This is a genomic window from Kitasatospora sp. NPDC052896 (assembly GCF_044547075.1).
GTDB lineage: Bacteria > Actinomycetota > Actinomycetes > Streptomycetales > Streptomycetaceae > Kitasatospora.
Genome location: NZ_JBITZU010000035.1, coordinates 1 through 57,671, shown reverse-complemented (window position 1 = coordinate 57,671; position 57,671 = coordinate 1). Strand labels below are relative to the sequence as shown.

The following is a 57,671-nucleotide window of genomic DNA, read 5'->3' as shown; positions in this document are numbered from 1 at the left end:
AGCGGTTGCCGGACGAGAACATCCGGGCCCAGTGCATCACCTTCCTGATCGCCGGCCACGAGACCACCAGTGGTCTGCTCTCCTTCGCCGTCAACTTCCTGCTGAAGCACCCCGAGGTGGCCGAACGCGCCCGGGCCGAGGTCGACGACGTGCTCGGCGACGACCCGAGCGTCCCGCCGAGCTACGAGCAGGTGCACCAGCTGACCTACGTCACCCAGGTCCTGGAGGAGACGCTGCGGCTGTGGCCGACCGCGCCCGCCTTCACCCGGTCGCCGTTCCAGGACACCGTGATCGGCGACCGCTACCCGGTCGCGCACGGTGTGCCGCTGACCGTCCTGACGCCCGCGCTCCACCGCGACGAGCAGGTCTGGGGCGCCGACGCCGAGGAGTTCAACCCGGACCACTTCGGCCCCGAGCGGCGGGCGAACATCCCGCCGAACGCCTTCAAGCCCTTCGGCACCGGCCAACGGGCTTGTATCGGTCGGCAGTTCGCGATGCAGGAGGCGCAGCTGGTACTCGGTATGCTGCTCCAGCGGTTCGAGCTGATCGACCAGTACCACTACCAGTTGAAGATCAAGCAGACCCTGACCATCAAGCCCGACGGGCTGACCATCCGGGTCAGGCCGCGGGCCGGCCGCACCCTCACCGCACCGCTGGCGGTGCCGGTCGCCGAGGCGCCGGCGGCGGAGACCGCCACCGCCCCGGTTCCCCGGGTGGCGAGCCACGGCACGCCGCTGATGGTGCTGTTCGGCTCCAACCTCGGCACCGCCGAGGGCATCGCCACCCAGCTGGCCCGGGAGGGCGTCGAACGCGGCTTCGCCGTCACGCTCGGCCCGCTGGACGACCACGTCGGCGAACTGCCGCACGAGGGCGCGCTCGTGGTGGTCAGCGCCTCCTACAACGGCACCCCACCCGACAACGCGGGCGAGTTCTGCGCCTGGCTGGACGCCGGCACGACTCCCTCGGACAGCTGCGCGGGCGTGCGCTACACGGTGTTCGGCTGCGGCCACAGCGACTGGGCGTCGACCTACCAGGCCGTGCCCACGATGATCGACTCGGGGCTGGCGGCGCACGGCGCGACCCGGATCCACCCCCGTGGGGAGGGCGACGCCAAGGGCGACTTCGACGGCCAGTACCGCACCTGGCACGCGGACCTGTGGCCCGCGCTCGCCCACGAGCTGGAGCTGCCGGACGAGGTGGGCGCGCCGACCAAGGCCGGTCCCCGGCTGGCGGTCTCGCTGACCAACAAGCGGGAGACCAACCCCGTCGTGGTCTCCTACCGCGCCCAGCCGGCCTTCGTCCAGGCCAACCGCGAGCTCCAGCGCCACAACGGCGAGCCCGGGCGCTCCACCCGGCACGTCGAGATCGCCCTGCCCGCCGGGGCGACCTACCAGGCCGGCGACCACCTCGGTGTGCTGCCGCGCAACGGCGCCGAGGTGATCTGGCGGGTGCTCCAGCGCTTCACCCTGGACGTCGGCACCTACGTCACCATCACCCCGGGGCCGGGCGTGCCGACGCATCTGCCCACCGGCGAGGCGGTGCCGCTGGCCGGCGTGCTGGCGAGCTGTGTGGAACTGCAGGACACCGCCACCCGCGCCGACCTGGAGGCGCTCGCCGCCCGCACCGAGGATCCCGCCCAGCGCGCGGAGTTGCTGGCGCTGACGGCCGACGACGAGGAGGGCCGTTCCAGGTTCCAGGAGCGAATCATCGTGCCGCACAAGTCCGTTCTCGACCTGCTCGAAGAACTCCCCTCCTGTGAGCTGTCGTTGGCCGAGTTCCTGGAGCTGCTCCCGCCGCTGCGGCCCCGCTACTACTCGATCTCCTCCTCGCCGCTGGTGTCACCGGACGTCTGCAGCATCACGGCCGGGGTGGTGGACGCACCCGCCCGGTCCGGACACGGCCAGTTCCACGGCGTCTGCTCCACCCACCTCAACGACAGCGGACCGGACAGCACGCTCTTCGCGTTCGTCCGCAAACCCACCATCCCGTTCCGCCCGTCCGAGAACCCGCACCTTCCGATGATCATGGTCGGCTGCGGCACCGGCCTGGCCCCCTTCCGCGGCTTCCTGCAGGAACGGGCCGTCCAGAAGCAGCAGGGCGCGCCCGTCGCGGAGTCGATGCTGTTCTTCGGCTGCCGCAACCCCGAACAGGACTTCCTCTACGAGGACGAGCTGCGCGGGTTCCAGGACGCCGGGATCGTCCGGCTGTACCCCGCCTTCTCCCGGGAACCCGGCAAGCCCAGGACCTACGTCCAGCAGGTGATCGCCCAGCACGAGGACGAGATCTGGCAACTCCTGCGGCAGGACGCGGTGATCTTCGTCTGCGGCGACGCGACCTCGATGGCGCCGGCCGTCCGACAGGCCTTCGCCGAGGTCTTCAGCCACAAGACCGGCACCACCGCGTCCGACGCCGAGGCCTGGCTCGCCGGGCTGCGCCAGTCCAACCGCTACCTGGAGGACATCTGGGGTGGCGGCTGAGCCCCCGACACCCCGCGGTCACGGCAGCTCGGGCAGCGGCTGCTCGGTCCAGATGACCTTGCCCCGCGGGGTGTAGCGGGTGCCCCAGCGCTCGGCGAGCTGGGCGATCAGGAAGAGGCCGCGCCCGCCCTCGTCCTCGTCGGCCGCGTAACGCAGGTGCGGCGAGGTGCTGCTGGTGTCGGAGACCTCGCAGACCAGCGTGCGGTCGTACAGCAGACGGACCCGGATCGGTCCGCTGGCGTAGCGGATGGCGTTGGTGATCAGCTCGCTGAGCATCAGCTCGGTGGTGAAGACCGTCTCCTCCAGCCCCCAGAGCGTGAGCCGCCGGGCGATCTCGGCCCGGGCCCCGGAGACCGCCGAGGGGTCGGAGGGGACCTCCCACTCGGCGATCCGGTCGGGGGCCAGCAGTCGGGTGCGGGCGACCAGCAAGGCGATGTCGTCGTTCTGGCGGTCCGGCAGCAGCGCGCCGAGCACGGCCTCACAGGTCTCCTGCGGGGACCGGGCGGCGGACGCCAGCGTGCCGGTGAGGATCTCCAGCCCGGTGCCGATGTCGTGGGTGCGGTCCTCGACCAGGCCGTCGGTGTACAGCACCAGGCTGCTGCCCTCGGGCAGCCGGAGTTCGGTGGCTTCGAAGGGCAGACTGCCCAGGCCGAGCGGCGGGCCGGCCGGCAGCTCGAGGAACTCCACGGTGCCCTCGGGACGGACCAGTGCGGGCAGCGGGTGGCCGGCCCGGGCGAGCGTGCAGCCGCCGGTGGTGGGGTCGTAGACCGCGTACAGGCAGCTGGCGCCGGTGATCGCGGCCTCCCCGTCCCCGTCGGCCGCCTCCTGGTCGATCCGGCTCACCAGCTCGTCCAGGTGGCTGAGGAGCTCGTCCGGCGGCAGGTCGAGGGTGGCGAAGTTCTGCACCGCCGTCCGCAGCCGGCCCATGGTGGCGGCGGCGTGCAGGCCGTGGCCGACCACGTCGCCGACCACCAGCGCCACCCGGGCGCCCGACAGCGGGATGACGTCGAACCAGTCCCCGCCGACCCCCGCCTGTGCGGGCAGGTAGCGGAAGGCGATGTCCAGGGCGTTCTGCTCCGGCAGGCCGCGCGGCAGCAGGCTGTGCTGCAGGGTCACCACCATGGCGTGCTCGCGGGTGAACCGGCGGGCGTTGTCGATGCAGACCGCGGCGCGGGCCGCCAGCTCCTCGGCCACCGACCGGTCGTCCTCCTCGAACGGGGCGTTCCCCCGGGTCCGCCAGAAGTTGGCGATGCCCATCAGCACGCCCCGGGCCTTCAACGGCACGGTGATCAGCGAGTGGAACCCGAAGTCCAGCACCGCCGCGGTGCTGGCCGCGTCCTGCGTCCGCCAGCCGGCGTCGGACCCCAGATCGGAGACCAGCACGGGGTGCCCGCTGACGAAGCCCGCGACCTGCGGGGTGGGCGCGGGGAAGACCACCACCTCCCCCTGCCGGTACAGCGGGGAGTCCTCACGGATCCCGGTGACCGCCACCCGGCGCAACACGGTCGTGCCGCTCTCCGCCGCCGCCGGTGGCTCCTCACCGCGCAGCACCGACTCGATCAGGTCGACCGAGGCGTAGTCGGCGAACCGGGGTGTGGCCACCCGGGTGAGTTCCTGCGCGGTGCGCCGGATGTCGAGGGTGGTGCCGATCGCCACGCTCGCCTCGTACAACAGCCGCAGCCGGCCCTGCGCGACCTCGGCCTTTCCGGCCAGGGCGGTCAGTTCGGTGGAGTCCCGCAGGGTGGCCACGCTGCCGGCCGAACCGTCGCCCGTGCGGTCGGTGGGACGCTTGTTCACCGCCACCAGGCGCTCCCCGACCGGCACGACCTCGTCGGTGGCGACTTGATGGCTCGCCAGCAGCCCGGTCATCCGGGGGTCGAGGCCGAGCTCGGTGACGGCCCGGCCCTCCACCTCCGCGGGCAGGTCGAGCAGCCGGCGCGCCTCGTCGTTGGCGAGCAGCACCCGCCCGTCGCCGTCGACGATCACCACGCCCTCGCGCACCGCGTGCAGCACCGCGTCGTGGTGCTCGTACATCCGGGTCATCTCGGCCGGCCCGAGGCCCCGGGTCTGCCGCCGCAGCCGCCGGCCCGCCAGCGCCGTGCCGCCCATCGCCAAGGCGAGCGCGGCGGCGCCGGCCCCCAGCAGCAACGGCAACTGACGGTCGACCGCGCTGCTCACCTCGCTCAGCTCGAGTCCGGCCGCCACCAGGCCGACCACCGAGCCGCTCGGGTCCCGCACCGGGACGACGGCCTGGACCTCCTCACCGAGCGGGCCCCGGATGCTCTCGATGGTGACCCGGCCCCGCAGGGACGGGCCGATCGTCCCGACGAACGGCTTCCCGATCAGCTCCGGGGTGGGATAGGTGTAGCGGATGCCGTCCGGGTTGGCCACCACCACGAAGTCGACCCCGCCCTCCTGGCGGGCGGCCTCGGCCAGCGGCTGGAGCACCGCGGTCGGGTCCGGGCCGCGCAGTGCGGCCACCAGGCCCGGTGCGTGCGCGAAGGCCCCGGCGGCGGCCAGCGAACGGCCGCGCGCCGCGTCGAACCGGTCGGCCCGCGCCTGGAGCACCAGCGTGGCCACCGCGGCCACCACCAGCAGCAGCACGATCAGCACCTGCACCAGGAGCATCTGGCCGGCGACACTGCGCACGCTCGCCACCGGGCGTGCGGCGGAGCGTGACGGTCGCCGCTCACTGCGGCCGCCCGAGCGACGCCAGGGCAGCCAGGAGGAGCGGCCGGTGTCTCGGGCCATACCCATGTCTAACCCGCCCCCGCCACGACCGCGCCGCACCACGCCGGTGAGCTCGCGGACCGCCCGGCCGGGGCGCCGCGACCGGGAGCAGCCCGCCCGCTGAAAGACCGAGGCTGGACCGCCGCGGCTGGCGTCAGAGGCGCCCAGTCGCGCGACGAGGAGTGCTGCGTCGTCTGGGGAGCTGGCCGGGTGGGCTGCCATGAGGGCGTCACAGACCTCGTCCAGGGGTGCGCTCGGGTCGTGGACGGCGTAGCCGAGGAGTTCGATGCCTGGCCGAGGTCGAGTACTGCGTCTGGGTCTTCGATCATCCCGTCCGTGTAGAACACCAGCGGGCTCCTGGGCGGGATGGGGTGCCGTGTGTCGGTGTACACCTGATGCGGATGCATGCCGACGGGCGGGCCGGGCTCGCGTGTAGCGATCCCATCGCCCTGCCAACGTCCGAGGTGAGCGGTCGGACCGGGGCGCTGGTGTTTGCCGTAGCCTGGCGGTGCCCTGCTCCCGATTCGGTTGAGGTCATGGAACTTCGTCAGTTGCGGTACTTCGTGGCGGTGGCGGAGGAGTTGCACTTCGGTCGTGCAGCCGAGCGGTTGATGATCGTGCAGTCGGCCGTCAGCCAGCAGATCGGCCGGCTGGAGCGTGAGCTGGGCGTCGAGTTGTTCGACCGCTCGGCGCGCCGCGTGCGGCTGAGTGCGGCGGGAGCGGCGTTCCTGCCCGGCGCCCGTGAGGTGTTGGCGGCCGGACAGCGGGCCCTGGACCTGGTCGGCGGTTTCGTCGCCGCGCGCGAGACCGTGCTGCGCGTCGGGACGAGCCGGGGGATGGGCGTGCGGTTGGAGCGGGTGCTGGAGGCACTGGAGCGAAGCGCGCCCGGCGCCCGAGTGGAGTTGGCGTCGGCGGCGCCGGAGGAGCGCCTGCGGCGGGTCGCGGACCGGGAGTGGGACGCGGCCTTCGTGCGCGGGGAGGTGGCGACGCCGCAAGGCGTGCGGCAGATCCCGGTGTGGCAGGAGGAACTCGTGGTCGCCCTGCCGGCCCGCCACCCGCTGGCCGGGGCGGACGCGGTCGACCTCGCCCAGCTCTCGGAGCTACCGCTCTACCTGGCGGCTCGTCGGAGCAATGCGCCGTTGGTCGATCTGGTCGTGGGTGCCTGCCGGGACGCCGGGTTCGAGCCCGTGCCCGGACCACCGCACAGCTCACTCCAGGACACCCTCGCGGCGCTGGGCGCGGGTGTCGCCGGTTGGACGGTGGTGTACGCGGTGCACGCCCGCCAGTTGCGCGGCAGTCGGGTGGCCTTCCTGCCGGTGCGTTCCCCGGGCCGGGCGCGCGGCGCCGAGGCGGTGCTCTCCCTGCCCACCGTGTTGGCGGTGCACAGCGCCGCCCCCGAGCGCGTGCGCTTCCTGCTGGAGGCCTGTCGGGAGGCGGCACGCGACGATCGCGATTCGTGATCGTCGCGAACTCGAAGTGCTGCTGGGTCGCGAGCTTCAACCGGAGTGAACTGGACACCAGTGGTCACCACCGCCGATGCGGCCGGTACCGCCGACCTCCGATGCACTCGATCCGGCGTTCCAGGAGCAGATCCATGCCCGTCGTCACCGTTCAGCAGGGCCCTCGCGGCAGTGAGCTCACGCGAGCACTCGTGGCGCGCATCACCGACGCGTTCGTCGACGTGTACAAGATCCCGGCGGACACCGTCCAGGTGTGGGTCCACGAAGTGCCGCCGGACAGTTGGGGCGTCGGCGGCAGGCTCAAGGCTGACCGATAGGGCGGGGCAGTGCCGTGACGGTTCCCAACTCGATCCACGACTCAGCGAGCTCCGCACCCGTGCGGCGCTCCACGCAGCGAGCGGCGAACCTCCCCGCCCAGCAGCCTTCGCACAGGCGGACGACGGTGCAGTTCGCGGGCATCGCGGCCGGCAACTTCCTGATCACCGTGGACGCGACGATCCTCAACGTGGCGCTGCCCGATCTGCAGCACGACCTGCACGCGCCCGCGGTGGCGTTGCCGTGGGTGGTCGACGCCTACACCGTGGTACTCGCCGGACTGATGCTGGCCTCGGGCGCGATCGCCGACCGATGGGGCCCGCGCCGGGTGTACCAAGCGGCACTGGCCGGGTTCGCGCTGTTCTCACTGCTGTGCGCGACCGCGCCGAGCGCGGGCGTACTCATCGCGGGCCGCGCCCTGCTCGGCATACCCGCCGCCGGGCTGGTACCGGCCGCGATGGCGCTGCTGGCCGCCCTGTACCCGCAGTCGGACCAACGGGCCCGCAGGATCGGCACGCTGATCGCCATCACCGGCCTCGGAATCGCCTCCGGCCCCGTGCTCGGCGGCGCGCTGGTGGCGGCCGGCGGCTGGCGGCTGGTGTTCCTGGTCAACCCGCCGGTCGCGCTGCTCGCCCTGCTGGCCTCGCGCCGGCTGAGCGGCCACCGGACCGGCTCGGCCATGCCGATCGACCGGACCGGACTCCTGCTGTCCATCGCCGGGCTGACCGCCCTCACCTTCGGCCTGGTCGACGCCGGAACCGGCGGCTGGCTGCGCCCGTCGCCACTGACGGCACTGCTGGTCGCGGCTGCCGCGTTCGCTGTCCTCCCGGTGGCGCAACGCCGTGCAGCCGCCCCGCTGCTGCCACCCGCACTGCTGGCGCTGCCCCGGGTCCGCATCGACCTCCTGGTCGCGTTGATGTCCCAACTGGTCTACTACGGACTGCTGTTCACCCTGTCACAGTGGATGGTCAACGCCCGGGGGATGCCGGCGCTCCAGGCGGGACTGGCGTTCCTGCCGATGACCGCGCCGATCGCCGTCGTCCCGATGGTCACCGGACGGCTGGTGGCCCGGCTCGGGGCCCGACCGCTGATGCTGGCCGGAATGACGCTGGACCTGCTGGGCGGCCTGCTGCTCGGCTTCGGCGGCAGCTCACTGTGGGTGATCTTCGCCGTGGAGCTCCTGATCGGCACCGGCGGCCCGCTGGCGACCCCCGCCTACATCGCGGACATGTCCAGCGCCGTCCCACTGGAGCTGGCGGCGACCGGCCAAGGAGCCCTGAACGCCGCCCGCCAGACCGGCACCGCACTCGGCGTGGCGATCTTCGGCACCCTCGCCACCCTGTCCGCGACCGGAACAGTCCTCACCGTCGGCGCCGCCCTCACACTCGCCGCCATCGGCCTCACCAACCGGCCGGCGCCACGCTGATGCCACGTCGGACCGACACCGACCGAACGCACCTTCACCTCCACCCATCAGGAGAGCGACCATGACCAACACCACGACGGAACAGGGCACGGGCCGGACACAGATGGCCGAGCGACTGCGGCGACCGTCGATGACACGATCACTCCGACTCGGCGACACGAAAGTGACCTACGTACCGGACGGGGCCGTGGAACTCAGCGCGCGCGGCTGGTTCCCCCACAGCACGGACGAGGACTGGGCCGCCCACCCCGAGTACCTCGACGACTCCGGCGACCTGGCGGCGGGCATCGGCGCACTGCTGGTGGAACACGGCGACCGTGCACTGCTGATCGACACGGGCTTCGGCCCGCAGTCGATTCCGGCCCAGCCGGGCAATCCGCGCGGAGCCATTCACGGCGGTGCGCTGCTCGACAACCTGGCCGCACTGGGCCGCCCACCGGCCACGATCGAGGCCGTCGCCATCACCCACCTGCACCTCGACCACATCGGCTGGGCCTGGAACCCAGCCCCGGACCGCGACCTGCCCGCGTTCGCCGGCCGCGACCTCCTGATCGCCGCACCCGAATGGGCACACCGCCACCTCCTGGCAACACGCGGCATCACCGACGAGATTCTCCAGATCATGGCACCGCAGGTGCGCACCGTCATCGACGGCGAGGAGATCTTCCCCGGCGTGCGCATGCTGCTCACCCCCGGTCACACCGCCGGGCACGCGTCCTACGTCATCACCGGGGGCGGCGAGCGGCTGATCGCCTTCGGCGACGCCATGCACTCGTCGATCCAGGTGGACCACCCCGAATGGTCGGCCGCCGCCGACCTCGACCCCGACCGGGCCGCGCAGGAACGCCGGCGCCTGGTCGCCGAGTTGGCCCGGCCAGGCACGATCGGATTCGGCGTCCATTTCGCGGATGTGGTGTTCGGCCGAGTCCACCTGGACGGAAACGGACCCGCCTGGCGAGCCGTCGCCGACTAGCCTCGATCTTTCATGACGGCCCGTCGGTTCATCCGACGGGCCTTTTCGACTTGCTCGGGCGGTGGTGGGCAGGCCAGTGGCCCGGCTGATGCGCCGGACGGGCACCGGGTTCCACGGCTCCGGAAGTGGTCGAGTACTCGTCGGGATAGGGAAAAGCCACTGGTCAGCCGGGGTTTGGCAGTGCCTGAAGGCGCTCGAAGGCGCTGGTGATCAGATCGGTCCAGGGCCGGTGGCGGGCCAGGCGGAGGTGGCGGCGGCGGCCGGTGGTGACGAGCTGGGCGGCGGCGGAGAACATCCTCAGCCGCAGGCGCTTGGGTTCCCAACGGCGGGCGTCGCCGGTCAGGGCGAGCATGGGCATCCAGGCGAGCAGGTCGAGCGCGAGCTGGACGATCTCCAGCCAGATCTGGTTCTGGGAGGCGTCGTGGAGGGGGAGGTTGCGCAGGCCTGTGTCGCGGGCGGCACGGATCCGGTCCTCGGCGCGGGCCCGCTGGCGGTGCCGCAGCTCCAACTGGGCGATTGGGGCGTGGGTGGTGTTGGTGGCGAAGCAGGTCAGTCGCATGCCGTCGGTGTCGGTGAAGCGCAACTGGGCTCCGGGGTGCGGCTGTTCCTTGCGGACGATCAGCCGCTTGCCTTTCGGCCAGCCCTTGAGGACATTGCCGTCGAGCTCGGCGGCCCAGGCGCCGTCGCGGACCCTGCCGTCTGGCTCGATGGCCGGGGTCCAAGCCGAGGCCGGGATGCGGAGCACGGCCTGGTGGATGGCGTTGGTGATGGTCACCCGACCGAGTACGACAGCCATCGGCCACGTGCGGTGAGCCACTTGAGGAAGTCATGGGTGCCGCCGGCGGAGTCGGCGCGGATCAAGGTACGGCGTCCACGCCAGTACTTCTTCGGTAGCTGGGCCAGCAGCGTCCGGGCCGCTTCGATGTGGTCGGCGGCAGTGTTGCTGCCCGCGTTCCCCGGCCGCAGCAGCCCGGCAACCGGTTCCCCGGACCCGCCCGGGCCGTGGTCGACGAACGCGAACAGCGGATGATGGCCGAACGTCTTCTTCCAGGTCTTGGCCGCGTCCTGCTTCTCGGAGTGCGCGAGGACCAGCACGCCGTCGATGTCCACGATCACCTCGCCGCCCGTGTCCGGGGCCGCCTCGCCGGCCAACCGCCAGACCCGCTCACGGACTTCGGCCCGCGCCCGCCGGATCGCCGCGAGTGCACGAGGTCCGGCCGAGGCCAGGGTGTCGACCAGGCGCGAGACGGTCGGGTCGGAGGCCACCGGCCCGACCACGGCAGGCTCGGCCCGCAGCATCGCGACATCGGCCAGGCAGTCCCCGCCCAGGGCCACCGCGAGCGCGACATCCAGCAGGACCTTGCCCGGATCATGGACCGCCCGCGCCTTGCGCCACGGCGCCAGTGCCGCCGATATCGCCGCGTCCAGCCCTGTCTTGCGGGCGGTCTCGACCAGCAGCACGGCGCCGGACTGCGAGACCACCGCCCTCGACACGGACACGCGGGTACGACCCGCTACGCTTCTTCACCTGAGGAGTGCAGCTTTCTTGACGACGACCAGGACCCTAGACAAGTCCCATCGTCCCAGGTGAGAGGCACTCTCATTCTTTTGATCACGCCTCGGACAGCCCCGCTCGTGAAAGCACGAGGCTAACCGTCCCCGTCTCGTGTCGTTCGTCTGGCACGCGCACAAGGGCTACCTGCCCGACATCCCTGAGGGCGGCTGATCCACTCCACCTCCCGAACCCCACCCGAGCAGCACAAACAGATCCGGCCCCCTGCAAAGCCGCAGGGGGCCGGATCACGTTCTGCAATGCAATAGGGCCGGTCAAACCGACATACTGTCGGTTTGACCGGCCCTATTCGGTCGGTTGACCGTGGTGCGCGAGGGGGGAGTTGAACCCCCACGCCCTTTCGGGCACTGGAACCTGAATCCAGCGCGTCTGCCTATTCCGCCACCCGCGCAGGTGATGTCGTACATACTAGCCGATCTTCCGGCCCACTCCGCACCACCCGGGGGCTAGCCTGGGCGGATGGCCGTTCACGGGTTCGCGACCACCGACTTCCAGCTTGTGCTGCTGCGGCGGATGGCCGACTTCCAGCCCGGGCTGGTCGAGGAGGCGGTGCGCCGGCTCGGGGCGTCCCGGGCCCGGTTGCGGGAGGCGAACAAGCGGTGGCAGGCGATGATCCGCTCGCCGCGGTTCCCGCGTGGGGCACGCCGCTACGTCGCGGTGCTCGGAGCCGCGGAGGCGGTGCTCCCACGCCGGATCGGTGACCTCGACTGCACGGCGCAGCAGTGGACGCTGCCGCTCTGGCCCGAACTGCGCTTCGAGGTGCTGCTCGGGCCCGCGGAGGCCGGCGAGCCGGTCTGGAACGAGTGGCTGGTGCGTGCCGCCGACAGCCCGCCGCCCAGCCTGCGGACGCTCGCCGACCTGCGCCCGTGGAGCTGCGTGGTCTCGGACGTCGCCGCGGCCTTCCCGCCCGCCGTGCCGCGTGAGGGGAGCGCGCCGACGCGGTGGCAGCTCGACTTCACCGCCCCCGACCCGGCCGGCGTACCGCGCTCCTGCACCGCCGACTTCACCTGGGGGCTGTTGCAGGAGGTCCGGATCGCCGACGAACGCGATCAGCGGCCCCAGATCCTCCGGTACCCCTCGCGGTAGCCGACGGGGTTCCAGGCGGTGGCGCCGGCGCTGTTGGCGGCCGTGGCGACGTGGACCGGGGCGACGTAGCCGCTGGCGGGGGCGCCGGAGAAGGCCCGGTTGAACTCGTCGACGATCTGCCAGCCCTGCGCGGAGAGCGGCTCGGGAACGGTGGCGGCCTGGAACTGCCCGCTGTTGATGCGCTGGAAGGCCGAGGGATCGCCGTCACCCGCGCCGATGTTGAACGGGACGCCGTCGCCCTGCCGGCCGGCCGCGCGCAGGGCCGGTGCGGCGTCGGCGAAGTACAGGTCGTTGACGGCGACGGAGTACGTCCACCGGCCCTGCAGGCGGGCGATGAGCGAGGAGACCTCCTGGGGCACTCGGCTGCTCGCGTCCGGGATCGGGATGTCCTCGTAGGCCAGCAGCTTCACGCCGGGGCAACTGGCGAGCTGGTTCCTGATCAGGTCGGACTTGTCCTTGGCGAACGGGATCGAGTCATCGCTGAAGACGACGACTCCGGCGTTGCCGTTGGACTCCGCGATGACCCAGTCCGCGCTGATCCGCGCGACGTCCCCGACGTTGGTGGTGATGTTGCTGAAGAGCGGCGGGCTGCTGCTCGGGCCGGGCGCGGCGACCGCGTGCCAGCCGATCAGCGGGATGTGCGCCGCGCCGGCCAGCGCCACCTGTTGCGCGGTCAGGGCGGGGTCGAAGCCGCCGATCACGATGCCCGCGGGCCGGAGGGCGACCGCCTGGCCGAAGGCCGCCTGGATGCCGACCGGCGTGCCCTGACCGTCGATCACCCGCAGGCTCCAGCCGATCACCTTCGCGGCCTCGCCGACGCCCTTGGCGACGCCCGCGACGCCGGGGTTGGTCATGGTCTCGGCGACGTAGACGACGGTCCGGTGGGAGACCGCCGGGGGCCCGGTGGTCGGGCCGTTCCAGGCGCTGTCGGCCTGCTCCGCCCGCTGGGCGTCCGCCTTGGCCTTGGCGAGCGTGGCCGGGCAACCGGCACCCGACGGCCCAGCGGCAAAGGGCCCGCCGCCGGTCGACACGCCGCGCTGGCAGCCGGCGACGGCGACCACGGCCGCCAGCAGGGCCACGACCCCCGGGGCACGACTCATCGCACCTCCCGGGGGGCGGCGCCGGCGCGCAGCCGGCGGCGCGCGGAGTAGCCGGCCAGGCCCACGGCGATCAGCAGGGCCGCACCGTTGAACAGCGGGATCGCCCAGAACTGGGCGCCGAGCTGGCCGATACCGGCCAGACCGACGGCGAGCACGGCGACGGCGACCAGGGTGCCCAGCGCGTTGGCCCGCCCGGGCCTGATCGCCGTGGAGCCGAGCAGCGCTCCGACGAAGGCGGGCAGCAGGTACTCCAGGCCCACGCTCGGATTGCCGATCTGCTGTTGTGCGGCGAGCAGGACGCCCGCGCAGCCGACCACCAGGCCCGAACCGGCGAAGGCGTAGACGCTGTACCGGCGGGTGGGGATGCCGACGAGTTCGGCGGCCCGGACGTTGGAGCCGATGACGTACAGGCACCGGCCGAACGGCAGTCGTTCCAGCAGCAGCCACAGGGCGGCGGCCAGCACGAGCACGTAGGAGGCGGAGACCGGCAGGCCGAGGAACGTGGAGTCGTAGAGGTCGGTGAAGGCCGCCGGCAGGCCGCCGGGACCGGGGACGATCCGGGCGCCGCCGGTGATCCAGCCGGTGAAGGCGTACAGGATGCTGCCGGTGCCGAGGGTGGCGATGAAGGAGTCGATCTGTCCGAACTCGACGACCAGACCGTTGAGCACCCCGAAGGCCGCCCCGCCGACGACCACCACCAGGCAGGCGAGCGGCCAGGGCCAGCCGCCGTTGACGATCAGTTGCAGCGTCATGACGTGGGCGAGGCCGAGGCCGTAGCCGATGGACAGGTCGAACTTGCCGGTGACGATCGGGAGCGTGGCGCCCAGCGCGAGGAGCGCGGGGATCGACTGGTTGGACAGGATCGCGGAGATGTTGTCGAGGGTGGGAAAGGTGTCCGGCAGGGTGACGGAGAAGATCAGGAACAGCAGGGCGGCGAGGGCGGGCAGGCCGTAGACACCGATCAGGTGGTGGCCGCGCGGGGATCGGCGGGCGGGCGAACCGGTCATCGGTCCGTCGCGGTTCCGGTGACGGGGGGCGTCGCCGACGCGGCGCGGGTGAGTTCGGTGACGGTGAGGGCCGCGCCGGCCAGCTCGGCGGTCACCGTGCCGCGGACGAACACCAGGGCACGGTGGCACACGGTGGCGACCTCCTCGAAGTCGGTGGAGCTGAGCAGGACCGCGAGGCCGGCGCCGAGCGCCTCGTCGAGCAGGCGGTGGACCTCGGCCTTGGCACCGACGTCCACGCCGGCGGTCGGCTCCTCCAGGACCAGCAACCGCCCGCTCGCCCGGAGCCCCCGCCCCACCATGACCTTCTGCTGGTTGCCGCCGGACAGGGTGGCGATCGGCGCCTCGCCGTCCCGGGGGCGCACCCCGAACCGCTCGATCAGGGCGGCGGCCTCGGCGCGCTCGCGCCGGGGGCTGATCCAGTGGCCCGCCCGGGGGTTCGCCAGGATGTTCTCGCGGACCGTCAGTCCGTCCGCGCAGCCCTCCTGCTGACGGTTGCCGGTCACGAAGCCGACACCGGAGCGCACGGCCGCGGCGACCGTGCGCGGGGCGTACGGGCGGCCGTCGAGCCGGGCCCGACCGGCCAGGATCGGCCGGGCGCCGGCGAGCGCGCGGCCCAGGTCGAGGTGGCCGGCGCCGGTGAGGCCCACCGTGCCGAGGAGCTCGCCGGCCCGCAGCTCCAGGCTCACCGGCCCGGCGTTCCCGGTCCGCAGGCCGTCCAGGCTCAGCACCACCGGACCGTGCGCCGGCCGTCCGCCCGGGCGGGCGGCCGGTTCGCGGCCCACGATGTCGCGCACCAGGTGCCCGATGCGGTGACCGGCGAGCGGGCCGGAGCTGATCAGCCGGCCGTCGCGCAGCACGGCGAAGGTGTCGGCCACCCGGTACACCTCGTCGAGCCGGTGGGTGACGAAGACGATGCCGTGCCCCCGGTCGCGCAGGGCGTGCAGCACGTCGAAGAGCCGGGCGCAGTCCGCCGCGGGAAGGCTGGCGGTCGGCTCGTCCAGGACGATCAGCTCCGCCCGGGTCGCCAGCGCGCGGGCGATGGCGACCAGCGAGCGTTCGGCGGGCGCGAGGTCGGCGACCCGCGCGTCGGGGTCGAGGTGGCCGGCGACCGTGCCGAGGGCCTCGGCACAGCGCTCCCGGGCCCGCCGCCAGGAGATCAGCCCGCGCCGGCGCGGGTAGCCGGTGACCAGGGAGATGTTCTCGGCGACCGTCATCCACTCGACGAGGCCGAGGTCCTGGTGGATGAAGGCCATGGTCCGGGTGGCGGCTTCGGTGCCGAGCGGGTGCCCGGCCACCGTCACCTCCCCCGCGTCGGCGTGCTGGACCCCGGCGAGCGTCCTGATCAGGGTGGACTTCCCGGCGCCGTTCGGGCCGAGCAGGGCGAGCACGCTGCCGCGGTGGACGTCGAGGTCGACCCCGGCCAGCGCGGTGGTGCCGCCGAACCGCTTGCTGAGCCCGCGGACGCGGACCAGGGGAGCGCCGGCCGAGGTGTCGGGAGCGTCGCGCATCGACCTTCCCTCCAGGCTCGGCCGCCGAGTACTTCGCCGTTCCTACCAGCTGGGCCCCGGCGGCCGGGCCGCTGACACGCCATGGGTCCGCCGCGCGACCGGGGTCGGGTCATTCGACGACCGGGATCTCCATCGGGAAGCCCGCGGAGGTGCCGGGCAGGGCGCCGGGCGGCTCCAGGGCGCACTCGGCCCAGATCACCTTGCCGCGCGCGGTGTAGCGGGTGCCCCAGGCCTGGGCGAGCTGGGCGACCAGGAACAGGCCGCGGCCGCCCTCGTCGGTGGTGGTCGCGCGACGCAGGTGCGGGGCGGTGCTGCTGGCGTCGGCGACCTCGCAGATCAGGGTGCGGTCGTGGATCAGACGGACCTGGATGGGCTCGGTGCCGTACCGGATGGCGTTGGTGACCAGCTCGCTGAGCAGCAGTTCGACGGCGAAGGCGACCTCCTCCAGCCCCCAGGCGCTCAGCTGGCGGGTGGCGGCGGCCCGCACCTCGCAGACCCGGGCCGGGTCGGCCGGCAGGTCCCGGACGGCGATCCGGTCGGGGTCCAGGGCGCGGGTGCGGGCGGCGAGCAGCGTGACGTCGTCCACGGGGTGCGCGGGCACCACGGCCGCCAGCACCGCGCGGCAGGTCTCCTCGGGTGAACGGTCCGGGTGGGCCAGGGCGCGGCGCAGCCGGGCGAGCACGGTGTCGACGTCGCGGTGGTGGTCGTTGATCAGCCCGTCGGAGTAGAGGAACAGCTGGCTGCCGGCGGGGAGGTACAGCTCGGCGCATTCGAACGGGAGGCCGCCGAGGCCGAGCGGCGGGCCGGCGGGCAGGTCGGGGAAGGTCACCTCGCCGTCGGGGTGGACCACCGCGGGGGGCGGGTGGCCGGCGCGGGCCACGGTGCAGCGCTGCGAGGTCGGGTCGTAGACGGCGTACAGGCAGGTGGCGCCGATGATGCCGGAGCTGGGCTCGTCGCCGCCGCCCTCGCGGTCCAGACGCCCCACCAGGTTGTCCAGGTGGGTGAGGAGTTCGTCGGGGGCGAGGTCCAGCTCGCAGAAGTTGTGCACGGCGGTGCGCAGTCGGCCCATGGTGGCGGCGGCGTGCAGGCCGTGGCCGACCACGTCGCCGACCACCAGGGCGACCCGGGCGCCCGACAGCGGGATGACGTCGAACCAGTCGCCGCCCACCCCGGACTCGGCGGGCAGGTAGCGGTGGGCGACCTCGACGGCGTTCTGCTCGGGCAGGCCGCGCGGCAGCAGGCTGCGCTGCAACGCCAGCACCATGGTGTGTTCGCGGGTGTACCGGCGGGCGTTGTCGATGCAGATGGCGGCGCGGGTGGCCAGCTCCTGGGCGAGCGAGCGGTCGTCGTCCCCGAAGGGGGCGGGGTCCTGCGAGCGGTAGAAGCTGGCGATGCCCAGCACGACGCCGCGGGCCAGCAGCGGGACGGTGATCAGCGAGTGGACGTTGTGCGCGACCAGGAGCGCGCTCCGCTCGGGATCCTGGGCGAGCCAGCCGGCGGCGGCCTTCAGGTCGGGTTCCAGCACCGCCTGCCCGGTGGCCAGGCAGCGGAGCTGGGGCGTGGTGGGCAGCAGGTCGACCCGCTGGCCGACGGGGTAGAAGGCGCGCTCGTCGCGGATGCCGTGGACCACCGTGCGGTGCAGGTCGCCACCGGGGTCGGCGGGCTCCTCGCCGCGCAGCACCGCTCCGGGCAGGTCGATGGTGACGAAGTCCGCCAGCCGGGGGACGGCCATCTCGGCGAGCTCCCGGGCGGTGCGGCCGACGTCCAGGGTGGTGCCGATGGAGGTGCTGGCCTCGGACAGCAGCTCCAGGCGGCGACGGGCGGCGACGGCGTAGGTCCCGACTCCCGGCTCGCCCACCAACAGCAGACCGGGGGTCGCGGCGGGCACCCGGCGGCCGGGCGGCTCGCCGGTGGGGCCGGGGGCGACGACCTGCCGGGGCGGCGCGGCGCTGCGCAGGACCGCCTCGACGGCGACCCCCGCGACCCCGGACGGGCTGGTCATCGGCCGGCTCAGCAGGGTGATCCGCCGGCCGTGGGAGAGGCTCACCTCGACGGCCGCCCGCTGGCCCGAGGCGATCAGCTCGGTGGCCCGCTCCTTGAGGTGCAGCTGGTCACGCCAGTCCAGTCCGCTCCGGGTCAGCTCGTCCACCCAGATCAGCCGCCCGTCCCCGTTGGCCTCGGCGATCTCCGCGCGGGGCCGGGAGTCGAGGTAGGTCCGCAGCAGCGCGCGCTCGCGCGCCGAGCTCTCCTCCAGCAGCCGCCGCTCGATGGCGGCGGCGGCCCTGCCGAGCATGGTGTCCAGCTGGGCGTGCGCGTAGCTGCGCGGATAGCCGAAACAGAGGACACCCTCGATCCGCCCGCTGAGCGGATCGCGCACCGGAACCGCCGAGCAGGCGTTGGTCACCGAGCGCTCGGCGAAGTGTTCGGCGCCGTAGACGTGGCAGAGCCGCCGCTCGGCGAGCGCCAGACCGATGCCGTTGGTCCCCCCGAACCGCTCGGCGAAGACGAACCCCGGGACGCTCTGGATCGCGGCGAGCGACCTGACCATGGCCGCGTCACCGAAACGGCGCTGCAGCACCGCCCCGTCACCGTCCGCGAGGGCCACGTTCATCCGGCTGCCGGCGAACCGGGACTCCAGCCGGTCCAGCACGGGCCCGGCCGCGCGGACCAGGCGGCCGTCCAGGTCGAGATCCGGTCGGTAGGGCAGCTCGGCCTGGTCGGGGGAGAGCCCCAGCAGCATGCAGCGCCGCCAGGAACTCAGGATCAGACCGCGGACGCCCGCCTCGACCGTCTCACCGTGCAGGAACCGCTCGCGGACCCGTTCGGGGCCCACGCCCGACTCACCGGCACCTGTCACGATCGCCACAGCACTCACACTCCGCGAGCCGCACCCCTGAAGCCATACTAGGACCTAGCTCACAAAGCGGTTCTTACCACCCAATAGCCGACATCACCCCGGTCAGGCCGCGCCAATCCGACCGCCGGCGAGGAGCGCGATGAGCGGTTCGCCCAGCAACGGACCGGTGATGAGCCGTGTGGAGTTCGACGCGCTGTTCGACCGGCTGCGCCGCGATCGCCGCCCCGATCCGGTGGCGGGGGCACGGCTGGTGGCGGCGGCCGGGCTCGTCCGCACGGGTGAGGTGGTCGCGCTGGGACGCCCCTGGGACACCGTCCCGGGCCCCGACAACCGCAAGCCGGCGCTGCACCGGATGACCGCCGGGCTCGGCGAGGGCACGGACGCCGAGCCGACCGCGCACAAGGACTTCGTCGGGACCGACTACCACGGCAAGTCGCAGACGCACCTGGACGCGCTCTGCCACATCGCCTACCGCGGCCTGCTCTTCCCGGGGGTACCGGCTCGGGCGGCCGTCTCCGCGCGGGGCGCCGAGCACGGCGCGGTGACCGAGCTGCTGCCCGGGCTGGTCGGGCGGGGCGTCCTGCTGGACCTGGCGCGCCTGCGCGGCCGGGCCTGGCTGGAGCCGGGCGAGGCGGTCGACGGCCCCGAGCTGCTCCGCTGCGCCGAGGAGCAGGGCAGCCCGCTCGCGCCCGGGGACGTCGTCCTGCTGCGCACCGGCCACCTGGCCCGGCGGCGGCAGCTGGGTGCCTGGGACCCGGACGAGCTGAGCGCGGGGCTGCACCCCGGCGCGATGTCCGTGCTGCGCGACTCGGCCTGCTCGGCGCTGGGCAGCGACGGAGACAGCGACGTGCGCCCGAGCCCGGTGCCGGGCGTCCACTCGCCGATCCACGTGCTGGCGATCGCCGCGCTGGGGCTGCCGCTGCTCGACAACCTGGACCTGGAGGCGCTGGCCGAGGCCTGTGCGCGGGCCTCGCGCTGGGAGTTCCTCCTCGTCGCCGCACCGCTGAACATCCCCGGCGGCACCGGCTCCCCGGTCAATCCGCTCGCGATCCTCTGAACGGGCCGCCCACTCTCCGCGAGCACCTCATCGCCACCTCGGGGCCGCTGGAGGACCTGGCTGCCCCGGCGAGCGGCTGACCGTCGTGCCGCCGACGCCGGCGTGCAGGAGGCGCAGCAGCGCGTGCGACGAGCGACCGTCGATGATGTGCGCCTGGGTCACGCCCGCGCGCACGGCCCGCACGCATGCCTCCAGCTTGGGCACCATGCTGCCGTCGATCTCGGGCAGCAGTTCCTCCGCCTCCTCCGCGGTGAGCCGGTCGACCAGCCGCGAGCGGGTGGGCCAGTCCAGGTAGAGGCCCTCGACGTCGGTCATCAGCACCAGGGCCACCGCGCCGAGCGCCCCGGCCAGCGCGGCGGCCGCGGTGTCCGCGTTGACGTTGTAGACACCGCCGCCGGCGCCGCGCGCGATGCTGGAGACCACCGGGATCCGGCCGTCGGCCAGCAGCGTGCGCAGCAGCCCGGTGTCGACCTCGGTCACCTCGCCCACCAGGCCGATGTCCACCGGCCGGCCGTCCACCACCGCCGGACGCCGGACCGCCGTCATGATCCGGGCGTCCTCGCCGGTCAGGCCGACCGCCAGCGGACCGTGCCGGTTGAGCAGCCCGACCAGGTCGCGCTGGACCTGGCCGGCCAGCACCATCCTGACCTCGGCCATCATCTGCTCGGTGGTCACCCGCAGGCCCGCCGTGAAGGTGGCGGCGAGCCCCAGCCGGTCGAGGTGCGCGTCGATCTGCGGTCCCCCGCCGTGCACCACGACGGGGCTGAAACCGGCGTGGCGCAGCGCGACGACGTCCCGGGCGAAGGTCTGCCGGACGGCCTCCCCCGCCAGCGCGCTGCCGCCGAGCTTGACCACCACCGCCGGGGCGTGCGGCACGCCCGGCCACACCAGGCGCGCCAGTCCGCGCGGCGCGGTCTCGGTGCTCACCGCGCGGACACCCGCTGGTGGAGCGTGCCGTCGTTGCCGCCGAGCAGTCCGGCACGGGTGACGGCATCCGGCGCGTGCACGGACACCTGGACCGACTGCCGCTCGGCGGGAAGCTCGAGGAGAGGGGAGGACGGTGCGAGGGGCATGCACGCTCCAGGGATGAGAACGGGACGCCGCCGGACAGGGCGGCGTGCGCGACCGAGCGGGCTGTGGTGTTCCCGTCAAGGTCTCACCACAACGTGTCACGGCCCTCTTGCGGGATGTTTGACAGTGCGCTGGAGTGCCCCTTGCGTCAGCTTGACCCGGCCGCCAAGGTCCGGACCCGCAGGTGGGCGGCGGCGTGGCCGACGCGGCGAGGTGGGGCGGAGTCGAACCGGACCGTCCGCAGTTCCGGGTTGACGGCTCGTCGGAGCAACTGATGAACCGTCACTTCGCTGACGGTGAAACCCGAACCATCCGGAGCCGCCGCGGAACGCACGGTAGCGTGTCTGCCGATGACTTGGCGCGGACCAGCGTGACCCGGGCGACCCCCGGTGCCCCGCGTCCCAGCCCGACAGGAGAGGAGAAGTATCGTGCGGATCGCAGTGACCGGCTCCATCGCCACCGATCATCTGATGAGCTTCCCCGGCAAGTTCAGCGAGCACATCCTGCTCGACCAGGTCGACAGGATCTCGCTCTCGTTCCTGGTCGACGGGCTCGAGGTCCGCCGCGGTGGCGTCGCGGCGAACATCGCGTTCGGGCTGGGGTCGCTCGGGCTCACCCCGTACCTGGTCGGCGCCGCGGGACACGACTTCACCGACTACGGCGAGTGGCTGCGCCGACACGGCGTCGACACCGAATCCGTCCGGATCTCGGCGTCGAAGCACACGGCCAGGTTCGTCTGCACCACGGACGAGGCGCAGAACCAGCTCGCGTCCTTCTACACCGGCGCCATGGCGGAGGCCCGCGAGATCGAGCTGACGCCGGTCGCCGAGCGGGTGGGCGGCGTCGGCATGGTCGTCATCGGCCCCAACGACCCGGAGGCGATGCTGCGGCACACCGACGAGTGCCGGGCCATGGGGTTTCCGTTCCTCGCCGACCCGTCCCAGCAACTCGCCCGCGCCGACCGGGAGATGGCGCGCAGCCTGGTCGACGGCGCCACGTACCTGTTCACCAACGAGTACGAGGCGGCCCTGCTGACCCAGAAGTCCGGCTGGACCCCGCGAGAGGTGCTCGAACGCGTCGGCCACTGGGTGATCACCCGGGGAGCCGAGGGCTCGACGATCGAGCACCGGGATCGTCCGCCCGTCGCGGTGCCCGCCGTGACCGCGCGCGCCATCGCCGACCCGACCGGTGTCGGTGACGCGTTCCGGGCCGGCTACCTGGCGGGGCTCTCCTGGGGCCTCGACGAACGCGGCTGCGCCCAACTGGGCAGCGTGCTGGCGACCCTGGCCCTCGAGGTGGTGGGGACCCAGGAGTACCGACTCGATCCGGCCGACCTGCTGGAGCGGTTGCGCGGCTCGTACGGCGACGAGGCCGCCGCGCCGATCGCCCGGAGGCTGCCGGCCGCGGTATGAGGTGACGGGGCGGGCACCCTGGTCGTGACCGGCGGCGGGCCGGGGATCACGGAGGCGGTGGGTGACGGGCCGGCCGCCCGGGGCGGCCGGCCGGGTGGGGTCAGGTGAGGCTGTCGTCGATGAAGGCGAAGAGCTCCTCGTCGGAGGCCGCGTCGAGGTCGTCGACGTCCACCAGGTTGTCGGAGGTGTCGAGGGCGCCCGCGGACGCCGGCTGCTGGGACTCGCCCCAGCGGGCGGCCAGGGCCTGCAGGCGCATCTGGATGCGGGCACGGGTGACGCCGTCGGCGGTCGTCGCGGCCAACGCGGCCTCCAGCCGGTCGAGTTCCTCGGTCACCGCGGCGGCCGAGTTCGTACCGTCGGCGAACAGCTGCTCGCGCAGGTGGGCCGCGAGCAGCGCCGGCGTCGGCTGGTCGAAGACCAGGGAGGCGGGCAGCGACAGACCGGTCGCCTCGGCCAGGCCGTTGCGCAGCATGACCGCCATCAGGGAGTCGACACCCAGGTCCTTGAACGCCTGCGCCGGCGGAATCTCCTCGGGTCCCGGGTAACCCAGGACGATGGCCGCCCTGCTCCGGACCAGGACGAGGAGCGCGCTGTCGCGCTCGGCCGGGGAGAGCCTCGCCAGCCGGACGGGCAGCGGGACCTCGGCCTCGATGACGCCCTCGTCGGCGACGGCCACCGGCGTCGCGCTCAGCCGCTCCTCCCGCTGGCGCTGGAACCAGGCGGACATGGCGGGCAACGCCGAGCTGAGCGGCTGGTCGCCGTCGAGGCCCAGCGTCGCGGTCAGCGCGTCCAGGTCCTCGCGCTCGACGGCCGCCCAGAACCGCTCGTCCACGGCGGCCGCGTGCGAGGTCGCCGGGGCGTCCTCGGCCGACTCCGGCCAGTAACGGCGCTGCTGGAAGGGGTAGGTGGGCAGGTCGATCCGACGGGCGCCGGTACCGGCGAAGACCGCCGGCCAGTCGAGCCCGACCCCGCGCACGTGCAGCTGGGCGAGCGCGCTGGTGAAGGTCTCCGCCTCCGCGCGGTCGCGGCGCAGCACGGGGGTGAAGGCGGCATCGCCGACGCAGTCCTGGCCGAGTGTGGTCAGGGTGCCGTCGGGGCCGAGCTCCAGGAAGGTGCGGACGCCCTCGCGCTCCAGGGTCCGCATGGCATCGGAGAAGTGGACGGCCTCGCGGACGTGGCGGACCCAGTAGTCGGGGGTGGTCAGGTCGGCGGACTGGTCGAGGGTGGAGACGATCGGAATCCGGGGAGCGTGGTAGGTCAGGCCCTCGGCGACGGTGCGGAACTCGGCCAGCATCGGGTCCATCAACGGCGAGTGGAAGGCATGGCTGACGGTCAGCCGCTTGGTCTTGCAGCCGTCGGCGGCCAGCTTCTCGGCCACCTCCAGCACGGCGTCCTCGGCACCGGAAATCACCATCGAGGTCAGACCGTTGACGGCGGCGATGTCCAACTCGTCGGCGCGGCCGGCCAGCAGCGGCAGCACCTCGTCCTGGGTCGCCTGGACGGCCACCATCGCGCCACCGGCGGGCAGTCGCTGCATCAGCCGCCCGCGCGCCGCGACCAGCGTGGCCGCGTCCGCCAGCGAGAGCACGCCCGCGACGTGCGCGGCGGCCAGCTCGCCGATCGAGTGCCCGGCCAGGAAGTCCGGCCGCAGGCCCCAGGACTCGACGAGCCGGAACAGCGCCACCTCGACCGCGAAGAGCGCGGGCTGGGTGTAGCCGGTCTCGTCGAGCCGCTCGCCCGTGAGGACGACGTCCTTCAGCGGCCGGTCCAGGTGCCGGTCCAGCTCCGCGCAGACCGCGTCGAAGGCCTCGGCGAACACCGGGTGGCTCTGGTACAGCCCGGCTCCCATGCCGGCGCGCTGGCTGCCCTGACCGGTGAAGAGGAAGGCGAGCTTGCCCTCCGCCGCCGTCCCCCGCACCAGCCGGGCGGCGGGCTCACCCGAGGCCAACGCGTCCAGGCCGCGCGCGAGTTCGGCACGGTCGGCGGCCACCACCACCGCGCGGCACTCCAGCGCCGCCCGACTCGTCGCCAACGAGTGGGCGAGGTCCACGAGTTCGACATCGTCGGCGAAGGAGCGCAGCCGCTCGGCCTGGGCCCGCAACGCGGCGTCGTTCTTCGCCGACAGCACCACCGGCAGCACCGGCGGCACCACCGTCACCTCGGCGGCGACCTCCTCCGCCCCGGCCTCCGGAGCCTGCTCCAGCACCGCGTGGGCGTTGGTGCCGCTGATGCCGAAGGACGAGATCGCGGCCCGGCGCGGGCGGCCGGTCTCCGGCCAAGCCTGATTCTCCGTCAGCAGCCGTACCGCACCGGCCGACCAGTCCACGTGCGGGGTGGGCTCGTCCACGTGCAGGGTCCGCGGGAGCACGCCGTGCCGGATCGCCATCACCATCTTGATCACACCCGCGACCCCGGCCGCCGCCTGGGTGTGCCCGATGTTGGACTTCACCGATCCCAGCCACACCGGCCGGTCCTCGGGCCGGCGCCGGCCGTAGGTGGCCAGCAGCGCCTGGGCCTCGATCGGGTCGCCCAGGGTGGTGCCGGTGCCGTGCCCCTCGACCGCGTCGACCTGGTCGGCGGTCAGCCGGGCGTTGGCCAGCGCCTGCTTGATCACCCGCTGCTGGGACGGGCCGTTCGGAGCGGTCAGACCGTTGCTGGCGCCGTCCTGGTTGACCGCGCTGCCCTGGACCACGGCGAGCACCGGGTGCCCGTTGCGGCGGGCGTCGGAGAGCCGCTCGACCAACAGCAGGCCCACGCCCTCGGCCATGTTGGTGCCGTCGGCCGCACCGGCGAAGGACTTGCAGCGGCCGTCGGCGGCCAGCCCGCGCTGGCGGCTGAACTCGATGATGGTCCCCGGGTTGGGCATCACCGTGACGCCACCGGCCAGCGCGAGCGCGCACTCGCCGGTCCGCAGCGCCTGCACCGCGAGGTGCAGGGAGACCAGCGAGGCCGAACAGGCGGTGTCCACGGTGACCGCCGGCCCCTCCAGGCCGTAGGTGTAGGAGAGCCGGCCGGACATCACACTCGCGGTGTTGCCGGTGCCCAGGTGGCCCTCGAAGCTCTCGGCCGAGCGCATCAGCACCGGGACGTAGTCCTGCCCGTTGGTGCCGACGAAGACGCCGGTCCGACTGCCGCGCAGGGTCAGCGGGTCGATGCCGGCCCGCTCGAACAGCTCCCAGGAGGTCTCCAGCAGCAGCCGCTGCTGGGGGTCCATGGACAGCGCCTCGCGCGGCGCGATGCCGAACAGCGCGGCGTCGAACCTGTCCGCCCCCGCCAGGAAGCCGCCCTCACGGGTGTAGGAGGCGCCCTGGGCGTCCGGGTCCGGGTCGTACAGCCCCTCGACGTCCCAGCCGCGGTCGGTCGGGAAGCCGGAGATCGCGTCGCCGCCGGTGGACACCAGCTGCCACAACTCCTCCGGGCTCCGCACCCCGCCGGGGAAGCGGCAGCTCATCGCGACGATCGCGATCGGCTCGCGGGCCTTCTCGTCCAGGTCGCGCAGCTGCGTGTGCGCCTCGTCGAGGTCCTTCAGCACGCGCTTGAGGTATTCGCGGAGCTTGTCTTCATTGGCCATCGGAGCGCTGCCCATTCGGATCGTCGGGGTGAAGGCTGGCGGGGTGGTGGAGGACGGTGTGCGGTGGCTGCGCTCAGCCCCTGCCGAACCTCTTGTCGATGTAGTCGAAGATCTCGTCGTCGGTCGCGTCGTCGATGCTCGCCGCGTCCGCGCTCTCTTCGGTGCCGCGGACCGCGTTCCAGCTCGCCAGCAGGGTCTGCAGGCGGACCGCGATCTGCGCGTGGGCGGCTTCGTCGGGAGCGACGGCGGCGTGGTCGTCCACGCTGAGCGAGGCGAGTACGGCCTCCAACCGGTCGAGTTCCTCGATCAGTTGGGGAGCCGCCGGCCGGCTGTCGGGGGCGACCTCGGCCAGCAGGTACTCGGCCAGCAGGGCGGGCGTCGGGTGGTCGAAGACCAGGGTCGCGGGCAGCCGCAGCCCGGTGGCCTCGTTCAGCCGGTTCCGGAGTTCGACGGCGGTCAGCGAGTCGAAGCCCAGCTCGCGGAAGGCCTGCCCGGCGCCGACCAGCTCCACCGAGGTGTAGCCGAGCACGGCGACCACGTGGTCGCGCACCAGGTCGAGCACCTGCCGCTGCTGCTCGGCCGTTGACAGGCCGGCCAACTTCTGGGCCAGGCCGACCGTTTCGGGCTCGCCGGCGGGGGTCGTCAGCACCACCCGACGGACCGGCGTCCGCACCAGACCCCGGAAGGGCGCGGGCAGGGCGTCGGGAACGGCCGCCAGCGCGCGCAGCGCCTTCAGGTCCAGGTGCATCGGCACCAGCACCGGTTCGTCCGCCACCGTGAGCGCGGCGTCGAAGAGCGCCAGTCCCTGCTCGGCGGTCATCGGGAGCACCCCGCCGCGCGCCGACCTGGCCAGGTCCACCTCGCTCAACCGGCCTGCCATGCCCCGGCGTTCGGCCCACAGGCCCCAGACGAGGGAGACCGCGGTCAGGCCGCGGGCGCGGCGGTGGCGGGCGAGCGCGTCCAGGAAGACGTTGGCCGCGCCGTAGCTGCCCAGGCCCGCACCGCCCAGCGTGCCGGCGGCGGCCGAGAAGAGCACGAAGGCGGCCAGGTCCAGGTGTGCGGTGAGTTCGTGCAGGTTCACCGCCGCGTCCACCTTGGGGCACAGCACCCGGTCGACCCGCTCGGGGGTGAGCGCACCGATCACGCCGTCGTCCAGCACGGCGGCGGTGTGCACCACGGCCGTCAGCGGGTGCTCGGCGGGCAGCTGGGCCAGCAGGGCGGCCAGCGCGTCGCGGTCGGCCACGTCGCAGGCCGCCAGCTCCACCTCGGCGCCCAACTCACGGATCTCGTCCATCAGTTCGGCCGCGCCGGGCGCGTCCTGGCCACGCCGGCTGGTCAACAGCAGGTGGCGGACGCCGCGTTCGGTCACCAGGTGGCGGGCGAGCAGCGCGCCGAGGCCGCCGGTGGCACCGGTGATCAGGACGGTTCCCTCGGGGTCCCAGGCCCGGGAAGGCGCCGGTCGTGCCGACGCGTCGTCCTCGGCGAGCCGGGCGACCCGGGCCAGCCGTGGCACGTGCACGGTGCCCGCGCGCAGCGCGAACTCGCTCTCGCCGGAGGCGATCGCGGCCGGCAGCAGCCGGCGGGACTCCTCGTCGTCGTCCAGGTCCACCAACACCAGGCGACCCTCGTTCTCGATCCGGGCGGCGCGCACCAGCCCCCAGATCGGGGCGTGGACCAGGTCGATCTCCTGGTCGCCGGGGCCGGCGGCCACGGCGCCACTGGTCACCAGGACCAGGCGGGACGCCTCGAGCCGGTCGTCGGCGAGCCAACCCTGCACCAGGGCGAGGGCCCGATGCGTCGCCGCGTGGACGTCGACCGCCAGGCCGTCGCCCGCCGGCTCCACCGCGCAGGCCGCCAGGACGGCGTCCGGCACGGGCCGACCGGCGGCCACCGCGGCACTGAGCGCGGCCAGGTCGGCGTAGAACTCGGGCTCCGCGCCCGCCAGTTCGAGCGCCGGGCCGATCTTGAGGTGATCGGCGCCGAGCACGGCCCAGTTCGAGCCGTTCGACGTGGGCGAGGCCGACGGCAGTGGCGTCCAGTCGACGCGGAACAGCGCGTCGTGCTGACCGGCCGCCGAGCCCCGGCTGAACTGCTCGGCCGAGACGGGACGCAGCACCAGGGAGTCCACCGAGGCGACGGGCGCGCCCGCGCTGTCGGCCACGGTCAGCGAGACCGCGTCCGGCCCGGTCGGGGTGAGCCGCACCCGCAGCGCGGAGGCACAGGCGGCGTGCAGGGTGAAACCGCTCCAGGCGAACGGGCGACGGCCCTGCGGCTCGTCCTCGGTGGCCGACTCCTCGGTGGCCGACTCCTCGGCGGGGGCGAGGGCCAGGGCCTGCAGCGCGGCGTCGAGCAGCGCCGGGTGCAGGCCGTAGTGGCCCGCCTCGGCCTGCTGCTCCTCCGGCAGTCGGACCTCGGCGTAGACCGCCTCGCCGAGCTGCCAGGCCCTGTGCAGGCCCTGGAAGGCCGGCCCGTACGACAGGCCCGCCAGTGCCAGCCGCTCGTAGTGGCCCTCGACCGGCAGCTCGACGGCGCCGGCCGGCGGCCAGGAGGTCGGGTCGAGCGGCGCGACAGGGGCGGTGGACGTCGCGGTGGCGGCCAGGGTGCCGCTGGCGTGCCGGGTCCAGGGCTCGCCCGTCGGCGCCTCGTCGGGACGCGCGTACAGGCTCAGCGACCGGCGGCCCGAGCCGTCCGGATCACCGACGACCAGCCGCAGCTGGAGCGCACCCTCCTCGGGCAGTACCAGCGGTACCTCCAGGGTGAGTTCCTCGACCAGGCCGCACCCCACCTGGTCGCCGGCCCGGACGGCGAGTTCGACGAACGCGGTCCCCGGCAGCAGCACGGTGTCGCCCACCGCGTGGTCCGCCAGCCAGGGGTGCGTGCGCAGCGCGAGCCGGCCGGTGAACAGGAACCCGTCGGAGTCGGGGAGTTCGACGGCCGCGCCCAGCAGCGGGTGCTCGGCGGAGGCGAGGCCGGCCGAGGCGACGTCGGCCGCGCCGGTCGTCACGGCCGGTTCGACCCAGTAGCGCCGGCGGTGGAAGGCGTAGGTGGGCAGGTCCGCCCGGCGAGTGCCCTCGTGGGTCAGGAAGGACTGCCAGTCGACCGGGACGCCACGCACCCAGGCCTCGGCCAGGGAGGCGAAGAGCCGCTCCAGACCACCCTCCTGACGACGCAGGGTGCCGAACGCCACCGCGTCCCGACCGGTGTCCTCGATGCTCTCCTGCACCGCCATCGCCAGCACCGGATGAGCACTGACCTCCACGAACGTCGTGATGCCGTGCTCGGTCAGCAGAGCACGAGTCGCATCCTCGAACTCCACCGTCGCCCGCAGGTTCGTGTACCAGTACTCACCATCCATCCCCGAACCATCGACCAACTCACCCGTCACCGTGGACAACAACGGCACCTGGCCGGCCCGAGGTTCGATCCCCGCCAGAGCCCCGAGGAGCTCCTCACGGATCGACTCGACCTGCGCCGAATGCGAGGCGTAGTCCACCGGCACCCGACGCGCCCGCACACCATCCGCCTCACAAGAGGCCAACAGCTCCTCCAGCGCCGCCGGCTCACCCGAGACGACCACCGACGACGGCCCGTTCACCGCCGCCACCGAGACCCGCGCCTCACCCCACACCACGAGCCGCTCACGCACCGCCCCGACCGGCAGCGCCACCGACACCATCCCACCAAGACCCGCCAGACCACCGGCGATCGCCCGACTGCGCAACGCCACCACCCGCGCACCGTCCTCCAGCGAGAGCGCACCCGCGACAACAGCCGCCGCGATCTCACCCTGCGAATGCCCCACCACAGCCGCCGGACGAACCCCAGCCGCCCGCCACACCTCCGCGAGCGACACCATCACCGCCCACAACACCGGCTGCACCACATCGACCCGCTCCAGCCAGCCATCGCCGGCCTCACCACGGACGACCTCCAACAACGACCAGCCATCCGCGAACGGCGCCAACGCCGCCGCACACTCCCCCATCCGCTCCGCGAACACCGCGGAGCACTCCAGCAACTCCACCGCCATCGCGGCCCACTGCGAACCCTGCCCCGGGAAGACGAACGCCACCCTGCCAGCGCCACTCGCCACACCCCGCACAGCCTCGGCCGCCACACCACCCGAGGCCAACGCCTCCAGACCACGCACCGCGCCGTCACGGTCACCCGCGACCACCACCGCACGATGCTCGAACACCGACCGCGACACCACCAACGCGCGACCCACATCCGCCAGCGACACCTCCGGCCGCTCACCCAGCAAGGCCAGCAACCGCGCCGCCTGCCCCGGCAACGCCGCCTCACTCTTCGCCGACACCACCAACGGCAGCACAGCGGTCCCGGCCGGCGCCGGCTCGTCCACGGTGACGGGAGCCTGCTCCAGCACGACGTGCGCGTTGGTACCGCTCATGCCGAAGGACGACACCCCGGCCCGGCGCGGATGGCCGGTCTCGGGCCACGGCTGGGTCTCGGCGAGGAGCGCGACCGCGCCCGCCGACCAGTCCACGTGCGGGGTCGGCTCGTCGATGTGCAGGCTCTGCGGGAGCAGGCCGTGCCGCATCGCCAGCACCATCTTGATGATCCCCGCGACACCGGCGGCGGCCTGGGTGTGCCCGATGTTGGACTTGATCGAGCCCAGCCACAGCGGGTGCTCGCGGTCCTGACCGTAGGTGGCGAGCAACGCCTGCGCCTCGATCGGGTCGCCGAGGGTCGTCCCGGTGCCGTGCGCCTCGACCGCGTCGACCTCACCGGCCGCCAGGCCCGCGTTCGCCAGCGCCTGTCGGATCACCCGCTGCTGCGACGGACCGTTCGGCGCCGTCAGACCGTTGCTCGCACCGTCCTGGTTGAGCGCCGAGCCACGCACCAGTGCCAGCACCGGGTGCCCGTTGCGCTCGGCGTCGGAGAGCCGCTCGACGAGCAGCATGCCCACGCCCTCGCCCCAGCCCGTGCCGTCCGCCGCCGCCGCGAAGGCCTTGCAGCGGCCGTCGGTGGCGAGCCCGCGCTGGCGGCTGAACTCCACGAACGCCCCCGGCGAGGACATCACCGTCGCACCGCCCGCGAGCGCCATCGTGCACTCGCCGCTGCGCAGCGCCTGCACGGCCAGGTGCAGGGCGACCAGCGAGGACGAGCACGCGGTGTCGACGGAGAGCGCCGGGCCCTCCAGCCCGAAGGTGTAGGAGAGCCGACCGGAGACCACGCTCGCCGCGTTGCCGGTGCTGAGGTAGCCGGCGAGGTCGTCGGCGGTGTCCATCGCCAGCTGGAGGTAGTCCTGGCCGTTGGTACCGACGAAGACACCGGTCCGGCTGCCGCGCAGGGTGGTCGGGTCGATGCCGGCCCGCTCGATCGCCTCCCAGCTGGTCTCCAGCAGCAGGCGCTGCTGCGGGTCCATCGCCAACGCCTCGCGCGGCGAGATCCCGAAGAAGGTCGGGTCGAACTCGGCGACGTCGTGGAGGAAGCCACCGTGACCCGTGTGGGACGAATGCGCGTCATCGGCGCCGGCGTTGAGCAGGGCCTCCAGGTCCCAGCCGCGGTCGGTCGGGAATCCGGAGATCGCGTCGGCGCCGGAGGTGAGCAGCTGCCACAGCTCCTCGGGCGTACCGACACCGCCGGGGAAACGGCAGCTCATCGCGACGATGGCGATCGGCTCGTCGTCGGCGGCGGTCGACGCGGCGGCGGCCAGGGCGGGCAACGCCTCGCCGAGCAGCTCCGAGCGCAGGTGCTCGGCCAGCGCGGCCGTGGTCGGGTAGTCGAAGACCAGCGTGGCGGGCAGCGCCAGACCGGTCGCCGTGCCCAGGAGGTTGCGGAACTCGACGGCGGTCAACGAGTCGAAGCCGAGCTCCCGGAACGCCTTGCCGACCTCGACGGACTCCGGATCGCCGTAACCCAGCACGGCGGCCACGTTGCCGCGCACCACGTCGAGCAGCACGCGATCCCGCTCGGCCTCGGGCAGGCCGGCCAGGCGCTGCGCCAGGGCGGTGGCCCCGCCGGCGGCGGAGGCGGGGGCGGCCTGCTCGATCGCCTGACGGGCCTCGGGCAGGCCGTCGAAGAGACGGCTGGGACGAGCGGCGACGAAGGACGGAGCGAAGCTCTCCCAGTCCAGGTCGGCGGCGACCACCGTGGTGTCCTCGACGGAGAGCGCGCGCTGCAGGAAGGCCAGGCCCAACTCCGGTGCCATGGCCCGCATTCCGCCCCGGCGCAGGCGTTCGGCCAGCGCCTGGTCGGCGGCCATGCCACCCTGGGCCCACGGGCCCCAGGCGATGGCGGTGGCCGGCAGGCCGTCGGCGCGACGCTGCTCGGCGAGGGCGTCGAGGTAGGCGTTGGCGGCGGCGTAGTTGCCCTGACCCGCGCTGCCGATCGTGCCGGCGATCGAGGAGAAGAGGACGAACGCCGAGAGTCCGTCGGTGAGTTCGTGCAGATTGCGGGCGGCGTCCACCTTGGGACGGGCGACGGCGGCGAAGCGCTCGGCGGTCAGGCCGTCCACGACGCCGTCATCGAGCACACCGGCCGTGTGGAAGACGGCCGACACCGGCTGCTCCAGCGACGCGAGCAGCGCGGCCAGCGCGTCACGGTCGGCCACGTCACACGCGGCGACGGTGACGGTGGCCCCCAACTCGGTGAGCTCATCGCACAGTTCGGCGGCACCCGGAGCGTCCGGACCGCGCCGGCTGGTGAGCAGCAGGTGCTCGGCGCCGCCGCGGACCAGCCAACGCGACACCTCGGCGCCCAGGGCACCGGTACCGCCGGTGACCAGGATGGTTCCGGACGGCTGCCACTGCTGACCCGCCTCCCCGCGCGGCGCGCGCACCAGACGGCGGGCGAGGACGCCCGAGGCGCGAACCGCGACCTGGTCCTCCTGGCCGGCGAGCACACCCACCAGGCGGGCGAGCACTCGATCGTCCGGGGCCTCCGGGAGGTCGACCAGACCGCCCCAGCGCTCCGGGTGCTCCAGGGCCACCACCCGGCCCAGACCCCACAGCTGCGCCTGCTCGGGGCTGGCGAGCCGGTCGGCGGGACCGGTCGTCACCGCACCGCGCGTCACGCACCACAGCGGCGCGGCGATGCCGGCATCGCCCAGCGCCTGCACCAGCGCCAGGCTGGCGGCAAGGGGCATCGCCTCGCCCAGTGCCAGCAGGGAGAGCACGCCGGTCACCGCCGCCTGCTGGAGGCGCTCGGCGAGCCGGCCGCGCTCGGCGTCCGCCGCATCGACATCGATTCGGTGGACGTCCACGCCGCGATCGGCCAGCACGCGCAGCGTGCCCAGCACCGCGGCATCCTCAGCGGCGCCGGTGGGAACCACCACCAGCCACGAGCCCGACAGCACACCCGGGACGGCCTCGGTGACGGGCTGCCAACCGGCCTGGTAGCGCCAGCCGTCCACGGTGGAGCGGTCGCGGTTCTGCCGGCGCCAGGCCGACAGGGCGGGCAGCAGCGTGCCCAGCGCGTCACCGTCCTCGACCGCGAGGGTGGCGGCCAACGCGTCGACGTCCTCGCGCTCCACCGCTTCCCAGAAGCGCGCGTCCACCTCGTGGTCGGGAGTACCGCCGAATGCCGGGGCCGCGGACTCCAGCCAGTACCACTCGTGCTGGAAGGCGTAGGTGGGCAGGTCGATCCGGCGGGCGTTCCGGCCGGCGAAGACGGCCTGCCAGTCCACGGCCAGACCGCGCGCGTGGGCCTGGCCGAGGGCGGTGGTCAGCGTGCGGACCTCGGGACGGTCGGCGCGCAGCACCGGCGCGAACGCGGTGCCCTCGGCGGTGGCGCACTCCTGACCGAGGGCGGAGAGCACGCCGTCCGGTCCCAGCTCCACGAAGGTGCGCACGCCCTCGCGCTCCAGGCCCTGGACCGCGTCGCGGAAACGGACGGCCTCGCGCACGTGCCGCACCCAGTACTCGGGCGAGGTCAGGTCCGCCGACTTGTCGAGCGTCGAGACGATCGGAATCCGGGGAGCGTGGAAGGTCAGACCCTCGGCGACCGTACGGAACTCGGCCAGCATCGGGTCCATCAGCGGCGAGTGGAACGCGTGGCTCACCGTGAGCCGCCGGGTCTTGCGACCCTGCTCGGCCAGCTTGCCCGCGACCTCCAGCACGGCCGCCTCGGCGCCCGAAAGCACCACGGACGTCGGCCCGTTGACGGCGGCGAGGCCCAACTCGGCCTCCCGGCCGGCCAGCAGCGGCAACACCTCGTCCTCGGCCGCCTGCACCGCCACCATCGCACCACCGGCCGGCAGCGCCTGCATCAACCGCCCACGCGCCGCCACCAGCTTCGCCGCGTCCGCCAGCGACAACACACCCGCCACGTGCGCGGCCGCGATCTCACCGATCGAGTGACCCGCCAGGAAATCCGGCCGCACACCCCACGACTCCACCAGCCGGAACAGTGCCACCTCGACCGCGAAGAGCGCGGGCTGGGTGCAGCCGGTCTCGTCGATCCGCTCACCCGCGAAGACGACATCCTTCAGCGACCGGTCCAGGTACCGGTCCAGCTCCGCGCACACGGCATCGAAAGCCACCGCGAACACCGGGAACGAGCCGTACAACTCGGCACCCATCCCGGCCCGCTGACTCCCCTGCCCGGTGAACAGGAAGGCGAGCTTGCCCGGCGCCACCGCGCCCCGGACCACGCCGGCCGCCGCATCGCCCGCAGCCAACGCCTCCAGCGCGCGCAGGAGTTCGTCGCGGTCCTCGGCGACCATCACGGCGCGGTGTTCCAGAGCGGCGCGGGTGGTCGCCAACGAGTAGGCGACATCGGCCGGTTCGGACTCGGGCCGGTCCTCGACGAAGGAGCGCAGACGCCCGGCCTGGGCGCGCAGCGCGTCGGCGCTCTTCGCGGAGAGCAGCCACGGCAGCACCTCCGTACGCACCGGCTCCGCAGCCACCGCCGACGGCTGGGCGGCCTCGGGAGCCTGCTCGACGACGGTGTGCGCGTTGGTGCCGCTGATGCCGAAGGACGAGATCGCCGCGCGGCGCGGGCGACCGGTCTCGGGCCAGGGACGTGCCTCGGTCAGCAGCTCCACCGCACCGGCGGACCAGTCGATGTTCGTCGACGGCTGGTCGACGTGCAGGGTGCGCGGCAGCACGCCGTGCCGCATCGCCATCACCATCTTGATGATGCCCGCGACACCGGCGGCGGCCTGGGTGTGCCCGATGTTCGACTTGATCGAGCCCAGCCACAGGGGCTGGTCCTCGGCACGGTCGCGACCGTAGGTGGCCAGCAGCGCCTGCGCCTCGATCGGGTCGCCGAGGGTCGTGCCGGTGCCGTGCGCCTCGACCGCGTCGATCTCGTCGGCGGTCAGACCCGCGTTGACCAGGGCCTGCCGGATCACCCGCTGCTGCGACGGACCGTTCGGCGCCGTCAGACCGTTGCTCGCGCCGTCCTGGTTGACCGCGCTCCCACGGACGACCGCGAGCACGGGGTGCCCGTTGCGCTCGGCGTCCGACAGCCGCTCGACCAGCAGCATGCCCGCGCCCTCGCCCCAGCCCGTGCCATCGGCGGCGTCCGCGAAGGACTTGCAGCGGCCGTCGGGTGACAGGCCGCGCTGGCGGCTGAAGTCGACGAAGGTCTCCGGCGTGCCCATCACGGCGACGCCGCCGGCCAGGGCCATCGTGCACTCGCCGTTGCGCAGCGCCTGGATCGCCCAGTGCAGCGCGACCAGCGAGGAGGAACAGGCGGTGTCGACCGTGACGGCCGGGCCCTCCAGACCGAAGGTGTAGGCCACCCGCCCGGAGACGATGCTGCCCGAGTTGCCCGTACCCAGGTAGCCCTCGACGCCCTCGGGCAGCTCGCCGATCGCACTGGCGTAGTCGTGGTACATCAGGCCGGCGAAGACGCCGGTCCGGCTGCCCTTGAGCACGGCCGGGTCGATGCCGGCGCGCTCGATCGCCTCCCAGGAGACCTCCAGCAGCAGCCGCTGCTGCGGGTCCATCGCGATGGCCTCGCGCGGCGAGATGCCGAAGAACGCCGGGTCGAACAGGCCCGCGTCGTGCAGGAAGCCACCCTCACGGGCGTAGGAGGTGCCCTGGTGGTCCGGATCCGGGTGGTAGAGACCGTCCAGGTCCCAGCCGCGACCGGTCGGGAAGCCGGAGACCGCGTCCTCGCCCTCGAAGACCAGCCGCCACAGGTCCTCCGGCGACTGGACGCCGCCCGGGTAGCGGCAGGCCATCCCGACGATCGCGATCGGCTCGTCGACCGCCACGGCGGCGGCCGAACCGGCCACGACCGCCGTCTCGGACTCGTCGCCCAGCAGCTCGGTGCGCAGGAAGGCGGCCAGCGCCAGCGGGCTCGGGTAGTCGAAGACCAGCGTCGCGGGCAGCCGCAGACCGGTCACACCGTTCAGCTCGTTGCGCAGCTCGACCGCGGTCAGCGAGTCGAAGCCCAACTCCTTGAACGCCCGACCCGCCTCCACGGCGGTCGCGTCCGCGTAACCCAGCACCGCCGCCACCCGACCGCACACCAGGTCGAGCAGCGCGGCCTCCCGCTCCCCCGCCGGCAGCGCCAGCAGCCGACCGGCCAGCTCCGAGCCGCCGGCCGAGCCGGCCCGCGCGACCCGGCGGGCGGGGACCCGGACCAGACCGCGCAGCAGCGGCAGGACCTCACGTCCGGCGTCCTTGCGCAGCGCGGCCAGGTCCAGGTGCATCGGGACCAGGGTCGCGGCGTCCGTACCGAGGGCCGCGTCGAAGAGCGCCAGGCCCTCGGCGGCGGTGAGGCCCTGCACGCCGGAGCGTGCCATCCGGTCGACGTCGCCCTCACCGAGACCGGCCGCCATCCCGGCGCCCTCGGCCCACAGGCCCCAGGCGAGCGAGACCGCCGGGAGGCCCTGGGCACGGCGCCGAGCGGCGAGGGCGTCCAGGAAGACGTTGGCGGCGGCGTAGTTGCCCTGGCCCGGGCCACCGAAGGTGCCGGCGGCCGAGGAGAAGAGCACGAACGCCGACAGCCCGTCGGTGAGTTCGTGCAGGTTGAGCGCCGCGTCCAGCTTCGGACGCAGCACCGTGTCGAGCCGCTCGGGGGTGAGCGAGGAGACGATCCCGTCGTCCAACACACCGGCCGTGTGCACCACGCCCGCCACCGGGTGCTCCGCGAGCAGCGCGGCCAACGCGTCACGGTCCGCCACGTCACACGCGGCGACGATCGCGTGGGCACCCAACTCGGCCAGCTCGGCGACCAGTTCGACCGCACCCGGCGCGTCCACACCGCGCCGCGAGACCAGCAGCAGGCTCCGCACGCCGTGTTCGACCACCAGGTGCCGAGCGACCAGACCGCCCAGCATCCCGGACGCGCCGGTCACCAGCACCGTGCCGTCAGCGTCGAACACCGGCGCCGGGTCGGACCCGGGCGTCCGGGCCAGCCGGGGCACGCGCACGATGCCCTCGCGCACGGCGAGTTCGGGTTCGCCCGACGCCAGCGCGCCGGCCAGGAGTTCACCGGACGCGCCATGGGTGTCGAGGTCCAGCAGGACGAACCGGTCGGGGTTCTCGGCCTGTGCCGAGCGCAGCAGGCCCCAGACGGGCGCGTGCACCAGGTCGTCGACCCCGGTGGCATCGGCGGCCACCGCGCCACGGGTCACCAGCACCAGCCGGGAGGCGGCGAACCGCGCGTCCGCCAGCCACTCCTGAACCACACCGAGCACACCGCTCAGCGCGGACCGGACGGTCGGGGCGAGCTCGGTCGCATCGACGGTGTCCAGGGCGAGGAGGACCGTGTCGGGAGCGGCCAGGCCGCCGTCCACCGCCGCACCCAGTGCCGCCAGGTCGGCGAAGGCGTCGGCGCCCGAGCCGAGCGCGTCGGTGCCGAGCGCCGCCCAGTGGCCGACCGGCGCGGCCGACACCGACAGCGGAACCCACTCCACCCGGAACAGCGAGTCCGTGAACCCGCCACGGGCGGCACGCACCTGCTCCTCGGAGACCTCGCGCAGCATCAGCGAGTCGACCGAGGCCACCGGGCGGCCGGACTCGTCGGCCAGTTCCAGGGCGATCGCGTCGGGTCCGGTGCGTGACAGTCGCGCGCGCAGTACGGCAGCACCCGAGGCGTGCAGGGTCACGCCGTTCCACGCGAACGGGAGCCGGCCGCGTCCGGTGTCCGCGAGCAGGTCACCGATGCCGACCGCGTGCAGCGCGGCATCCAGCAGAGCGGGGTGCAGGCCGAAGGAGGCCGCGCCGTCGCGGGCGTCCTGCGGCAGTGCCACCTCGGCGAACACCTCGTCGGCCCGCCGCCAGGCCGCCCGCAGCCCCTGGAACAGCGGTCCGTAGCCGAAGCCGACAGCGGCGAGGCGCTCGTAGAGGTCCGTCACGTCGACCTCGGCCGCGCCGGCCGGCGGCCACTGCGCCAGCTCGAACGACGGCTCCTCGGCCGTGTCGGGAGCGAGCACGCCGGTGGCGTGCCGGGTCCACGGCTCCTCCGCCTGGGCGTCCTCCGGGCGCGAGTGCAGGCTCAGCGGGCGCCGGCCCGACTCGTCCACCGCGCCCAGCGCCAGCCGCAGTTGGACGCCGCCGTGCTCGGGCAGCACCAGCGGTGCCGCCAGCGTCAGCTCCTCCAGCACCGAGCAACCGACCTGGTCGCCGGTGCGGATCGCCAGCTCCACGAAGGCCGTTCCCGGCAGCAGGATCGAGCCCAGCACGGCGTGGTCCGCCAGCCACGGGTGCGACTGCACCGACAACCGGGCGGTGAACACCAGCCCGTCCCAGTGGGGGAGTTCGATGCTGGCACCGAGCAGCGGATGCCCGGCCGCGACGAGCCCGAGGGAGGCGGGGTCCCCCGTCGAGGTGCCGCCCTCCAGCCAGTACCGTGCACGCTGGAAGGGGTAGGTGGGCAGGTCGATCCGGCGGGCACCGGTGCCCGCGAAGACGGCCGACCAGTCCACCGCGACACCGCGCACGTACGCCTGGGCGAGCGCCGTGGTCAGCGTGCGGACCTCGGGACGGTCGGCACGCAGCACCGGCGCGAACGCGACGTCCTCCGTGCCGGCGCAGTCCTGGCCCATCGCGGAGAGCACCCCGTCCGGACCCAGCTCCACGAACGTCCGGACGCCCTCGCGCTCCAGGGTCGCGACGGCGTCGCGGAAGCGCACGGCCTCACGGACGTGGCGCACCCAGTAGTCCGGGGTGGTGAGGTCGGCGGACTGGTCGAGGGTGGAGACGATCGGGATCCGTGGCGCGTGGAACTCCAGCGACTCCGCGACGGCCCGGAACTCCTCCAACATCGGGTCCATCAGCGGCGAGTGGAACGCGTGGCTCACCGTGAGCCGCTTCGTCTTGCGACCCTGCTCGGCCAGCTGCCCGGCCACCTCCAGCACGGCCTGCTCCGCACCTGAAAGCACCACGGACGTCGGCCCGTTGACGGCGGCGAGGCCCAACTCGGCCTCGCGACCGGCCAGCAGCGGCAGCACCTCGTCCTCGGCCGCCTGCACCGCCACCATCGCACCACCGGCCGGCAGCGCCTGCATCAACCGACCACGTGCCACCACCAGCTTCGCCGCGTCCGCGAGGGACAGCACACCGGCGACGTGCGCGGCCGCGATCTCACCGATCGAGTGACCCGCCAGGAAGTCCGGCCGCACACCCCAGGACTCCACCAGGCGGAACAGCGCCACCTCGACCGCGAACAACGCCGGCTGCGTGAAGCCGGTCTCGTGGATCAGCTCACCCTCGGCGACGACGTCCTTCAGCGGCCGCTCAAGGTGCCCGTCCAGCTCAGCGCAGACCGCGTCGAAGGCCTCCGCGAAGGCGGCGAACTCGCCGTACAACTCCCGTCCCATGCCGAGCCGCTGGCTGCCCTGGCCGGTGAACAGGAACGCCAGTCGCCCCTCGACCAGCGAGCCCGCGACGAGGTTCGCCGCCGACTCCCCCGCCGCCAGCGCACCCAGCCCGCGCAGCAGCTCCTCGCGCTCCCCCGCCACGACCACCGCACGACGCCCCAGCGCCGCCCGTCCCGTCGCCGACGAGTACGCCACGTCGCCGAGTTCGGCCTCGCCGACAACCGGCAGCAGCCGCTCGGCCTGCGCCCGCAGCGCGCCCGTGTCGTGGGCCGAGAGCACCACCGGCAGCACCGTAGGCAGCACCGGAGGCTCGGTGTCCTCGGTCTCTTCCGGCGCCTGCTCCAGGATGGTGTGCGCGTTGGTCCCGCTCACACCGAAGGCCGAGATGCCGGCCCGGCGCGGCGCACCCGTCAGCGGCCACTCGGTGGCCTCGGTCAGCAGCTCCACCGCGCCCGCCGACCAGTCCACGTGCGGCGAGGGCTCGTCCACGTGCAGCGTCTTCGGCAGCACGCCGTGCCGGATCGCCATCACCATCTTGATCACACCGGCCACGCCCGCCGCCGCCTGGGTGTGCCCGAAGTTGGACTTCAACGACCCCAGCCACAGCGGCCGTTCACGGTCCTGCCCGTACGTCGCCAACAGCGCCTGGGCCTCGATCGGGTCGCCCAGGGTGGTACCCGTGCCGTGCGCCTCGACGGCGTCCACCTGGTCCGCCGTCAGCCGGGCGTTCTCCAGGGCCTGCCGGATCACCCGCTGCTGCGACGGACCGTTCGGCGCGGTCAGACCGTTGCTCGCACCGTCCTGGTTGACGGCGCTACCGCGAACGATCGCCAGCACCGGGTGCCCGTTGCGCCGGGCGTCCGACAGCCGCTCGACCAGCAGCATGCCCACGCCCTCGGCCCAGCCGGTGCCGTCCGCGCCGGCCGCGAACGCCTTGCACCGGCCGTCGGTGGCCAGCCCGTGCTGACGGCTGAACTCGACGAACACGTCCGGGGTGGCGAGCACCGTCACGCCACCCGCCAGCGCCATCGAGCACTCGCCGTTGCGCAGCGCCTGGACCGCCAGGTGCAGCGAGACCAGCGACGAGGAGCAGGCGGTGTCCACGGTGACCGCCGGCCCCTCGAAGCCGAAGGTGTAGGCGACCCGGCCGGAGACCACCGCGGCCGCGTTACCGGTGAGCAGGTAGCCCTCGACTCCGTCCGGCAGCTGGTCGGCCACACCGGCGTAGCCCGACGCGGAGGCGCCGACGAAGACGCCGGTGCGGCTGCCGCGGACCGTCTCCGGGTCGATGCCGGCCCGCTCGAACGCCTCCCAGGAGGTCTCCAGCAGCAGCCGCTGCTGCGGGTCCATCGCCAGCGCCTCGCGCGGCGAGATCCCGAAGAACGCCGGGTCGAACCGGTCGGCGCCGGTGAGGAACCCACCGCCACGGGCGTAGAAGGTGCCCTGGCGGTCGGGATCCTCGTCGTACAGATCGGCCAGTCGCCAACCGCGGTCGGCCGGGAACTCACCGATCGCGTCGACGCCGTCGGCGACCAGCCGCCACAGCGCCTCCGGTGATGCCACGCCTCCGGGGAACCGGCAGCTCATCGCCACGATCGCGATCGGCTCCTTGGAGGCCGCGATCAGCTGCTGGTTCTGCCGACGCAGTCGCTCGGTCTCCTTGATGGAGGCCCGAAGTGCTGCGACGACTTTTTCGTTCGGCGTGGTCATGATGAGCTCCGCACTTCGGGCGTGTCAGGAATCGTTGCTGTCGAGAGCGATGTCGATGAGGCTGTCCAGGTCCAGCGAGTCGATCGAGTCGATCAGGTCCGACTCGTCGTCGCCGTCCTCGGTCCCGCTGTGGTCGCCGGGGTCGGCCAGCCGCAGCAGGGTGTCCAGGAGTCCCAGCTCCCGGAACCGGGCGAGCGGAACGCTCGCCAGGGCCTGCCGCAACTCGGCCTCCTGGGGGTCGAGGGCGGCCTCGCGGGCCCGCTCCGGGAAGAGCGCGTCCCGCAGGTGCTCGGCCAGGGCGGTGGGCGTCGGGTAGTCGAAGACCGCGCTGGCCGGCAGCTTCAGTCCGGCCTCCCGGGCCAGCCGGTTGCGCAGCTCGACCGCCGTCAGCGAGTCGAAGCCGAGCGCCCGGAAGGCCATGCCGGCCTCCACCGCGTGCGCGCCGGAGTACCCGAGCACCTCGGCCACCTGGCCGCGCACCAGTTCCAGCAGCGCGCGGTCGCGGTCGGCGTCGCTCAGGTCGGCCAGCCGGTCGCGCAGCCCGGCCGGCGCACCCGCGCCGGTGGGCGCGGCCGCCGCCTGCTCCGCCGCCAGCACCTCGCGCACCTCGGGAAGCTCCCCGAGCAGCGGGCGGGGACGGGCGGCGGTGAAGGACGGCACGAAGCGCGCCCAGTCCACGTCGGCGACCACCCCGGTGGGCGCCCCGCCGTCCAGGGCCAGTTGCAGGCCGAGCAGCGCGCTGCCGGGCGCCATCACGGTCAGGCCGAAGCGGCGCAGGTGCTCCTCGGCGGCCTCGCCGGCCGCCATGCCGGCCTCGGCCCACGGGCCCCAGGCCACCGAGGTGCCGGCCAGGCCACGGGCCCGGCGAGCCTCGACCAGCGCGTCCAGGAAGGCGTTGGCCGCGGCGTAGCCCGCCTGGCCGCCGCTGCCCCAGACACCGGCGATGGAGGAGAAGGTGACGAAGGCGTCCAGCTCGGTGTCACCGAGCAGGCCATCCAGGTGCACCGCACCGGCCACCTTGGCCTCGACGACGGCGGCCAGGTCGGCGAGCTCGCTGTCCTGCAGGGCGGCGTCGGCGACCACGCCGGCCGCGTGCACGACGGCCGTCAGCGGGCGATCGGCGGGGACGGCGGCGAGCAGCTCGGCGAGCGCCGCGCGGTCGGCCACGTCGCACCCAGCGATGGTCACGGTGGCGCCCAGCTCGGTGAGTTCGGCGGTCAGTTCGGCCGCACCCGGGGCGTCGGCGCCGCGCCGGCTGGTGAGCACCAGGTGTTCGGCGCCGCCGCGGGCCAGCCAGCGGGCCACCTCGGCCCCCAGGGCGCCGGTGCCGCCGGTGATCAGCACCGTGCCGCGCGGCTGCCAGGGCGTTCCGGTGACCTGCGAGGCGCGGACCAGGCGACGGGTGTACAGGCCCGACGGGCGCACCGCGAGCTGGTCCTCGCCGTCGCCGGCCGCCAGCGCGCCGACCAGCAGCGCCCGGGCGGGCTCGTCCAGCCGCGCGGGGAGGTCGATCAGGCCGCCCCAGCGGTCGGCGTGCTCCAGGGCCACCACCCGGCCCAGACCCCAGACCTGGGCCTGCCCGGGGTTGGCGAGCCGGTCGGTGGTGTCGGTGGCGACCGCGCCGTGGGTCAGGCACCACAGCGGTGCGGTCGCCTCGGCGTCGCCCAGCGCCTGCACCAACAGGGCGGTGGCCGCCAGGCCACCGGAGAGCGCGGGGTGCGCCGGGTGCGGATCCTCGTCGAGGGCGAGCAGCGAGACGACGCCGGCCAGCGGGCCGGCCTCGGCGAGCTCGCCGCGCAGCCGCTCAGCCAGCGCGGTGCGCCCGGTCGCGAGCTCCGCGGCGGTGACGGTGAGCCGGCGGGTGTCGGCGCCAGCCCCGGCCAGGGCCGCCAGCGCGGCCTCGGTCGGCTCGGCGGCGGCGTCCACGGCCGGGGTGACGACCAGCCAGGTGCCGGCCAGGGTGGCTGCGGGGGCGGAAGCGAGGCGGTGCCAGGCGATCCGGTAGCGCCAGCCGTCCACGGTGGAGCGGGCCCGGCTCTGCCGGCGCCAGGTCGACAGCGCGGGCAGCACCGAGCTGAGCGGCTGGTCACCGTCCAGGCCCAGCGTGGTGGTGAGCGCCTCCAGGTCCTCGCGCTCGACGGTCTCCCAGAAGCGGGCGTCCACCGCGTCCGGGCCGGTGGCCGGCGACGCGGCGGCCGGCGTGGGCCAGTAGCGCTCGCGCTGGAAGGGATAGGTGGGCAGGTCGGCGCGCAGGGCGCCGGTGCCGGCGAAGTAGGCCGGCCAGTCCACCGCCTGACCCCGGGCGTGGACCTGGGCGAGGGCGGTCACCAGCGCCCGGCCCTCGGCGCGGTCGGCGCGCAGGGCGGGTGCGAAGGTGGCGTCCTCGGCGCTGACGCAGTCCTGGCCGAGGGCGGTCAGGGTGCCGTCCGGGCCGAGCTCCAGGAAGGTGCGGACGCCCTCGCTCTCCAGGGCCCGCACGGCATCGGCGAAGCGCACGGCCTCGCGGACGTGGCGCACCCAGTAGTCCGGGGTGGTGAGGTCGGCGGACTGGTCGAGGGTGGAGACGATCGGGATCCGCGGGGCGCGGTACTCCAGGGTCTCCGCGACGGCCCGGAACTCCTCCAGCATCGGGTCCATCAGCGGCGAGTGGAACGCGTGGCTCACCGTGAGCCGCTTCGTCTTGCGACCCTCGGCGGACAGCTTCTCGGCCACCTCCAGGACGGCCTGCTCGGCGCCCGAAAGCACCACCGAGGTCGGACCGTTGACGGCGGCGAGGCCCAACTCGGCCTCCCGGCCGGCCAGCAGCGGCAGCACCTCGTCCTCGGCCGCCTGCACCGCCACCATCGCACCACCGGCCGGCAGTTGCTGCATCAGCCGACCACGTGCCGCCACCAGCTTCGCCGCGTCCGCGAGGGACAGCACACCGGCGACGTGCGCGGCCGCGATCTCACCGATCGAGTGCCCGGTCAGGAAGTCGGGCAGCAGGCCCCAGGACTCGACCAGGCGGAAGAGCGCCACCTCGAGCGCGAACAGCGCCGGCTGGGTGCAGCCGGTCTGGTGCAGCAGCTCGCCGCCCTCCGTCATCACGTCCCGCAGCGGACGCTCCAGGTACCCGTCGAACTCCGCGCACACGGCGTCGAGAGCCTCGGCGAACACCGGGTACGTCTCGTACAACTCAGCTCCCATGCCCGCCCGCTGACTGCCCTGGCCGGTGAAGAGGAAGGCGAACCTGCCACCCGTAGCCGAGCCCGCCACCACGCTCGCACCGGGGGCACCCGAGACCAACCCCTCAAGACCCCCCAGGAACCCCTGATTGTCGTCGGCCACCACCACGGCCCGGTGTTCCAGGGCGGCGCGGCCGGTCGCCAGCGAGGAGGCCAGATCCACCAGCCTGATCCCCGCCGCGCCGCCGACGAAGGAGCGCAGCCGCTCCGCCTGCGCGCGCAGCGCCGGCTCGGTGCGGGCCGACAGGACCAGCGGGAGGGGTGCCGGGGCGGACGCCGGCTCGGGCACCGCGACGGGCGCGACAGCCGGGGCCTGCTCCAGGACCACGTGGGCGTTGGTGCCGCTCACCCCGAAGGACGACACGCCGGCCCGGCGCGGGCGGCCGGTCTCGGGCCACTCGCGCGCCTCGGCCAGCAGCTCCACCGCGCCCGTCAACCAGTCGACGTGCGGGCTCGGGGTGTCGACGTGCAGGCTCTGCGGGAGCACGCCGTGCCGCATGGCCAGCACCATCTTGATGATGCCGGCGACACCGGCGGCGGCCTGGGTGTGGCCGATGTTGGACTTGATCGAGCCCAGCCAGAGCGGCTGGTCGGCCGGCCGCTGCCCGTAGGTGGCGAGCAGGGCCTGCGCCTCGATCGGGTCGCCCAGCGTGGTGCCGGTGCCGTGCGCCTCCACCGCGTCCACCTCGTCCGCCGAGAGGCCGGCGGCGGCCAACGCCTGGCGGATGACGCGCTGCTGGGCCGGCCCGTTGGGGGCGGTCAGACCGTTGCTCGCACCGTCCTGGTTGACGGCCGAGCCCCGGACCACGGCCAGCACCGGGTGCCCGTTGCGCTCGGCGTCGGAGAGCCGCTCGACCAGCAGCATGCCGACACCCTCGCCCCAGCCCGTGCCGTCGGCCGCCGCCGCGAACGGCTTGCAGCGGCCGTCGGCGGCCAGCCCGCGCTGGCGGCTGAACTCCACGAACGCCCCCGGCGTGGACATCACGGTCACACCACCGGCGAGCGCCATGGTGCACTCGCCGGTGCGCAGCGCCTGGATCGCCCAGTGCAGAGCGACCAGCGAGGAGGAGCAGGCGGTGTCGACCGTGACGGCCGGGCCCTCCAGGCCGAAGGTGTACGAGAGCCGGCCGGAGACCACGCTGGCGGCGGTCCCGGTGCCGAGCTGACCCTCCAGCTCGTCCGCCGCGTTCGCGGCGAGGGCGAGGTAGTCCTGGCCGTTGGTGCCGACGAAGACGCCCGCCTGGCTGCCGCGCAGCGTGGCCGGGTCGATGCCGGCCCGCTCGAACGCCTCCCAGGAGGTCTCCAGCAGCAGCCGCTGCTGCGGGTCCATCGCCAGCGCCTCGCGCGGCGAGATCCCGAAGAAGGTCGGGTCGAACTCGGCGGCGTCGTAGAGGAAGCCGCCCTCGCGGGCGTAGCAGGTGCCGCTGTGCTCGGGGTCGGCGCTGTGGAGCGCCTCCAGGTCCCAGCCGCGGTCGGTCGGGAAGCCGGAGATCGCGTCGGTGCCGGAGGCGAGCAGCTGCCAGAGCTCCTCCGGGCTGCTGACGTTGCCGGGGAAACGGCAACTCATGCCGATGATGGCGATCGGCTCTCCCTCGTCCTGGCTGCTGGGAGGTGCCCCCGCGTCGGTGGCCGACAGCGCGTCCGGCTGCTCGCCGAGCAGCTCGGTGCGCAGGAATCCGGCGAGCGCGGCGGAGGTCGGGTAGTCGAAGACCAGCGTGCTCGGCAGGCTCAGGCCGGTGACGGCGTTCAGCCGGTTGCGCAGCTCGACCGCGGTCAGCGAGTCGAAGCCCAGCTCCTTGAACGCCCTGGTGGCGTCCACCGCGTCCGGCGTGGCGTAGCCGAGCACGGCGGCCACCTCGGTGCGGACCGCGTCGAGCAGGGCGCGCTCCCGCTCCACCGGGGAGAGCGCGGCCAGCCGCTGGGCCAGCGGGCCGGCCGGCGACTGGCCGGTGGTGGCGTCGGCGCCGGGCGCCGCCAACGCCGTGCGCGCCTCGGGGATCTGGTCGAACAGCGCGGTGCCGCGGCGACCGGTCGTGGTGCCACCGAGCAGCAGCTCCCAGTCGATGTCGGCCACGGCCAGCGTGCTGTCACCGTTCTCCAGCGCCTGCTGAAGGGCGGTGATCGCACGGTCGGGGGCCATCGGCGGGACGCCCTCGCGGCGCAGGCGCTGTTCCAGGGCCCCGCCGGCGGCCATGCCGCCACGGCTCCACGGACCCCAGGCGATCGAGGTGGCGGCCAGGCCGTCGGCCCGGCGCTGCTCGGCCAGCGCGTCCAGGTAGGCGTTGGCGGCGGCGTAGTTGGCCTGGCCGGCGTTGCCGATGGTGCCGGCGGTGGAGGAGAAGAGGACGAACGCGGTCAGGTCGTGGGTGAGTTCGTGCAGGTTGCGGGCCGCGTCCACCTTCGGACGGGCCACGGCGGCGAAGCGCTCGACGGTCTGACCGTCCACCACACCGTCGTCCAGCACACCGGCCGTGTGGAAGACGGCGGTGACCGGGTGCTCCAGCGACGCCAGCAGCGCGGCCAGCGCCGCACGGTCGGCCACATCACACCCGGCGACCGTGACGTCAGCACCCAACTCGGCCAGCTCATCACGCAGTTCAGCCGCACCAGGCGCGTCCAGGCCACGCCGACTGGTCAGCAACAGGCGCTCGGCACCGTTGCGCACCAGCCAACGCGACACCTCAGCGCCCAGCGCACCCGTACCACCGGTCACCAGCACCGTGCCGGACGGCCGCCACGCGACCGCCTCGCCACGCGACGCCCGCACCAGACGACGACCGAAGACACCCGACGCCCGGACCGCGACCTGGTCCTCGTCCCCGGCGAGCAGGTCCACCAGGTGGGTGAGCACGCGCTGGTCCGGGGTCTCCGGGAGGTCGACCAGACCGCCCCAACGCTCCGGGTGCTCCAGCGCCACCACCCGACCCAGACCCCACAGCTGCGCCTGCACCGGGCTGGCCAGCCGGTCGGACGAACCGGTCGAGACCGCACCGCGCGTCACGCACCACAGCGGTGCGTCGATCCGCGCGTCACCCAGGGCCTGCACCAGCGCCAGCGTCCCCGCCAGCGCCGATGCCTCGTCCCACGCCAGCAGCGACAGCACTCCGGAAACCGGGCCGCCGTCGGAGATCGCGACGTGCAGCGCGTCCGTGACGACGGCCCGCTCGGGGGCGGCCGGCTCGACCAGACGGACGTCCACCCCACGGCCGGTCAGCAGCCGGACCACGCCCTGGACGTCGGCGTCCCCGGCGCGCCCCGCCGGAACCGCCACCAGCCAGTTGCCGGCCGCCACCGCGACGGGAGCCTCGGTGACCGGCTTCCAACTCACCCGGTAGCGCCAGCCGTCCAGCGCGGACTGGGCACGGCCCTGCCGGCGCCAGGCCGACAGGGCGGGCAGCACCGCGCCCAGCGCCGCTCCGTCCGCGACGGCCAGCGTCTCGGCCAGCGCGTCGACGTCCTCACGCTCCACGGCCGCCCAGAACCGGGCGTCCGGCTGCTCGGCCGACGAGCCTGCCGCGGCGGCCGAGCCGCCACCCGACTCCAGCCAGTACCAGTCGTGCTGGAAGGCGTAGGTGGGCAGCTCGACCCGACGGCCGGAGCGGCCGGCGAAGAGCGCCGTCCGGTCCAGGGCGCCGCCGCGCACCTGGGCCTGCCCGACGCCGATCAGCAGCGTCTCGACCTCGGGGCGGCCCGCGCGCTGAACGGGGGCGAAGACGACGTCCGCCTCGCCGCTGACGCAGTCCTGGCCCATCGCGGAGAGCACACCGTCCGGGCCGAGCTCCAGGAAGGTGCGCACGCCCTCGCGCTCCAGGGTCGCGACGGCGTCGCGGAAGCGCACGGCCTCACGGACGTGGCGCACCCAGTAGTCGGGGGTGGTGAGGTCAGCGGACTGGTCGAGGGTGGAGACGATCGGGATCCGCGGGGCCTCGAAGGTCAGACCCGCCACAACCGTGCGGAACTCCTCCAGCATCGGGTCCATCAGCGGCGAGTGGAACGCGTGGCTCACCGTGAGCCGCTTCGTCTTGCGACCCTGCTCAGCCAGCTTCTCGGCCACCTCCAGCACGGCCTGCTCGGCGCCCGAAAGCACCACGGAGGTGGGCCCGTTGACGGCGGCGAGGCCCAACTCGGCCTCCCGGCCGGCCAGCAGCGCCAGCACCTCGTCCTCGGCCGCCTGCACCGCCACCATCGCACCGCCAGCGGGCAGTTGCTGCATCAGCCGACCACGCGCCGCCACCAACTTCGCCGCGTCCGCCAGCGACAGCACACCGGCGACGTGCGCGGCCGCGATCTCACCGATCGAGTGCCCGGTCAGGAAGTCCGGCCGCAGGCCCCAGGACTCGACCAGGCGGAACAGCGCCACCTCGATCGCGAACAACGCCGGCTGGGTACGGGCCGTCTCGTCGATCCGCTCGCCCGCGAAGACGACATCCTTCAGCGGCCGGTCCAAGTGCCGGTCCAGCTCCGCGCAGACCGCGTCGAACGCCTGCGCGAACACCGGGAACGCCTCGTACAGTTCACGGCCCATCCCGGCCCGCTGGCTGCCCTGACCGGTGAAGAGGAAGGCGAGCCGGCCCTCGGTGACCGCACCGCGCACGAGGGCCGGAGCCGGGTGTTCTCCGGCCGCCAGCGCCTGCAGACCGCGGCGGAAGTCGTCGAGTTCGGCGCCGACCAGCACGGCGCGGTGCGGCAGTGCCGCCCGGGTGGTGGCCAGCGAGTAGCCGAGGTCGAGCGGGGTGAGCGTGGCATCGGTGGCCAGTCGGGCCAGCAGCCGTCCGGCCTGGGCGCGCAGCGCGTCGGCGCTCCGGGCGGAGAGCAGCCACGGCACCAGCGCGGTGGCCACCGGCGCGGCCGAGACGGCGGACGAGGCGGCCGCGCCGTCCGGTTCCTCGGTCGCCGCCGGCTCGCCGCCCTCCGCCGGGACCGGTGCCTGCTCCAGGATGGTGTGCGCGTTGGTGCCGCTGACGCCGAAGGAGGAGACGGCGGCCCGGCGCGGCTCGCCGGTCCCGGGCCACTCGCGCGCCTCGGTCAGCAGCTCCACCGCACCGGCCGTCCAGTCGACGTGCGGGGTGGGCTCGTCCACGTGCAGCGTCTTCGGCAGCACGCCGTGCCGGATCGCCATCACCATCTTGATCACACCGGCCACGCCCGCCGCCGCCTGGGTGTGCCCGATGTTCGACTTCAACGACCCCAGCCACAGCGGCCGCTCGGCGGCCCGCTCGCGGCCGTAGGTGGCCAGCAGGGCCTGCGCCTCGATCGGGTCGCCCAGGGTGGTGCCGGTCCCGTGCGCCTCGACCACGTCCACCTGGTCGGCCGTCAGCCGGGCGTCGCCCAGGGCCTGGCGGATGACCTTCTGCTGGGCCGGCCCGTTGGGGGCGGTCAGACCGTTGCTGGCACCGTCCTGGTTGACGGCCGAACCACGCACCACGGCCAGCACCGGGTGCCCGTTGCGCTCGGCGTCGGAGAGCCGCTCGACCAGCAGCATCGCGACGCCCTCGGACCAGCCGGTGCCGTCGGCGGCGGCGGCGAAGGACTTGCAGCGGCCGTCCGCCGACAGCCCGCGCTGGCGGCTGAACTCGACGAAGACGTCCGGCGTGGCCATCACGGTCACGCCGCCGACCAGGGCCTGCGAGCAGTCGCCGCGCCGCAGCGCCTGGCACGCCCAGTGCAGGGCGACCAGCGAGGACGAGCAGGCGGTGTCCAGGGTGGCGGCCGGGCCCTCCAGGCCCAGGGTGTAGGCGATGCGGCCGGAGAGCACGCTGGTCGCGTTGCCGGTCAACAGCCTGCCCTCGACGCCCTCCGGCACCTCCGCCAGCTCCGAGCCGTAACCCTGGTAGCTGCCACCGACGTACACGCCGGTGCGGCTGCCGCGCAGGGTGGCCGGGTCGATGCCGGCCCGCTCGCAGACCTCCCAGGAGGCCTCCAGCAGCAGCCGCTGCTGCGGGTCCATGGCCAACGCCTCACGCGGGCTGATGCCGAAGAACTCCGGGTCGAAGCGGCCGGCGTCGTGCAGGAAGCCGCCGCCGGTCGCGTAGACCGTGCCCGGGTGGTCCGGGTCCGGGTGGTACAGGCCGTCGACGTCCCAGCCGCGGTCGGCGGGGAACGGGGTGATGGCGTCCCCGCCGGTGGCCACCAGTTGCCACAGGTCCTCCGGCGAGCGCACCCCGCCGGGCAGCCGGCAGCTCATCGCCACGATCGCGATGGGCTCCTGCTCGGCGTCCTCGACCTCGCGCAGCCGGCGGGTGGTCTTGCGCAGCTCCGCGGTCATCCACTTGAGGTGGTCGAGGAGCTTCTGTTCGTCTGCCATCAGAGGGCCACCTTCCGGGAAGCCGGGACAAGTGCGGTCATCGCGCGGGACGTCACGGTCGGGGTCTGGGCGACCGCGGACCGGTCGCTCGTGTGCTGGGCGGTCGGCTGGGAACTCACGTCAGTCCCGTCCGAATTCCCGGCTGATGATGTCGAAGAGGTCGTCGGCCGACGCGTTGGCCAGCTCGTCGTCCTCGGCGCTGTCTGCTGCATCGTCGGTCGCGTTCCACTTCGACAGGAGGGCCTGGAGCCGCGCGGTCACGCGGTCTCGCTCGGCGCGATCGGGGGACATGGTGGAGAGCCGCTGGTCCAGCGCGTCCAGCTCGGCGAGCACCGGCGCGGCGCCGTCGGCCCCGTCCGGCACGATCTCCGCGCTGAGGTGCCCGGCCAGGGCCGTGGGGTTCGGGTAGTCGAACACCAGGCTGGTCGGCAGCCGCAGGCCGGTGGCCGCGGTGAGCCGGTTGCGCAGCTCGACCGCGGTGAGCGAGTCGAAGCCCAGCTCGTTGAAGGCTCGTTCGGCCTCCACCGCGCCGGCACCGGCGTAGCCGAGCACCGCGGCGACCTCGGTGCGCACCAGGTCGAGCAGGGCGCGGTCCCGGTCGGCGGCGGGCAGGACGCGCAGCCGCTCCTGGAACGCCTCGGCCTGGTCGGGCCCGTCGCCCTCGCTCTGGACCGCCGTGCCCGCCAGGGCCGCGCGGGCCTCGGGCACCCCGTCGATCAGCGGGCGGGGGCGGGCGGCGGCGAACGCCGGCGCGAACAGCGCCCAGTCCACGTCGGCCACGGTCAGCGCCGTCTCCTGGTGGTCCAGCGCCTGCTGCAGGGCGGCGATCCCCAGCTCGGGAGCCATCACCCGCAGACCGCGGCGGCGCAGCTGCTCGGCGGCCTGCGGGTCCTCGGCCGCCATGCCGATCTCACCCCACGGGCCCCAGGCCACCGAGGTGGCTGGCAGGCCCGCCGCGCGGCGCCGCTCGGCGAGCGCGTCCAGGAAGGCGTTGGCCGCCGCGTAGCCGGCCTGGCCGCCGCTGCCCCACACCCCGGCGATCGAGGAGAAGAGCACGAAGGCGTCCAGCTCGGTGTCGCCGAGCGCGGCGTCCAGGTGGACCGCGCCGGAGACCTTGGCGTCCATCACCCAGGAGAGCTCGCCCAGGTCGCTGTCGGCCAGCGCGGTGTCCTGGGTGAGGCCGGCCGCGTGCACCACCGCGCGCAGCGGTGCCGCCTCGCGGCCGTCCACCACGAGCCGCTTGACCAGTGCCTCGACCGCCGAGCGGTCCGCGACGTCGCACGCTTCCAGGGTGACCCGGGCGCCCAACGCCACCAGCTCGTCCCGCAGTTCGGCCGCCCCGGGGGCGTCCGCGCCGCGCCGGCCGGTGAGCACCAGGTGTTCGGCGCCGCCACGGGCCAGCCAGCGGGCCACCTCGGCACCCAGGGCGCCGGTGCCGCCGGTGACCAGCACCGTGCCGCGCGGCTGCCAGGTCGCCGCCGGCGCCTGCGGCCGGGTGGCGCGCACCAGGCGGCGGACCAGGACACCCGAGCGGCGAACCGCCAACTGGTCCTCACCGTCCGCACCGGCGCCGGCCAGGATCGCGGCCAGGCGGGCGGCTGCCCGCTCGTCCACCGCCTCCGGCAGGTCGACCAGACCGCCCCAGCGCTCCGGGTGCTCCAGCGCCACCACCCGGCCCAGACCCCACAGCTGCGCCCGCACCGGGCTCGCTGCCTGGTCGGCCGGGCCGGTCGGGACCGCCCCGCTGGTCACGCACCACAGCGGTGCGCCGATCCCGGCGTCACCCAGTGCCTGGGTGAGCACCGCGGTGGCGGCGAACCCGGCGGGCAGCACGGGGTGGCTCGGGTGCGGCTCCCCGTCCAGGGCGAGCAGCGACAGCACGCCGGCCAGATCGGCCGTCTCGCCGGCCGCGCCGCGCAGTTCCTCGGCCAGGCGGCCGCGGTCGCAGGCGGCCGTGTCCACCGTCAGGCGGCGCACCGTGGCGCCGCCGTCGGCGAGCGCCTGGGCAGCGGCCGGCACCCAGCCGTCCGCGGCCGACGCGGCCGGGACGACCACCAGCCAGGTACCGCTGGGGGCGGTGCCCACCGCCTTGGTGGCGGCTTCGGCGGCGAGCGGCTGCCAGGAGACCCGGTAGCGCCAACCGTCCACGGTCGACTGCTCGCGCTGCTGGCGACGCCAGGCCGAGAGCACCGGCAGCACGGGGGCCAGGGCACTCAGTGGCGACTGCGCGTCGCTGGCGTCCACCTCCAGGGTGGCGGCCAGTGCGGCCAGGTCCTCGCTCTCCACGGCCTGCCAGAAGCGGGCGTCCGTGGAGTCCGTGCCGGTCCGGCTGTCGCTGGACCCGGCGAGGACGGGCAGCCGCTCGGGCCAGTACGACTGGCGCTGGAAGGCGTAGGTCGGCAGGTCGACGCGCCGGGCGCCGGCACCGGCGTAGAACGCCGTCCAGTCGACGTTCGCACCGCGCACGTACGCCTGGGCGAGCGCGGCGGTCAGCGTGCGGACCTCCGGGCGCTCGGCCCGCTGGACGGCGGCGAACACCACGTCAGCGGCGGTGGCGCAGTCCTGGCCCATCGCGGTGAGCACACCGTCCGGGCCGAGCTCCAGGAAGGTGCGGACACCCTGGCCCTCCAGGGCCTGGACGGCGTCGCGGAAGCGCACCGCCTCGCGCACGTGCCGCACCCAGTACTCGGGCTCGGTCAGCTCGACCGTCTGGTCGAGGGTGGAGACGATCGGGATCCGCGGCGCGTGGAAGGCCAGACCCGCCACAACCGTGCGGAACTCCTCCAACATCGGGTCCATCAGCGGCGAGTGGAACGCGTGGCTCACCGTGAGCCGCTTCGTCTTGCGACCCTGCTCAGCCAGCTCGCCCGCGACCTCCAGCACCGCCGCCTCGGCACCCGAAAGCACCACGGACGTCGGCCCGTTGACCGCCGCGATCCCCAACTCGGCCTCCCGGCCGGCCAGCAGCGGCAACACCTCGTCCTCGGCCGCCTGCACCGCCACCATCGCACCACCGGCCGGCAGCGCCTGCATCAGCCGACCACGCGCCGCCACCAGGGTCGCGGCGTCCGCCAGCGACAACACACCGGCGACATGCGCGGCCGCGATCTCACCGATCGAGTGACCCGCCAGGAAGTCCGGCAGCACACCCCAGGACTCCAGCAGACGGAACAGCGCCACCTCGATCGCGAACAACGCCGGCTGCGTGAAGCCGGTCTCGTGGATCGACTCGCCCTCGGCGGCGAACATCAACTCGCGCAGCGGACGGTCCAGGTACTGGTCCAGGTGCGCGAACACCTCGTCCAGCGCGTCCGCGAACACCGGGAACGCCTCGTACAGTTCACGGCCCATCCCGGCCCGCTGGCTGCCCTGACCGGTGAAGAGGAACGCCGTGCGCCCCTCCACCACCGAGCCCCGCAGCACACTCGCCGCGGACTCGCCCGCCGCCAACGCGCCCAGCCCGCGCAGCAGTTCCTCCCGCTCACCGGCGATCACCACCGCGCGGCGCTCCAGCGCCGCCCGGCCGGTCGCCAACGAGTACGCCAGGTCGACGAGTTCGCCGTCCCCGGCAACCGGCAGCAGCCGCTCCGCCTGGCCCCGCAGCGCGGTGTCGTGCTTCGCGGAGAGCACCACCGGCAGCACCGACGGCGCCACCGACGCCTCGACAGCCGCCTGCTCCGCGAGCTCCGGCGCCTGCTCCAGGATGGTGTGCGCGTTCGTCCCGCTGATGCCGAACGCGGAGACACCCGCGCGGCGCGGACGCCCGGTCTCCGGCCACGGCCGGGTCTCGGTCAGCAGTTCCACCGCGCCCGTCGACCAGTCGACGTGCGGGGTGGGCTCGTCCACGTGCAGCGTCTTCGGCAGCACGCCGTGCCGCATCGCCATGACCATCTTGATCACACCCGCGACACCGGCCGCGGCCTGGGTGTGCCCGATGTTCGACTTCACACCACCCAGCCAGAGCGGGGACTCGGCGTCCCGGTCCTTGCCGTAGGTGGCGAGCAGGGCCTGCGCCTCGATCGGGTCGCCGAGCTTGGTGCCGGTGCCGTGCGCCTCGACCGCGTCGACCTGGTCGGCGGTCAGACCCGCGGCGGCCAGCGCCTGGCGGATCACCCGCTGCTGGGACGGGCCGTTCGGGGCGGTCAGACCGTTGCTGGCGCCGTCCTGGTTGATCGCGGTGCCCCGGACCACGGCGAGCACCGGGTGTCCGTTGCGGCGGGCGTCGGAGAGCCGCTCGACGAGCAGCATGCCCGCGCCCTCGCCCCAGCCCGTGCCGTCCGCGGCACCGGCGAAGGCCTTGCAGCGGCCGTCCGCCGACAGCCCGCGCTGGCGGCTGAACTCGACGAACAGGTCCGGCGTGGACATCACCGTCACACCACCGGCCAGCGCCAGCGAGCACTCGCCGTTGCGCAGCGCCTGCACCGCCATGTGCAGCGCGACCAGCGACGCCGAGCAGGCCGTGTCGACGGAGACCGCCGGGCCCTCCAGCCCGAAGGTGTAGGAGAGCCGGCCGGAGATCACACTGGTCGCCGTACCGGTCAGCCGATGACCCTCGACCCCCTCCAGGCCGTCGACCAGCAGGTTGGCGTAGTCCTGGCCGTTGGTGCCGATGAAGACGCCGGACTGGCTGCCGCGCAGCGTGGCCGGGTCGATGCCGGCCCGCTCGAAGACCTCCCAGGAGGTCTCCAGCAGCAGCCGCTGCTGCGGGTCCATCGACAGCGCCTCGCGCGGCGAGATCCCGAAGAACGTCGAGTCGAACTCCGTGGCCCCGTCCAGGAATCCACCGCCACGGGCGTACGTGGTGCCCTGGTGGTCCGGGTCCGGGTGGTACAGGCTCTCGACGTCCCAGCCACGGTCGGCGGGGAAGGAACCGATCGCGTCCTCACCGGCGACGAGCAGCTGCCACAGCTCCTCAGGAGTACTGACGCCGCCGGGGAAGCGGCAGCTCATCGCGACGATGGCGATCGGCTCGTCGTCGGCGGTGGTGAGCGGGGCCGGCAGGGCCTCGGTCACGACCGCCTGCTGGCCGAGCAGTTCGGTGCGCAGGTGGTCGGCGAGCGCGGTCGCCGACGGGTAGTCGAAGACCAGCGTGGCCGGCAGCTTCAGTCCGGTGGCGGCGTTCATCCGGTTGCGCAGGTCGACCGCGGTCAGCGAGTCGAAGCCCAACTCCTTGAACGCCCGACCGGCCTCCACGGCGGCGGCGTCCGCGTAGCCCAGCACCGCGGCCACCTGGGCGCGCACCAGGTCCAGCAGGGCCCGGCCCTGCTCCGCCGGCGACAGCGCGGCCAGTCGCCCGGCCAGCGAGGACTCGCCCGGCACGGCGGCCGGCGCGAGCGCGGTCGCCATGACCGCGCGGGCCTCGGGGATCTCGTCGAACAGGTTGCTCGCACGGACGGCGGCGGTCTCGGCCGCCACCCGGTCCCAGTCGACGGCGGCGATGGTCACCGTGCTGTCGCCGTTCTCCAGGGCCTGCTGCATCGCGGTGATCGCGAGTGCCGGGGCCATGCCGACCACACCGTCACGGCGCAGCCGGTCGGCGACCACCTCCTCGGTCGCCAGGCCCGCCTCGGCCCAGGCGCCCCAGGCGATCGAGGTGGCCGGCAGGCCGTCGGCCCGGCGCTGCTCGGCCAGCGCGTCCAGGAACGCGTTGGCGGCGGCGTAGTTGGCCTGGCCGGCGCTGCCGACCGAACCCGCCATCGAGGAGAAGAGAACGAAAGCGGACAGGTCGTGGGTGAGTTCGTGCAGGTTGCGGGCCGCGTCCACCTTCGGACGGGCCACGGCGGCGAAGCGCTCGACGGTCTGACCGTCCACCACACCGTCGTCCAGCACACCTGCGGTGTGGAAGACGGCGGTGACCGGGTGCTCCAGCGACGCCAGCAGCGCGGCCAGCGCCGCACGGTCGGCCACATCACACCCGGCGACCGTGATGTCAGCACCCAACTCGGCCAGCTCATCACGCAGTTCAGCCGCACCGGGCGCGTCCAGGCCACGCCGACTGGTCAGCAACAGGCGCTCGGCACCGTTGCGCACCAGCCAACGCGACACCTCAGCGCCCAGCGCACCCGTACCACCGGTCACCAGCACCGTGCCGGACGGCCGCCACGCGACCGCCTCGCCACGCGACGCCCGCACCAGACGACGACCGAAGACACCCGACGCCCGGACCGCGACCTGATCCTCACCCGCGACGCCGGCCAACACACTCGCCAGGCGCGAGAGAACCCGGTCGTCGACCGTCTCCGGCAGGTCGACCAGACCACCCCAACGCTCCGGGTGCTCCAGAGCCACCACCCGGCCCAGACCCCACAGCTGCGCCTGCAGCGCGCTCAGCGGCCGCTCGGCGCGACCCGTCGCCACCGCACCGCGCGTCACGCACCACAGCGGCGCGTCGATCCGCGCGTCGCCCAGCGCCTGCACCAGCGCCAGCGTCCCCGCCACCGCGAACGCCTCGTCCCCGGCCAGCAGCGACACCACGCCCGTCACCGACGCACCGTCAGCCACCGCGTCACGCAGCAGCTCCGCCAGCACGCCACGCTCGGCGGCCCCCGGCGCCACGACGACCTGGCGGGCCTCCACGCCCCGCCCGGCCAGCATCGCCAGCGTGCCCGACACGGTCGGGTCCTCGGTGTGGCCCGCCGGGACCGCCACCAGCCAGGTCCCCGACAGCACGCCCGAAGCGGCCTCGGTGACCGGCTTCCAGCTGATCCGGTAGCGCCAGGCGTCCACCGTGTTCTGCTCGCGGCTCTGCCGGCGCCAGGCCGACAGCATCGGCAGGACCGCGCTGAGCTCGCTGCCGCCCTCGACCTCCAGGGTGGCGGCCAGCGCGTCCAGGTCCTCCCGCTCGACGGCCTCCCAGAAACGGGCGTCCACCGCGTCCACCGGGGCGGCGGCCGGTGCGGAGGCCGCGGCCTCCAGCCAGTACCACTCACGGTGGAAGGCGTAGGTGGGCAGCTCGACCCAGCCGCTGTTCCGGGTCAGGAAGGACTGCCAGTCGACCGGGACGCCACGCACCCAGGCCTCGGCCAGGGAAGCGAAGAGCCGCTCCAGACCACCCTCCTGACGACGC

Annotated in this window: 18 protein-coding genes, 1 tRNA gene and 5 pseudogenes (1 of these 24 running past the window's edge); 8 read left to right on the top strand and 16 right to left on the bottom strand. The window is 74.0% G+C overall.

Annotated elements, in window-relative coordinates; all coding sequences use genetic code 11:
* A protein-coding gene (locus ACIGXM_RS35055) for a bifunctional cytochrome P450/NADPH--P450 reductase (RefSeq protein ID WP_396568161.1) crosses the window boundary here: on the top strand, positions 1–2,477 show its 3' portion. The gene continues 760 nt to the left of window position 1, outside the view; 2,477 of the gene's 3,237 nt are visible here — the last part of the coding sequence; its start codon lies off the left edge, out of view; it ends in the stop codon at positions 2,475–2,477.
* 18 nt (positions 2,478–2,495) lie between these two features.
* Here the strand turns inward: ACIGXM_RS35055 and ACIGXM_RS35050 are convergent, their stop codons facing one another.
* Together ACIGXM_RS35050 and ACIGXM_RS35045 are read right to left on the bottom strand one after the other, a co-directional pair.
* The gene (locus tag ACIGXM_RS35050; protein ID WP_396568166.1) at positions 2,496–5,135 is read right to left on the bottom strand and encodes a SpoIIE family protein phosphatase; all 2,640 of its coding nucleotides are present in this window, start codon (positions 5,133–5,135) and stop codon (positions 2,496–2,498) included.
* 101 nt (positions 5,136–5,236) lie between these two features.
* Positions 5,237–5,794: a SpoIIE family protein phosphatase gene (locus ACIGXM_RS35045; protein ID WP_396568160.1), complete on the bottom strand. Its 558-nt coding sequence runs from the start codon at positions 5,792–5,794 to the stop codon at positions 5,237–5,239.
* On the opposite strand from ACIGXM_RS35045, the gene ACIGXM_RS35040 reads away from it, so the two are divergent.
* The 4 genes from ACIGXM_RS35040 to ACIGXM_RS35025 all read left to right on the top strand — a co-directional run bounded on the left by ACIGXM_RS35040 (position 5,744) and on the right by ACIGXM_RS35025 (position 9,381).
* A complete protein-coding gene (locus tag ACIGXM_RS35040) occupies positions 5,744–6,667 on the top strand; it encodes a LysR family transcriptional regulator (RefSeq protein WP_396568159.1) in 924 nt (307 codons plus the stop codon). The genes ACIGXM_RS35045 and ACIGXM_RS35040 overlap by 51 nt on opposite strands.
* Before the next feature lie 134 nt (positions 6,668–6,801).
* Positions 6,802–6,984, top strand: coding sequence for a 4-oxalocrotonate tautomerase DmpI (dmpI, locus tag ACIGXM_RS35035; RefSeq protein WP_396568158.1), 183 nt, complete (start codon positions 6,802–6,804; stop codon positions 6,982–6,984).
* Positions 6,985–7,109: 125 nt separating this feature from the next.
* Positions 7,110–8,408, top strand: a complete 1,299-nt coding sequence (locus ACIGXM_RS35030) for an MFS transporter (protein ID WP_396568157.1) — start codon at positions 7,110–7,112, stop codon at positions 8,406–8,408.
* A 61-nt stretch (positions 8,409–8,469) separates the two neighbouring features.
* Positions 8,470–9,381 carry an MBL fold metallo-hydrolase gene (locus ACIGXM_RS35025; protein ID WP_396568156.1) on the top strand — a complete coding sequence of 304 codons (912 nt, stop codon included), beginning with the start codon at positions 8,470–8,472 and terminating at the stop codon, positions 9,379–9,381.
* Between the two features lie 163 nt (positions 9,382–9,544).
* On the opposite strand, the pseudogene ACIGXM_RS35020 reads toward ACIGXM_RS35025, so the two are convergent.
* Both ACIGXM_RS35020 and ACIGXM_RS35015 read right to left on the bottom strand, forming a co-directional pair.
* Positions 9,545–10,909: pseudogene (locus ACIGXM_RS35020) on the bottom strand (IS1380 family transposase).
* Positions 10,910–11,258: 349 nt separating this feature from the next.
* Positions 11,259–11,345: transfer RNA gene (locus ACIGXM_RS35015), tRNA-Leu, on the bottom strand.
* 68 nt (positions 11,346–11,413) lie between these two features.
* Between ACIGXM_RS35015 and ACIGXM_RS35010 the strand changes: the two genes are divergently transcribed.
* Positions 11,414–12,040: a hypothetical protein gene (locus ACIGXM_RS35010; RefSeq protein ID WP_396568155.1), complete on the top strand. Its 627-nt coding sequence runs from the start codon at positions 11,414–11,416 to the stop codon at positions 12,038–12,040.
* Here ACIGXM_RS35010 and ACIGXM_RS35005 read toward each other — a convergent pair.
* From ACIGXM_RS35005 to ACIGXM_RS34990, 4 genes are all read right to left on the bottom strand, one after another.
* Positions 12,004–13,140 (bottom strand): substrate-binding domain-containing protein, encoded by a 1,137-nt coding sequence (locus tag ACIGXM_RS35005; protein ID WP_396568154.1) that lies wholly within the window; start codon positions 13,138–13,140, stop codon positions 12,004–12,006. The two genes, ACIGXM_RS35010 and ACIGXM_RS35005, sit on opposite strands and share 37 nt — an antisense overlap.
* Positions 13,137–14,147: an ABC transporter permease gene (locus tag ACIGXM_RS35000; RefSeq protein ID WP_396568153.1), complete on the bottom strand. Its 1,011-nt coding sequence runs from the start codon at positions 14,145–14,147 to the stop codon at positions 13,137–13,139. Before ACIGXM_RS35000 ends, ACIGXM_RS35005 begins: the two co-directional genes overlap by 4 nt.
* Positions 14,144–15,655 (bottom strand): sugar ABC transporter ATP-binding protein, encoded by a 1,512-nt coding sequence (locus tag ACIGXM_RS34995; RefSeq protein ID WP_396568152.1) that lies wholly within the window; start codon positions 15,653–15,655, stop codon positions 14,144–14,146. Before ACIGXM_RS34995 ends, ACIGXM_RS35000 begins: the two co-directional genes overlap by 4 nt.
* Positions 15,656–15,764: 109 nt before the next feature.
* Complete coding sequence (locus ACIGXM_RS34990) at positions 15,765–18,395, bottom strand: SpoIIE family protein phosphatase (protein WP_396568165.1); 2,631 nt, start codon at positions 18,393–18,395, stop codon at positions 15,765–15,767.
* A 256-nt stretch (positions 18,396–18,651) separates the two neighbouring features.
* Here ACIGXM_RS34990 and ACIGXM_RS34985 point away from each other — a divergent pair, with 256 nt between their 5' ends.
* Positions 18,652–19,569, top strand: a complete 918-nt coding sequence (locus ACIGXM_RS34985; protein ID WP_396568151.1) for a cyclase family protein — start codon at positions 18,652–18,654, stop codon at positions 19,567–19,569.
* 27 nt (positions 19,570–19,596) lie between these two features.
* On the opposite strand, the gene argB is transcribed toward ACIGXM_RS34985, so the two are convergent.
* Together argB and ACIGXM_RS34975 are read right to left on the bottom strand one after the other, a co-directional pair.
* Positions 19,597–20,496 carry an acetylglutamate kinase gene (gene argB, locus ACIGXM_RS34980; protein ID WP_396568150.1) on the bottom strand — a complete coding sequence of 300 codons (900 nt, stop codon included), beginning with the start codon at positions 20,494–20,496 and terminating at the stop codon, positions 19,597–19,599.
* On the bottom strand, positions 20,493–20,642 hold the full coding sequence (locus ACIGXM_RS34975; RefSeq protein ID WP_396568149.1) for a hypothetical protein: 150 nt from the start codon (positions 20,640–20,642) through the stop codon (positions 20,493–20,495). Before ACIGXM_RS34975 ends, argB begins: the two co-directional genes overlap by 4 nt.
* Positions 20,643–21,068: 426 nt before the next feature.
* On the opposite strand from ACIGXM_RS34975, the gene ACIGXM_RS34970 reads away from it, so the two are divergent.
* The gene (locus ACIGXM_RS34970) at positions 21,069–22,052 is read left to right on the top strand and encodes a carbohydrate kinase family protein (protein WP_396568148.1); all 984 of its coding nucleotides are present in this window, start codon (positions 21,069–21,071) and stop codon (positions 22,050–22,052) included.
* A 100-nt stretch (positions 22,053–22,152) separates the two neighbouring features.
* On the opposite strand, the pseudogene ACIGXM_RS34965 reads toward ACIGXM_RS34970, so the two are convergent.
* The 6 genes and pseudogenes from ACIGXM_RS34965 to ACIGXM_RS34940 all read right to left on the bottom strand — a co-directional run.
* Positions 22,153–22,605: pseudogene (locus ACIGXM_RS34965) on the bottom strand (acyl carrier protein); the annotation flags it as partial.
* Between the two features lie 141 nt (positions 22,606–22,746).
* Positions 22,747–25,584, bottom strand: a pseudogene (locus tag ACIGXM_RS34960) (type I polyketide synthase); the annotation flags it as partial.
* Between the two features lie 112 nt (positions 25,585–25,696).
* Positions 25,697–40,930 carry a type I polyketide synthase gene (locus ACIGXM_RS34955; RefSeq protein WP_396568164.1) on the bottom strand — a complete coding sequence of 5,078 codons (15,234 nt, stop codon included), beginning with the start codon at positions 40,928–40,930 and terminating at the stop codon, positions 25,697–25,699.
* A 96-nt stretch (positions 40,931–41,026) separates the two neighbouring features.
* Positions 41,027–41,077: pseudogene (locus ACIGXM_RS34950) on the bottom strand (hypothetical protein); the annotation flags it as partial.
* 24 nt (positions 41,078–41,101) lie between these two features.
* The gene (locus tag ACIGXM_RS34945; RefSeq protein WP_396568147.1) at positions 41,102–50,605 is read right to left on the bottom strand and encodes a type I polyketide synthase; all 9,504 of its coding nucleotides are present in this window, start codon (positions 50,603–50,605) and stop codon (positions 41,102–41,104) included.
* A gap of 120 nt (positions 50,606–50,725) precedes the next feature.
* A pseudogene (locus ACIGXM_RS34940) lies at positions 50,726–57,643 on the bottom strand (type I polyketide synthase); the annotation flags it as partial.
* Positions 57,644–57,671: the final 28 nt, after the last annotated feature.

Bases quoted from the DNA above. Each gene is read 5' to 3' on its own strand.
- ACIGXM_RS35040 (WP_396568159.1), top strand. From the start codon at position 5,744: ATGGAACTTCGTCAGTTGCGGTACTTCGTGGCGGTGGCGGAGGAGTTG.
- dmpI (WP_396568158.1), top strand. From the start codon at position 6,802: ATGCCCGTCGTCACCGTTCAGCAGGGCCCTCGCGGCAGTGAGCTCACG.
- ACIGXM_RS35025 (WP_396568156.1), top strand. From the start codon at position 8,470: ATGACCAACACCACGACGGAACAGGGCACGGGCCGGACACAGATGGCC.
- ACIGXM_RS35010 (WP_396568155.1), top strand. From the start codon at position 11,414: ATGGCCGTTCACGGGTTCGCGACCACCGACTTCCAGCTTGTGCTGCTG.
- ACIGXM_RS35005 (WP_396568154.1), bottom strand. From the start codon at position 13,140: ATGAGTCGTGCCCCGGGGGTCGTGGCCCTGCTGGCGGCCGTGGTCGCC.
- ACIGXM_RS35000 (WP_396568153.1), bottom strand. From the start codon at position 14,147: ATGACCGGTTCGCCCGCCCGCCGATCCCCGCGCGGCCACCACCTGATC.
- ACIGXM_RS34995 (WP_396568152.1), bottom strand. From the start codon at position 15,655: ATGCGCGACGCTCCCGACACCTCGGCCGGCGCTCCCCTGGTCCGCGTC.
- ACIGXM_RS34990 (WP_396568165.1), bottom strand. From the start codon at position 18,395: ATGCTGCTGGGGCTCTCCCCCGACCAGGCCGAGCTGCCCTACCGACCG.
- ACIGXM_RS34985 (WP_396568151.1), top strand. From the start codon at position 18,652: ATGAGCGGTTCGCCCAGCAACGGACCGGTGATGAGCCGTGTGGAGTTC.
- ACIGXM_RS34975 (WP_396568149.1), bottom strand. From the start codon at position 20,642: ATGCCCCTCGCACCGTCCTCCCCTCTCCTCGAGCTTCCCGCCGAGCGG.
- ACIGXM_RS34945 (WP_396568147.1), bottom strand. From the start codon at position 50,605: ATGGCAGACGAACAGAAGCTCCTCGACCACCTCAAGTGGATGACCGCG.